60 protein-coding genes and 1 riboswitch are annotated in these 57,671 nt (G+C 36.2%); of the genes, 41 read left to right on the top strand and 19 right to left on the bottom strand.

The genetic code is table 11. From position 1 onward, the window contains the following. Positions 1 to 2 precede the first annotated feature (2 nt). Positions 3 to 815, bottom strand: coding sequence for a non-homologous end joining protein Ku (ku, locus tag AC0NJG_RS25085; protein WP_474063570.1), 813 nt, complete (start codon positions 813 to 815; stop codon positions 3 to 5). A 340-nt stretch (positions 816 to 1,155) separates the two neighbouring features. Here ku and AC0NJG_RS25080 point away from each other — a divergent pair, with 340 nt between their 5' ends. The 4 genes from AC0NJG_RS25080 (at position 1,156) to AC0NJG_RS25065 (ending at position 2,886) form a co-directional block, all read left to right on the top strand. Beyond that, positions 1,156 to 1,437, top strand: a complete 282-nt coding sequence (locus AC0NJG_RS25080; protein ID WP_000733844.1) for a YkvA family protein — start codon at positions 1,156 to 1,158, stop codon at positions 1,435 to 1,437. 17 nt (positions 1,438 to 1,454) lie between these two features. Further along, positions 1,455 to 2,060 carry a DedA family protein gene (locus tag AC0NJG_RS25075; RefSeq protein WP_074567633.1) on the top strand — a complete coding sequence of 202 codons (606 nt, stop codon included), beginning with the start codon at positions 1,455 to 1,457 and terminating at the stop codon, positions 2,058 to 2,060. Positions 2,061 to 2,158: 98 nt separating this feature from the next. Further along, a complete protein-coding gene (locus tag AC0NJG_RS25070; RefSeq protein WP_042515701.1) occupies positions 2,159 to 2,527 on the top strand; it encodes a DUF3992 domain-containing protein in 369 nt (122 codons plus the stop codon). Between the two features lie 20 nt (positions 2,528 to 2,547). Further along, the gene (locus AC0NJG_RS25065) at positions 2,548 to 2,886 is read left to right on the top strand and encodes a DUF3992 domain-containing protein (protein WP_000282809.1); all 339 of its coding nucleotides are present in this window, start codon (positions 2,548 to 2,550) and stop codon (positions 2,884 to 2,886) included. Positions 2,887 to 2,949: 63 nt separating this feature from the next. Here AC0NJG_RS25065 and AC0NJG_RS25060 read toward each other — a convergent pair whose 3' ends face one another. Next, positions 2,950 to 3,369 (bottom strand): S-Ena type endospore appendage, encoded by a 420-nt coding sequence (locus tag AC0NJG_RS25060; protein ID WP_000752309.1) that lies wholly within the window; start codon positions 3,367 to 3,369, stop codon positions 2,950 to 2,952. 305 nt (positions 3,370 to 3,674) lie between these two features. Here AC0NJG_RS25060 and AC0NJG_RS25055 point away from each other — a divergent pair, with 305 nt between their 5' ends. The 3 genes from AC0NJG_RS25055 (at position 3,675) to AC0NJG_RS25045 (ending at position 6,600) form a co-directional block, all read left to right on the top strand. Further along, positions 3,675 to 6,134 carry a LamG-like jellyroll fold domain-containing protein gene (locus AC0NJG_RS25055; RefSeq protein ID WP_142940623.1) on the top strand — a complete coding sequence of 820 codons (2,460 nt, stop codon included), beginning with the start codon at positions 3,675 to 3,677 and terminating at the stop codon, positions 6,132 to 6,134. Positions 6,135 to 6,213: 79 nt separating this feature from the next. Next, on the top strand, positions 6,214 to 6,417 hold the full coding sequence (locus tag AC0NJG_RS25050) for a hypothetical protein (RefSeq protein ID WP_000391504.1): 204 nt from the start codon (positions 6,214 to 6,216) through the stop codon (positions 6,415 to 6,417). Positions 6,418 to 6,429: 12 nt separating this feature from the next. Next, complete coding sequence (locus AC0NJG_RS25045) at positions 6,430 to 6,600, top strand: hypothetical protein (RefSeq protein WP_087951453.1); 171 nt, start codon at positions 6,430 to 6,432, stop codon at positions 6,598 to 6,600. A gap of 28 nt (positions 6,601 to 6,628) precedes the next feature. Here AC0NJG_RS25045 and AC0NJG_RS25040 read toward each other — a convergent pair whose 3' ends face one another. Next, positions 6,629 to 8,032: an amino acid permease gene (locus AC0NJG_RS25040; RefSeq protein ID WP_474063569.1), complete on the bottom strand. Its 1,404-nt coding sequence runs from the start codon at positions 8,030 to 8,032 to the stop codon at positions 6,629 to 6,631. Positions 8,033 to 8,206: 174 nt separating this feature from the next. Here AC0NJG_RS25040 and AC0NJG_RS25035 point away from each other — a divergent pair, with 174 nt between their 5' ends. The 10 genes from AC0NJG_RS25035 to AC0NJG_RS24990 all read left to right on the top strand — a co-directional run bounded on the left by AC0NJG_RS25035 (position 8,207) and on the right by AC0NJG_RS24990 (position 17,417). Then, positions 8,207 to 9,418, top strand: a complete 1,212-nt coding sequence (locus AC0NJG_RS25035; RefSeq protein WP_142940624.1) for a cation:proton antiporter — start codon at positions 8,207 to 8,209, stop codon at positions 9,416 to 9,418. A 124-nt stretch (positions 9,419 to 9,542) separates the two neighbouring features. Then, on the top strand, positions 9,543 to 9,857 hold the full coding sequence (locus AC0NJG_RS25030) for an outer surface protein (RefSeq protein ID WP_087994040.1): 315 nt from the start codon (positions 9,543 to 9,545) through the stop codon (positions 9,855 to 9,857). A gap of 29 nt (positions 9,858 to 9,886) precedes the next feature. Then, entirely contained in the window at positions 9,887 to 10,750 is an 864-nt protein-coding gene (locus AC0NJG_RS25025; protein ID WP_474063568.1) for a MurR/RpiR family transcriptional regulator, read from the top strand. Between the two features lie 150 nt (positions 10,751 to 10,900). Beyond that, complete coding sequence (murQ, locus tag AC0NJG_RS25020; protein ID WP_143880825.1) at positions 10,901 to 11,785, top strand: N-acetylmuramic acid 6-phosphate etherase; 885 nt, start codon at positions 10,901 to 10,903, stop codon at positions 11,783 to 11,785. A gap of 24 nt (positions 11,786 to 11,809) precedes the next feature. Further along, positions 11,810 to 13,174: a PTS transporter subunit EIIC gene (locus AC0NJG_RS25015; RefSeq protein ID WP_000711319.1), complete on the top strand. Its 1,365-nt coding sequence runs from the start codon at positions 11,810 to 11,812 to the stop codon at positions 13,172 to 13,174. A gap of 92 nt (positions 13,175 to 13,266) precedes the next feature. Further along, a complete protein-coding gene (locus AC0NJG_RS25010) occupies positions 13,267 to 14,670 on the top strand; it encodes an RNA-guided endonuclease InsQ/TnpB family protein (RefSeq protein WP_474063585.1) in 1,404 nt (467 codons plus the stop codon). Between the two features lie 74 nt (positions 14,671 to 14,744). Further along, positions 14,745 to 15,809 (top strand): DUF871 domain-containing protein, encoded by a 1,065-nt coding sequence (locus tag AC0NJG_RS25005; RefSeq protein WP_474063567.1) that lies wholly within the window; start codon positions 14,745 to 14,747, stop codon positions 15,807 to 15,809. Positions 15,810 to 15,969: 160 nt separating this feature from the next. Beyond that, positions 15,970 to 16,374 carry a DoxX family protein gene (locus tag AC0NJG_RS25000; RefSeq protein WP_001077751.1) on the top strand — a complete coding sequence of 135 codons (405 nt, stop codon included), beginning with the start codon at positions 15,970 to 15,972 and terminating at the stop codon, positions 16,372 to 16,374. 156 nt (positions 16,375 to 16,530) lie between these two features. Beyond that, a complete protein-coding gene (locus AC0NJG_RS24995; RefSeq protein WP_474063566.1) occupies positions 16,531 to 16,932 on the top strand; it encodes a nuclear transport factor 2 family protein in 402 nt (133 codons plus the stop codon). After that, entirely contained in the window at positions 16,932 to 17,417 is a 486-nt protein-coding gene (locus tag AC0NJG_RS24990) for a PRK06770 family protein (protein WP_173602296.1), read from the top strand. Before AC0NJG_RS24995 ends, AC0NJG_RS24990 begins: the two co-directional genes overlap by 1 nt. A gap of 34 nt (positions 17,418 to 17,451) precedes the next feature. Here AC0NJG_RS24990 and AC0NJG_RS24985 read toward each other — a convergent pair whose 3' ends face one another. After that, positions 17,452 to 18,363, bottom strand: a complete 912-nt coding sequence (locus AC0NJG_RS24985) for a DMT family transporter (RefSeq protein ID WP_087951461.1) — start codon at positions 18,361 to 18,363, stop codon at positions 17,452 to 17,454. A 205-nt stretch (positions 18,364 to 18,568) separates the two neighbouring features. On the opposite strand from AC0NJG_RS24985, the gene AC0NJG_RS24980 reads away from it, so the two are divergent. Next, positions 18,569 to 19,063: an Lrp/AsnC family transcriptional regulator gene (locus AC0NJG_RS24980; RefSeq protein ID WP_000446103.1), complete on the top strand. Its 495-nt coding sequence runs from the start codon at positions 18,569 to 18,571 to the stop codon at positions 19,061 to 19,063. A 138-nt stretch (positions 19,064 to 19,201) separates the two neighbouring features. After that, the gene (locus AC0NJG_RS24975) at positions 19,202 to 19,657 is read left to right on the top strand and encodes an N-acetyltransferase (RefSeq protein ID WP_143880829.1); all 456 of its coding nucleotides are present in this window, start codon (positions 19,202 to 19,204) and stop codon (positions 19,655 to 19,657) included. Between the two features lie 66 nt (positions 19,658 to 19,723). Here AC0NJG_RS24975 and AC0NJG_RS24970 read toward each other — a convergent pair whose 3' ends face one another. Further along, complete coding sequence (locus tag AC0NJG_RS24970) at positions 19,724 to 20,494, bottom strand: SDR family NAD(P)-dependent oxidoreductase (protein WP_087951463.1); 771 nt, start codon at positions 20,492 to 20,494, stop codon at positions 19,724 to 19,726. Between the two features lie 138 nt (positions 20,495 to 20,632). On the opposite strand from AC0NJG_RS24970, the gene AC0NJG_RS24965 reads away from it, so the two are divergent. From AC0NJG_RS24965 to AC0NJG_RS24945, 5 genes are all read left to right on the top strand, one after another. Then, on the top strand, positions 20,633 to 20,992 hold the full coding sequence (locus tag AC0NJG_RS24965; RefSeq protein ID WP_000288057.1) for a MerR family transcriptional regulator: 360 nt from the start codon (positions 20,633 to 20,635) through the stop codon (positions 20,990 to 20,992). 409 nt (positions 20,993 to 21,401) lie between these two features. Continuing rightward, positions 21,402 to 21,746, top strand: coding sequence for a DMT family transporter (locus AC0NJG_RS24960; RefSeq protein WP_000790625.1), 345 nt, complete (start codon positions 21,402 to 21,404; stop codon positions 21,744 to 21,746). 2 nt (positions 21,747 to 21,748) lie between these two features. Beyond that, on the top strand, positions 21,749 to 22,063 hold the full coding sequence (locus AC0NJG_RS24955; protein ID WP_000539674.1) for a DMT family transporter: 315 nt from the start codon (positions 21,749 to 21,751) through the stop codon (positions 22,061 to 22,063). A gap of 152 nt (positions 22,064 to 22,215) precedes the next feature. Next, positions 22,216 to 22,794, top strand: coding sequence for a TetR/AcrR family transcriptional regulator (locus AC0NJG_RS24950; RefSeq protein ID WP_001993037.1), 579 nt, complete (start codon positions 22,216 to 22,218; stop codon positions 22,792 to 22,794). A 212-nt stretch (positions 22,795 to 23,006) separates the two neighbouring features. Then, entirely contained in the window at positions 23,007 to 24,209 is a 1,203-nt protein-coding gene (locus AC0NJG_RS24945) for an MFS transporter (protein WP_087951464.1), read from the top strand. A gap of 33 nt (positions 24,210 to 24,242) precedes the next feature. Here AC0NJG_RS24945 and AC0NJG_RS24940 read toward each other — a convergent pair whose 3' ends face one another. After that, positions 24,243 to 24,581 (bottom strand): winged helix-turn-helix transcriptional regulator, encoded by a 339-nt coding sequence (locus AC0NJG_RS24940; protein ID WP_062821564.1) that lies wholly within the window; start codon positions 24,579 to 24,581, stop codon positions 24,243 to 24,245. Positions 24,582 to 24,751: 170 nt separating this feature from the next. Between AC0NJG_RS24940 and AC0NJG_RS24935 the strand changes: the two genes are divergently transcribed. Continuing rightward, positions 24,752 to 25,291 carry an ester cyclase gene (locus AC0NJG_RS24935; RefSeq protein ID WP_062821565.1) on the top strand — a complete coding sequence of 180 codons (540 nt, stop codon included), beginning with the start codon at positions 24,752 to 24,754 and terminating at the stop codon, positions 25,289 to 25,291. 20 nt (positions 25,292 to 25,311) lie between these two features. Next, entirely contained in the window at positions 25,312 to 25,860 is a 549-nt protein-coding gene (locus AC0NJG_RS24930) for an NAD(P)H-dependent oxidoreductase (protein ID WP_062821566.1), read from the top strand. Between the two features lie 72 nt (positions 25,861 to 25,932). Here the strand turns inward: AC0NJG_RS24930 and AC0NJG_RS24925 are convergent, their stop codons facing one another. Continuing rightward, positions 25,933 to 27,693 carry an SgrR family transcriptional regulator gene (locus AC0NJG_RS24925; RefSeq protein ID WP_140168505.1) on the bottom strand — a complete coding sequence of 587 codons (1,761 nt, stop codon included), beginning with the start codon at positions 27,691 to 27,693 and terminating at the stop codon, positions 25,933 to 25,935. An 84-nt stretch (positions 27,694 to 27,777) separates the two neighbouring features. On the opposite strand from AC0NJG_RS24925, the gene AC0NJG_RS24920 reads away from it, so the two are divergent. Continuing rightward, positions 27,778 to 29,040, top strand: a complete 1,263-nt coding sequence (locus tag AC0NJG_RS24920; protein ID WP_087951467.1) for an MDR family MFS transporter — start codon at positions 27,778 to 27,780, stop codon at positions 29,038 to 29,040. A 44-nt stretch (positions 29,041 to 29,084) separates the two neighbouring features. Here AC0NJG_RS24920 and AC0NJG_RS24915 read toward each other — a convergent pair whose 3' ends face one another. From AC0NJG_RS24915 to AC0NJG_RS24900, 4 genes are all read right to left on the bottom strand, one after another. Further along, positions 29,085 to 29,288: a hypothetical protein gene (locus AC0NJG_RS24915; protein ID WP_001063866.1), complete on the bottom strand. Its 204-nt coding sequence runs from the start codon at positions 29,286 to 29,288 to the stop codon at positions 29,085 to 29,087. 290 nt (positions 29,289 to 29,578) lie between these two features. Further along, the gene (locus AC0NJG_RS24910; protein ID WP_474063565.1) at positions 29,579 to 30,094 is read right to left on the bottom strand and encodes a type 1 glutamine amidotransferase domain-containing protein; all 516 of its coding nucleotides are present in this window, start codon (positions 30,092 to 30,094) and stop codon (positions 29,579 to 29,581) included. A gap of 277 nt (positions 30,095 to 30,371) precedes the next feature. Further along, complete coding sequence (locus AC0NJG_RS24905) at positions 30,372 to 31,571, bottom strand: ABC transporter permease (RefSeq protein WP_087951469.1); 1,200 nt, start codon at positions 31,569 to 31,571, stop codon at positions 30,372 to 30,374. A gap of 60 nt (positions 31,572 to 31,631) precedes the next feature. Beyond that, positions 31,632 to 33,056, bottom strand: coding sequence for an amino acid permease (locus AC0NJG_RS24900; RefSeq protein WP_001186317.1), 1,425 nt, complete (start codon positions 33,054 to 33,056; stop codon positions 31,632 to 31,634). 147 nt (positions 33,057 to 33,203) lie between these two features. Further along, a riboswitch (Lysine riboswitch) is annotated at positions 33,204 to 33,385 on the bottom strand. A 201-nt stretch (positions 33,386 to 33,586) separates the two neighbouring features. Between AC0NJG_RS24900 and racE the strand changes: the two genes are divergently transcribed. Both racE and AC0NJG_RS24890 read left to right on the top strand, forming a co-directional pair. Beyond that, positions 33,587 to 34,417 (top strand): glutamate racemase, encoded by an 831-nt coding sequence (gene racE, locus AC0NJG_RS24895; protein ID WP_087994715.1) that lies wholly within the window; start codon positions 33,587 to 33,589, stop codon positions 34,415 to 34,417. Between the two features lie 112 nt (positions 34,418 to 34,529). Continuing rightward, entirely contained in the window at positions 34,530 to 35,615 is a 1,086-nt protein-coding gene (locus AC0NJG_RS24890; protein WP_474063564.1) for a DUF3626 domain-containing protein, read from the top strand. 79 nt (positions 35,616 to 35,694) lie between these two features. Here AC0NJG_RS24890 and gapN read toward each other — a convergent pair whose 3' ends face one another. After that, on the bottom strand, positions 35,695 to 37,134 hold the full coding sequence (gene gapN / locus AC0NJG_RS24885; RefSeq protein WP_087994717.1) for an NADP-dependent glyceraldehyde-3-phosphate dehydrogenase: 1,440 nt from the start codon (positions 37,132 to 37,134) through the stop codon (positions 35,695 to 35,697). A gap of 589 nt (positions 37,135 to 37,723) precedes the next feature. Here gapN and AC0NJG_RS24880 point away from each other — a divergent pair. The 5 genes from AC0NJG_RS24880 to AC0NJG_RS24860 all read left to right on the top strand — a co-directional run bounded on the left by AC0NJG_RS24880 (position 37,724) and on the right by AC0NJG_RS24860 (position 44,000). Further along, positions 37,724 to 39,484 carry an ABC transporter ATP-binding protein gene (locus AC0NJG_RS24880; protein ID WP_173602290.1) on the top strand — a complete coding sequence of 587 codons (1,761 nt, stop codon included), beginning with the start codon at positions 37,724 to 37,726 and terminating at the stop codon, positions 39,482 to 39,484. After that, positions 39,481 to 41,481: an ABC transporter ATP-binding protein gene (locus tag AC0NJG_RS24875; protein ID WP_087951475.1), complete on the top strand. Its 2,001-nt coding sequence runs from the start codon at positions 39,481 to 39,483 to the stop codon at positions 41,479 to 41,481. Before AC0NJG_RS24880 ends, AC0NJG_RS24875 begins: the two co-directional genes overlap by 4 nt. A gap of 273 nt (positions 41,482 to 41,754) precedes the next feature. Further along, entirely contained in the window at positions 41,755 to 42,552 is a 798-nt protein-coding gene (locus tag AC0NJG_RS24870) for an amino acid ABC transporter substrate-binding protein (RefSeq protein ID WP_000732848.1), read from the top strand. Further along, positions 42,539 to 43,237 carry an amino acid ABC transporter permease gene (locus tag AC0NJG_RS24865; RefSeq protein WP_071726372.1) on the top strand — a complete coding sequence of 233 codons (699 nt, stop codon included), beginning with the start codon at positions 42,539 to 42,541 and terminating at the stop codon, positions 43,235 to 43,237. Before AC0NJG_RS24870 ends, AC0NJG_RS24865 begins: the two co-directional genes overlap by 14 nt. Positions 43,238 to 43,265: 28 nt before the next feature. Beyond that, on the top strand, positions 43,266 to 44,000 hold the full coding sequence (locus AC0NJG_RS24860) for an amino acid ABC transporter ATP-binding protein (RefSeq protein ID WP_000623610.1): 735 nt from the start codon (positions 43,266 to 43,268) through the stop codon (positions 43,998 to 44,000). Between the two features lie 51 nt (positions 44,001 to 44,051). Here AC0NJG_RS24860 and sasP read toward each other — a convergent pair whose 3' ends face one another. Then, positions 44,052 to 44,255, bottom strand: a complete 204-nt coding sequence (sasP, locus tag AC0NJG_RS24855) for a small acid-soluble spore protein, SasP family (protein ID WP_000013338.1) — start codon at positions 44,253 to 44,255, stop codon at positions 44,052 to 44,054. Between the two features lie 356 nt (positions 44,256 to 44,611). On the opposite strand from sasP, the gene AC0NJG_RS24850 reads away from it, so the two are divergent. Continuing rightward, the gene (locus AC0NJG_RS24850) at positions 44,612 to 44,857 is read left to right on the top strand and encodes a hypothetical protein (RefSeq protein WP_000510468.1); all 246 of its coding nucleotides are present in this window, start codon (positions 44,612 to 44,614) and stop codon (positions 44,855 to 44,857) included. 16 nt (positions 44,858 to 44,873) lie between these two features. On the opposite strand, the gene AC0NJG_RS24845 is transcribed toward AC0NJG_RS24850, so the two are convergent. Together AC0NJG_RS24845 and AC0NJG_RS24840 are read right to left on the bottom strand one after the other, a co-directional pair. Beyond that, positions 44,874 to 46,334, bottom strand: a complete 1,461-nt coding sequence (locus AC0NJG_RS24845) for a YheC/YheD family endospore coat-associated protein (protein WP_073531107.1) — start codon at positions 46,332 to 46,334, stop codon at positions 44,874 to 44,876. 20 nt (positions 46,335 to 46,354) lie between these two features. Beyond that, positions 46,355 to 47,407 carry a YheC/YheD family protein gene (locus AC0NJG_RS24840; RefSeq protein WP_073531106.1) on the bottom strand — a complete coding sequence of 351 codons (1,053 nt, stop codon included), beginning with the start codon at positions 47,405 to 47,407 and terminating at the stop codon, positions 46,355 to 46,357. Between the two features lie 134 nt (positions 47,408 to 47,541). Between AC0NJG_RS24840 and AC0NJG_RS24835 the strand changes: the two genes are divergently transcribed. Beyond that, positions 47,542 to 48,678, top strand: coding sequence for a DUF445 domain-containing protein (locus AC0NJG_RS24835; protein WP_140421229.1), 1,137 nt, complete (start codon positions 47,542 to 47,544; stop codon positions 48,676 to 48,678). A gap of 142 nt (positions 48,679 to 48,820) precedes the next feature. After that, the gene (locus AC0NJG_RS24830; protein ID WP_000164605.1) at positions 48,821 to 49,177 is read left to right on the top strand and encodes a YlbF/YmcA family competence regulator; all 357 of its coding nucleotides are present in this window, start codon (positions 48,821 to 48,823) and stop codon (positions 49,175 to 49,177) included. 49 nt (positions 49,178 to 49,226) lie between these two features. On the opposite strand, the gene AC0NJG_RS24825 is transcribed toward AC0NJG_RS24830, so the two are convergent. After that, entirely contained in the window at positions 49,227 to 49,823 is a 597-nt protein-coding gene (locus AC0NJG_RS24825; RefSeq protein WP_087951478.1) for an NDxxF motif lipoprotein, read from the bottom strand. 21 nt (positions 49,824 to 49,844) lie between these two features. Then, complete coding sequence (locus AC0NJG_RS24820; protein ID WP_087951479.1) at positions 49,845 to 50,405, bottom strand: DUF1700 domain-containing protein; 561 nt, start codon at positions 50,403 to 50,405, stop codon at positions 49,845 to 49,847. Positions 50,406 to 50,793: 388 nt separating this feature from the next. Here AC0NJG_RS24820 and alsS point away from each other — a divergent pair, with 388 nt between their 5' ends. Together alsS and alsD are read left to right on the top strand one after the other, a co-directional pair. Beyond that, positions 50,794 to 52,482 (top strand): acetolactate synthase AlsS, encoded by a 1,689-nt coding sequence (gene alsS, locus AC0NJG_RS24815; RefSeq protein ID WP_088327402.1) that lies wholly within the window; start codon positions 50,794 to 50,796, stop codon positions 52,480 to 52,482. Positions 52,483 to 52,498: 16 nt separating this feature from the next. Next, positions 52,499 to 53,257: an alpha-acetolactate decarboxylase gene (alsD, locus tag AC0NJG_RS24810; RefSeq protein WP_143880836.1), complete on the top strand. Its 759-nt coding sequence runs from the start codon at positions 52,499 to 52,501 to the stop codon at positions 53,255 to 53,257. Positions 53,258 to 53,293: 36 nt separating this feature from the next. Here alsD and AC0NJG_RS24805 read toward each other — a convergent pair whose 3' ends face one another. Both AC0NJG_RS24805 and AC0NJG_RS24800 read right to left on the bottom strand, forming a co-directional pair. Beyond that, on the bottom strand, positions 53,294 to 53,626 hold the full coding sequence (locus tag AC0NJG_RS24805) for a hypothetical protein (RefSeq protein ID WP_474063584.1): 333 nt from the start codon (positions 53,624 to 53,626) through the stop codon (positions 53,294 to 53,296). Between the two features lie 46 nt (positions 53,627 to 53,672). Further along, the gene (locus tag AC0NJG_RS24800; RefSeq protein ID WP_088327399.1) at positions 53,673 to 54,290 is read right to left on the bottom strand and encodes a DNA-3-methyladenine glycosylase; all 618 of its coding nucleotides are present in this window, start codon (positions 54,288 to 54,290) and stop codon (positions 53,673 to 53,675) included. A gap of 134 nt (positions 54,291 to 54,424) precedes the next feature. Between AC0NJG_RS24800 and AC0NJG_RS24795 the strand changes: the two genes are divergently transcribed. Next, a complete protein-coding gene (locus AC0NJG_RS24795; RefSeq protein WP_087951483.1) occupies positions 54,425 to 55,294 on the top strand; it encodes a Cof-type HAD-IIB family hydrolase in 870 nt (289 codons plus the stop codon). Positions 55,295 to 55,681: 387 nt separating this feature from the next. Then, a partial coding sequence (locus AC0NJG_RS24790) for a SpaA isopeptide-forming pilin-related protein (protein WP_474063563.1) occupies positions 55,682 to 57,671 on the top strand: 1,990 nt, incomplete at its 3' end.

Here is a 57,671-nt window from a genome sequence, read left to right as displayed (position 1 = left end):
TTTTATTTGGCCTCTTTTTCTGTTTTATTGTCTCTTTTTATTTTTGCTTGTTCAATACTTGCCTGTAATGTCTCCATAATATTGATGATGTTTGGAGCAGGAGAGATTGTTTCCGTTTTTTCCTGTTGTTCAATTTTATTTTCGATTAATTCGGTAAGAGCTTCTTTATACTCATCTGTATACATTTCTTGTTCAAAAGGATTTGTAAGATGATGGATTAAATTCATTGCTGCAGTGAGTTCTTGTTTTTGGATCGGATAATTTTCGTTACTTGGTAAGTTAGGTGTATTTGTTATATCGCGAATTTCATTAGGGTAATGAATGGTTTGCAACATCAGTCCATCTTCAAAGTTACGGATAATAGCTAAATGTTGTTTTTTTCTAATAGCAATATGAATAAGCCCAAGTTTATTTGTACGTTCAAGAGCTTCTTTTAATAACAAATATGATTTTTCATGTTCTGGGGTAGGGCCTATAAAATAAGAGCGGTCATAAAGAACAGAATCGATTTCGTCATTTTGGACAAAAGATATAATACGAATGGATCGTGGTTCGTGAGCTTTTTGCAACGCAGCTAATTCTTTTTCATCCATAATAATGTATTTATGAGGTGCATATTCATAGGCTTTTACAATATCTTTATCATCAATTTCTTCATCCGTACAATCAGGAGCGAATTTTTTATATTTAATAGGTGTTAAGCATTCTTTATGGAGACTTAAAAATTTTATATCGTTTTCTTCTACGGCGCTATATAGTTTAATTCCTATATTTAATAGTCCAAGTGAAAGCGCACCTTTCCAGACGGTATGCAAATGAAACATCTCCTTTCGCTTAAAAATGATTATGTATATTATGAGATAGTAAGAAATTTCCTATACGTCTTTTGTTTTTTACGGAAGGGCTTGGGATATAAAATATGTTGACAAGCCCTCCAAAATATTTTAATGTGATTGTATAAAATTGTGTATATAAAGGGGAGTAACTTATTACAGTAAAGTCGTCATTACAGGGAGAAACCCTCGGCTTTATTGGCAACGTTTCGTTGTTAGTGAGACCTTTACCAGCAATGGTAAAGGCCCCTTATTGTCTTTTTTAGGACCCTTACCATATTTGGTAGGGGCCTTTTTGTATACAAAGAGAGGAGAAATAAAAATGAAAAAATTGATTAGTAGATTAAGAGTTGTATTTCATGTTCGTCGTTTCGTTCCATTCCTATTTGACTTTTTTACTTCAAAAGAGGTTTCAATAAAGAAGAAAATCCTATCCATTGCTTTTTTAGTTGGTTATGTAGCGATGCCGCTTGATTTAATTCCAGATTTCTTACCGTTCATCGGTATTTTAGATGATATTGGGATTGTGTTATTTATTTTGAACCGAATTGTAAAAATGGCGCCAGTTCAATTACAAGAAAAGCATAACGTAAATGTAGGATAGGAGTTGGGCTAGAAAATATGGAGCAAATGATTTTAGATATAATCGAGTTTTTAAAGCAGTTTTCTTATTTTGGAGTTGTATTGGCTTTAACGTTTGAATTTATTCCAGCAGAAGTCGTTTTGCCTATGGTTGGATATTGGGTGTACGAGGGTGATATGAATTTTTGGCTAGCTGTATTAGCTGGAACGCTTGGCGGAACGACAGGACCGTTAACGTTATATGCACTCGGTTATTACGGTGGTCGTCCTCTATTAATAAAGTACGGGAAATACTTCTTTATTAAAGAAGAACAAATTCAAAAAGCAGATGATTTCTTTGAGAAATATGGACCAGTTGTAGCATTTGTTGGACGCTTTGTACCTGGGGTTCGAACGCTTATCTCTGTTCCGTGTGGCATGGCGAAAATGAACATATGGAAGTTTAGCATATATACATTTGTAGCAATGTTTCCGTTAACGACTTTATATGTCTATTTTGGCATGAAATTAGGTCCGCATTGGGCAAAAGCGGCGGATGTTGTTGGGCAATATATGCTGCCGATATTAGGAGGCGTTCTTCTTATCGTGGCTAGTATTTTTGTCTATAAATATATGAAAAAAAGAAACAAAACGGAATCTATCTAGTCATATGAATATTTTTTGAAAATAGATGAATAGTACAGGCAAAAGACTCTGGGGGACATACACATATAGGGAATATAAAAGAGAGAGGGGAAACAACTATGTCTTGTGAGTGCTCAGGGTCAGCTTTAACTTGTTGTCCAGATAAAAATTATGTGCAAGATAAAGTGTGTAGTCCGTGGTCAGGAACTGTAGTAGCAACTGCTATTACGAATGTACTGTACAACAATAATATTAATCAAAATATGATTGGAACAGGGTTTGTTCGATATGACGTCGGACCTGCTCCAATCACACTGACAATTTTAGATGCAGCAGGAGCTACAATTGATACACAAACATTAAACCCAGGAACAAGTATAGCTTTTACGTACCGTCGTTTCGTGACAATTGAAGTCACTTTACCTGCTGCAACAGCTGGAACATATCAAGGGGAGTTTTGTATAACTACACGTTATCCACTTTCATAATAGAAAAGGAGAGGGCTAAGATGTACAATTCTAACTTATCATGCTGTTCCAGTAAAACACTTGTTCAAGATCAGGTATGTATAGATTGGGCTGCTACTGGTGCGGTAACTGAAACAGTGTATACGAATAATATTACGCAAGATTTATATGCATCAGGTTATGTGAAATATGATGTAGGTACAGCTCCAATTACGGTGAATTTTTTAGTAGGAGCGACAGTGGTGAATACAATTACTGTACAACCACAAAGCAGTGGATCATTTACAGTAAGATACTTTACTACAATTCAAATTGTAACGACAGGAACGGGAGTAAGCCAAGGACAATTATGTTTAACGGTACGTTATCCAATTTCATAAGAAAAAGCATACCAAAATGGTTTGCTTTTTCTTATAGTTTGTAAGTTGAGGTCATAAATCACTTTAAAAGCAAAATGAGAATTGACAACAATATTTTCCTTCTATATACCGAATTGGATTATTTGGGAGATTAATAATTGCCACAGATTGTAATGATTGACCTGTATATGACATTGTGTTGCCAGGATAGACAGTAAAAGTATTTGTCACCTGTCCAATAATTTGAACCGTAACCGCTTCAGTACTACTAGTGCTATTATACACAGAAATATTACCCGATATTTTAAGTACACCATCTCCTTCCCATAAGATTAATGTAGAACTTTCAGAAGGCGGTGGAATTTCTTTTGTTATAAAAAAATTACCAGCGAATTCATTGTTGACTAATTCACAAGATGGTGGGTCAGGGGGAGTAGGTGGATCATAGGGAGGGCAAATGATAGATAAAGGGGCATAACAGCCGATATTTTTTTTACAAGCCATTAATAGCTCCTCCCTTCATAGTTTCTTTTTATTACTATTAAATGTTGCAAAACGATAGTTGTGTTAATAAAGGGGCAAAAAATTTCAGGAAAGTTTGTTTAATAGGCGTCCAACTCATAATCATGAATAAGAGTCTGTTAGACAAAAGATGGTTGTATAAGATAATACAAATAATGTTGGATGTTACAGTAAATTGACTGTATATTTACAAAAATTAAATAAATTTTATTTGTAATTTATATGAAGTTAATATGTGTTCAGTACAATAATCATTGTAATTAATTGATTATATGAGGAGGATTCACGTGGAAAGAACAGCTTTACGCAAAGTAAAAGGACTTATTGGATTATTAATGGTTTTTGTATTAGCGTTCGTATCATTTCCGTGGAGTACATCAGTTAAAGCGGAAGAGAAAAAGCAAGAAAAGGCACCGAGTGAGAAGAAGATAGTTTTTCCAGTTGTAAGTGATGTACATATTAAGAATAGTGGAACGGATGATACGTTTCGCTGGAAACGAGCAATCGAGCAACTGAATACACTTGCACCTAAACAAGATGCGTTTGTAATTGTGGGAGATTTTACTGATTCAGGATCACTGCAACAATATGATCGTTTCATGCAAGTGTATAATGAAAATGCAAATAAAGAGGCTGTGCGAATGAATTCTCTTGGTAACCATGATTATTGGAACGGTTTATCTGTAGAGGGCGCACAGAAGCGTTTCTTAGAAAAAACAGGAATGGAATCGATTTATTATCATAAAGTGGTGAAAGGGTATCATTTCCTTGTTATGTCTCCGGAAGATGGGACAACTCATGGATATTATTCAGACAAGCAAATTAATTGGTTAAAAGAAGAAATGGCAAAGGCACAAAAAGATGATCCAGAAAAACCAATTTTCGTATTTTTACACCAACATATTAAAGATACAGTATATGGTAGCCAAGAGTGGGGAACAAAAGATAGTGCAAAAATTAACGAGGTGTTGAAAGCATATCCACAGGTTATTACGTTTTCAGGTCATTCACATTATCCGTTAGATGATCCAAGATCGATTCATCAAAAAGACTTTACATCAGTTGGTACATCTTCAGTAAGTTATATGGAAGTTGAAGGTGGTAAAGTACAAGGGAATATCCCACCAGGAGCTAGTACATTAAGCCAAGGGTTATTAGTAGAAGTAGACGATAAAGAGGTAACGATTAATCGCCGTGATTTCCATACAAATTCTTGGACAGGCGAGCCTTGGAAAATTAAATTACCAGCAAAGAAAGAAACATTTACACATGTAGAAGATCGTGATAAAGAAAAGCCTTACTTTGCAAAGGATGCAAAGCTTGCGGTATTAAATGTAACAGAAAATGCAGCAACAGTAACATTCCCACAAGCGCTGGATAACCTTCTTGTTCATTCTTATCGCGTACAAGCTAGAGATAAGCAAACGGGAGAAATAAAGAATAAATTGTTGGCATTCTCAGAGTTTTATCGTGATCCAGTGCCGAAAGAGCTCACATTTACACTGGCAGGGTTAGATGGTGGGAAAACATATACACTTGAAGTAGTTGCGATTGATTCATTTGGCAATGAAAGTGTACAACCATTAACGGCGGAAATTACTACGAAAAAAGATAATATTGACCCGAATGTGAAAGTACCAAAGGCTGATGTTTTCGATGTAAACTTTGGAGATGGTACATTTAAAGACAATTCACCATTTGGTACAAAAGGTGATGTGAAGGGCAATGTGACTATTGAATATGATAAAGCATTGAAAAAGAATGTTATGAAGCTAAACGGAAAAGCAAACACATTTGGATACCTTCCATTTTCAGCCGCACAAAAAGAGAAAGTTGTAAATACGTTTACGTTAGAAACAGTATTTTCAATGAATGAAATTCGCGGACAAGGTATTTTGCAAAATACAGAGAGTGGCGGAATTGGTTTTGAATCTACAGGAAGTGGCTATGTTGAATTATGGGCTCACATTGGCGGCAGTTATAAACGTGTTGGTGTTCAATTAGAAGCAAACAAAACATATCACTTAACAGGAACGTATAACGGAAGTGAAGTAGCTATTTATGTAGATGGTAAAAAAGTAAATAGCCAACCGGCTACAGGAAAAGTGTATCATCCAAATGTACCATTTGCACTTGGAGCTGATCCTGATAGCAATGGGAATGGTGGTATTCCGTTAAATGGAAAAATCGCGCTTGCGAAATTATATAGTAAAGCGTTAAGTTCTTCAGAAGTATTAGCAGCGTACAATGAGTTTTCTAACCGTACGAAGTTAGAGCAAGTAAATGCGTTATTTGAAGAACTTGGAAAAGTAAAAGAAGTGTTAGCTGGTACGTATGAGTTTGGGGATAAGCCAGGTCAATATTCAAAGGAAGCATTTCAAGAATTAGAGAAAAGCTATAATAATGCAAAACAAGTGTTTGAAAATGTAGCGAGTACGGGAGAACAAATTGTTCAAGCATATAATGAATTAAAAACTGCAAATCAAACATTTATACAATCTAAAGTAGTAGAACAACCGAAAACATTGAAAGAAAAATTACAAATGAATATTGAATCTGCAAAAGCAGTAGTGAAAAAAGCGCAAGCTGCAAATGTAACGGACGGTTCAGTGAAATCATTGAGTCAAAAAATTACAGTGGCAGAATCTGTGTTAAAAGATGCGAAAGTAAAGGATGCACAGGTAGAAACGATGAATCGTACATTAGAGTATGCGATTTCACTCGTTGAAAAAAGCATAAACAAATAAGAGAGAAGAGAAAGAAGCTTATCATGATAGGCTTCTTTTTGTTATACTAAAAGTAGCATAGAATGAAGGAGCGAATAATTTGGAAGAGAAAAAGTTAAAAAGAATTCTTGAATATGTATGGATCGCGGTTGTGCTCCTTGTAGGATATTATTTCTTAAAAGAAAAAAGTATATGGGTTCTATTTTTAATGACGTTTTTATTAGCGGGTTTAGGCACGTTATTTATTAATTTCTTCTTTGATAGTTTAAATGCATGGAAGAAGAAAAAGAAGGGAACGAAGTAAAGGAGGGAATATATGCAAAAGTGGAAGCTCATATATCAGGTGATTATTTTCCTATTACTTGTAGGTATTGGAATTGTGAAATACGCAACGCCAATAGGAAGTTGGGCATCGTTTACAGCTTGCATCGGCATATTTTTCATTTTACAATCGTTAACGAAAAAATATAATAGTACAGAAAAATAGCTCGCCGCTAAAACGGCGAGCTATTTTGTTATGCTTTTTTCTTTTCATCATTCGTTTTTTCGGTAGCCAAGTGACTATGCTTTCTAGAGTAGAAGAAATAGAAGCATAAGCCGACTATAAGCCAAACGGCAAAGCTAATCCATGTTGTTTTAGACAAATTGATCATTAAATATAAGCAGCAAAGAATCGCGACAACTGGTAGTACAGGTACGAAAGGTGTGCGGAATCCGCGTTTTAAGTCAGGGTGTGTTTTTCGTAAAATAAGTACTGCGCAGCAAACGAATGTAAAGGCTGTTAATGTACCGATGTTTACTAAATTCGCTAATACGTGCAGATCTAAAAGTCCTGCTAATAAAGCGGCAACAATACCAGTAATCCACGTATTTAATAAAGGGATTTTCACTCTTTTATTTACACGTGCTAACGCTTTTGGAAGTAAACCGTCACGGCTCATCGCATACGAAACGCGAACTTGTCCATACATAACGACTAAGAGAACGGTTGTCATTCCAGTCATCGCTCCAACAGCGAGTAGTCCTGCAATTGTATCTTCGCCAACGAAATGTAAGGCAAACGCAACTGGATCAGAAACATCTAATTGTGTATAAGGAACCATACCTGTTAAAACGAAAGATACGATCATATATAAAACAGTGCAAATAAGAAGAGAGCCAATAATGCCGATTGGTAAATCACGCTGTGGTTTTTTCGTTTCTTCCGCAGCGGTTGCGATTGCATCAAAGCCTAAGAAGGCGAAGAATACAGTAGCAGCCCCAGTAATAATACCGTCATATCCGAATGGGATGAACGGTGTCCAATTTTCAGGTTTTACATATTTTGCACCTGCTACGATAAAGGCGATAATAACAGCCAATTTAATAAGAACCATAATATTATTAATGCGTGCGCTTTCGCGTATACCAAAACTTAAAAGACCAGTAATGATGAGTAAAATACAAACAGCTGGTAAATCGATAAGGCCGCCTTTTCCTACGCCAGGGGCGGAGGCGATTATGGCGGGCAGATGGATGTTAAATCCTTGTAGTAAAGATTGTAAATAACCAGACCATCCGACAGCTACCGCTGCAACGGCAAGTAAATATTCGAGCATTAAACACCATCCGACGATGAAGGCGACGACTTCTCCGACTGTCATGTATGCGTAAGTATACACACTTCCTGAGACAGGAATAGAAGAAGCAAATTCGGCATAACAAAAGGCTACACAAGCACAAGTAAATGCAGCAATAAGAAATGATAGCATAATACCAGGACCAGAATGTTTCGCTGCAACGATCCCTGTTAATACAAATATCCCTGTCCCAATTACGGCGCCAATTCCTAAAAACGTTAAATCAAGTGCGGTCAATGTTCTCTCTAACTGCCGTGGTGATTCAGTACTAAGCGCTTTTTTTCGTAATAATGACTTCACTTTGGACTCTCCCCCCGTTTTTTCATTTCCATAACTGCGAATATAGTATGAGCCCATTAGAAAAGAGTATGTAAGTAAATGGAGGTACAGTTATGGTGCGTAGTTTTTTAAAATTGCTGGATTAATCTTAATATAATTCAGAATATTTTGTCAAATAAAAATATGACAAATAAAATGCGGATCAATAGGGGAAACTACTTGCAGAAATGGACGGGGGTTAACGCCCCACTGATCAAAGTTAAAGTAGGAGAAGATGCTATGTTATTTTATTTTGAACTTGTCGTCATTTTACTTTGTACGAAATTAGCTGGTGATATTAGCGTGAGGCTTGGCCAGCCTTCTGTACTTGGTAAATTAATTATCGGTATTATTATCGGTCCAGCTGTACTTGGTATTATAAATAGTTCTGAATTAATCGATGAACTGAGTGAGATTGGTGTTTTGCTACTTATGTTTATGGCTGGACTTGAAACAGATTTAGAAGAGCTAAATCGGAATTTGAAATCATCATTTGCAGTAGCAGCTGGTGGTATTATTTTTCCTTTCATCGGTGGTTATGTAACAGGATTGCTATTTGGACTCATACAATCCCATGCTATCTTTTTAGGGTTATTACTTTGCGCAACGTCAGTTAGTATTACGGTGCAAACGCTAAGAGATTTAGGGAAAATGAATACGAGAGAAAGTACAACGATTTTAGGTGCTGCCGTATTTGACGATGTCATCGTTGTTATTTTATTAGCGTTTGTTATGAGTTTTTTAGGAACGCAAGATGTGAATATAACACTTGTTATCGTAAAGAAAATTATTTTCTTTGTCAGCATTGTTTTTATCGCCTGGAAAGTTGTTCCTTGGATTATGAAAATGCTCGTGCCACTTCGTGTAACTGAGGCATTAATTAGTGCAGCTCTTATTATTTGTTTCTCTTTTTCGTATTACAGTGAAATGATGGGAATTGCAGGGATTATTGGAGCATTTGCAGCGGGAATTGCCATTTCTCAAACAGAGTATAAGCACGAAGTAGAACATAAAATTGAACCGATTGCTTATGCGATATTTGTGCCGGTTTTCTTCGTAAGTATCGGAATGGAAATTACATTTCAAGGTATCGGAAGCCAGCTTTGGTTCATTATCATTATGACGCTCATTGCGATTTTCACAAAGTTAATCGGATCCGGTTTAGGAGCAAGGTTAACAGGATTCAACCTTCAATCTTCTATTAGTATCGGTGCGGGAATGGTGTCGCGTGGAGAAGTAGCACTTATTATCGCAGCAAATGGACTTACGGCGAATTTACTAGCGAAAGAAAATTTCACAGCGATTGTTATTGTTGTTATATTGACGACGATTATTACGCCGCCGCTTTTGAAGAAATATTTTGTATAGAGAGAAAGGGCTTATCTGATGTAGGTAAGCTCTTTTTTTATTGGGAAAAGCAATAGTCATATAGCGTGAATAGGTTGTAATTATGGTAAAATCTACGTATATGATAAGACAAGGAGAGGGAAGTGTGAAGATTACAAAGGGGAAGGTTATCGGCCTTATCATACTTATTGCAGTATGTATACCATTTACTGCATGGAAAGAATCAAAAGTGAAAGATTTTCCGGTTTCTATTTTCTCGGAAGAAGCAGATGGTGAGTACGACCAGAAGCTGAAATATACTGCTTTTTTACCTGATGTTGCGATTTGGATGAACGGTTGGGAAAAGAAGTGGACAGAAGGGGAAAGAACCGTTTATCAAAAAGGGAATCGCATTGTAAATGTGTTTCATCCTCCTGGCGATAATGGTTTTTACCTTCTTGAAGCAAGAGAAAATAAGTAAACGCAACCGTAAGAAGTGGAGGTTAAATAGTGAAAGCTTCAACGTTACTATTTAAAATTGAAAGTAATATGGATCAATTTTCACCAGCTGAAAAGAAGGTTGCCATGTACATAACGGAGAATGCAGAGATTGTTCCGAACTTAACGACGAAAGAAGTGTCAACGAATGCGGGCGCAAGCGAGGCGAGTGTTGTTCGCTTTTGTAAGTCGATTGGAATCGGAAGTTTTAAAGCATTTAAAATCGCGCTCGTTCGCGAATTAACGATTGCTGATTATAATATTAACGATTTTTCAGTGATGAATACGGAAGATGGACCGTACGACTTGTTTAATAAAGTTACGTATGTGAATAAAGCTGCAATTGAGGCGAGCGTTACGGCTATTGATAAGAAGGAACTTGAGAAAGCAGCGGAACGTATTGTAAATGCGGATAAAATTATATTTTACGGAGTAGGCGGATCAGCTACTCCGGCGATGGACGGAGCTTATAAATTTACAAGGCTCGGATTTACAGCGATGATGCTATCTGATTTTCATATGATGTTGCCGCTTGTGACGAATTTAAAAGAAGGCGATATATTTGTGGCGATTTCAACATCTGGTCGTACGAAAGATGTACTTGAAATGGCGCAATATGCGAAGAGACAGGGTGCAACAGTTATTGCGATTACGAAGCTTGATCAATCATCAACGTTATATAAAGAGGCAGATATTCGTCTTTGTATGCCAGATGTAGAACAAGATCATCGTATTGCAAGTATTGCTTCAAGAATGACGCAATTGAACATGATAGATGCTCTATATGTGATTACCTTTAATCGTATTGGTAATAAAGTGCTGGATCAATTTATGGAAACAAGAGAAGAAGCTTTGCGATTACGGAAGCTAAAATGAGAAGATGGGGAAACCCATCTTTTTTTGCATACAGACATAAATTCGTCATGAAAAGAAATTAAATTTCATAAAATAATAAAGTAATATTGATTTTAAATTTCTTAAAGTTATAATAAAAGTGTGAAATTAAATTTCGAAGTAGGTGGGAATATGTTAGAAAATTTATCGACAGAACACCGTAATGAAAAGACGATGAATTTAGATGAGATGAGCATAAAAGAAGTTCTGCAAAGTATGAATGAAGAAGATCGTACTGTTGCGTTAGCAGTTGAAAATGAAATAGAGCAGATTGAAAAAGTTGTGCAGACTGTTATTAAATCTTTCGAAGAAGAGGGCCGATTAATTTACATTGGGGCTGGTACAAGTGGCCGTTTAGGTATTTTAGACGCAGTGGAATGTCCGCCGACATTTGGCACAGACGATAAAATGGTGCAAGGATTTATAGCAGGTGGATTGAAAGCGTTTGCTAAAGCGGTAGAAGGTGCAGAAGACCGTGAAGAGTTAGCGGACGAAGATTTAAAAAGTATTGGATTAAATGAGAAAGATACAGTGATTGGAATTGCTGCAAGTGGTCGAACTCCTTATGTCATTGGCGGATTAAAATATGCGCATAGCGTGGGAGCGAGTACAGCTAGTATCTCCTGTAATAAAAATGCTGAAATAAGTAAATATGCAAAACTAAATGTGGAAGTAGAAACAGGCGCAGAAATTTTAACAGGCTCAACGCGTTTGAAGGCTGGTACAGCGCAAAAATTAGTGCTCAATATGATTTCAACAGCTTCTATGATTGGTGTAGGGAAAGTATATAAAAACTTAATGGTAGATGTTCAATCTACAAATGAAAAGTTAATAGAACGATCAAAACGAATTATTGTGGAAGCAACAGGTGTTAGTTATGAAGTAGCGGCAGAGCATTATGAAAAAGCAGAACGTAACGTGAAAGCTGCGATTGTTATGGTGTTGTTGCAGTGTGAGTATGGGGAAGCACTGCAGAAATTAAAAGAAGCGAAAGGGTTTGTGAAAAAGGCACTATAAAATAATAGGGAGGGGGATTCTATTATGAAGAAAGAAGAGAGAATGGCCAGAGAAATTTCAGAGCAACTTGGGGGAGTAAAAAATATTCGTGGCATTGCTCATTGTATGACGAGACTACGGTTAACGCTTCATGATGAAAGTAAAGTGAACATGGACCTTTTGAAAAAAGTTGAAGGGGTTATGGGTGTTATTGAAGATGAGACGCTTCAAGTTGTCGTTGGTCCGGGGACGGTAAATAAAGTAGCAGCTGAGATGGAAGGTTTAACGGGACTCCGAATTGGTGAAGTGGCAGATCATCACCTTGAAGATCTTGGGCAAGAGATGAAGTCAGAGATTAAGAAGAAAAATAATACACCGGTGAAAAACTTTTTAAGAAAAATAGGAAGTATTTTCATTCCATTAATTCCGGGTCTTGTTGCATCAGGTATTATAAATGGGGTCGCTAACTTTGCGAAAAATGCAGGTGCTGATCCGAATGCAACATGGCTACAAATGTTACTACTTATTGGCGGCGGTATCTTTACATTCTTAGGCATTTTAGTCGGCTGGAATACAGCGAAAGAATTTGGCGGGACACCGGTTCTTGGAGCAATTGCTGGTATTTTAATTTTCAACCCGGCGATGGCGAACGTAAAGTTATTTGGTGAAGCGCTCGTACCCGGACGGGGCGGATTGTTTGCAGTTATTTTTGCAGCATGGCTTATGGTTGTAGTAGAAAGACAAGTTCGAAAAGCTGTGCCAAATGCAGTTGATATTATCGTGACACCGCTTATTACTGTGTTAGTCGTAAGTATCGTAACGATGTTAGCCATTCAGCCGGTAGCAGGTTTCTTATCTGAAGGAATTACAAACGGAATTAATGGCATTTTAAATATTGGCGGCGCGTTTGCGGGAGCAGTGCTTGCCGGAACATTTTTACCGCTCGTTATGGTCGGATTACATCACGGTTTAACACCGATTCATATGGAGTTTATTAATCAAACGCACGTAACGCCTTTATTACCAGTACTAGCAATGGCTGGAGCTGGGCAAGTAGGAGCTGCGATCGCCATCTATGTGAAAACAAAAAACAAACGACTTCGTAACGTAATTAAAGGGGCATTACCAGTTGGATTTTTAGGAATTGGCGAACCGTTATTATACGGGGTTACATTACCACTTGGGAAACCGTTTCTTACCGCTTGTTTAGGGGCAGCTGTCGGCGGTGCATTCCAGGCAGTTATGAAAACAGCTGCACTTGGAATTGGTGTATCAGGATTATCTTTAATTCCATTAATTGCTGATAATAAATATTTATTATATTTCCTTGGATTAGTAGTGGCATATACTTTCGGATTCATCTTTACGTACTTCTTCGGATTTAAAGAAGAAATGGCAGAAAACATATAGAGAAAGGGATTCCTTTCTCTTTTTCTATCATGCCTTTTGAGAGGGCTCCCACCTCTAAACGTAAGTGAAGGTGGTGAGGTGAATCGAAAGAAATATTTTATTTTCAAGAATCTTGTCATAACGCTAAGAATATGTACAACACCACAAACTTTTATATACGCCAGGTGTATACTGGATTAACACAAGAAAAAGAGTTGCAGCCTTTGCAAAAAGAAGTTCTGGATCATATTCATAAAAATATTGGTAAGATGAATGACACACAACTTCTTGCCTATCAGAAGAAATTGGAAAAAGAGAAATTAAAACCTAAAGAAGAACAGAAAGAGATTACATGTAATTTGTTTTCAGAACCTAATTTTGAAAAACCTTATGTAGATTACAACTTTCTAGATGCACTATTTAAGGCTATGATTCAAAATGATTATCGAGCTTTGCCTACACAATGTAGCCAGTCAATCATGAAAGGTTTGTTCCAAAATTGGAAATCTTTTTTTGCTAGTTTAAAAGACTATAAAAAGAATCCAAACAAATATGGTGGAACGCCTAGGATTCCAAAATATATTCGTTCTTCTGAAAAAGAGATTTTGTATACAAACCAAGATTGCATCATTAAAAACGGTAAATTTTTAAAGTTTCCAAAGACGAAATTGCAATTAAATATTGGGAAACTAGGTTTCACTGAAGGTAAACTGAAACAAGTTCGTGTGATTCCAAAATGCAATGAATATGTAGTGGAATTGGTAATTGATGTTCCTTCTGAACAACAAATTATTGAAGAGAATGCTCGTTATATGGGTATTGATTTAGGTATTGATAACCTTGCAACCATCGTAACAAACACAGGTATGAAACCTGTCCTTGTTAAGGGCAAACATGTCAAAAGCATAAATCAATATTACAACAAAATGAAGAGTCATTTTACAAGCATTCTTAGAAATGGAAAACAAACGAATGAAGGACCTTTTTCTTCTAAAAGGATAGAAAAACTTCATCAAAAACGTTACTTGAAAATAAAAGACGTCTTCCATAAAGTTAGTCACCATATCGTAAAACTAGCTCAAGAAGAAGAAGTTTGTAAAATCGTTATTGGTCAAAACAAAAGTTGGAAACAAGAAACGAATATGGGAAAAAGAAATAACCAATCGTTTTGTCATATCCCACATAGTTTACTGATTCAAATGATTACATACAAAGCAAATGCTGTAGGCATTCAAGTTGTTGTAACTGAAGAATCATATACATCGAAAGCAAGTTTTCTGGATAACGACTTCATTCCAACGTATGGAGAAAATGACCAAAATACAACTTTTTCAGGAAAACGAATAAAGCGCGGCATATATCGTTCAGCAAATAAAACTTTAATTCATGCAGATGTAAATGCTGCGGCTAACATTTTACGAAAAGTAATCCCAAATGCATGGACAAATGGGATAGAGGGGTTAGGCGTGAAACAGCTCGCTAATGTGTTAACTCCCCTGACGTTAATCGTCCGTTAGGTCGAAACGTTAGAAACCCCCACTTCAAGCTTTGCTAAGTGTGGGAGTGTTCATTCATAGAAAGGGAGATTCATATGCTAGGAGTATCAATTTATCTTTCAAAAGAACGAGTAAAGAAACAAGAAGAATGGCTAAAAGTAGCGAAGAAAAACGGATTTTCATCTATTTTTACATCACTTCATATACCAGAAGATGATCCAAATACGTATAAAGAGTTAATTCAAATACTTGGGAAACAGGCTCTTGAAAATGAAATGGAATTAATGGTCGATGTTTCTCCAAAATCGCTACACCATTTAGGAATGACGTACGAAAATGTGGAAGAGTTAGTAGAGTGGGGAATTACTGGTTTACGAATGGACTATGGCATCACGCCGAAAGAAATCGCGCGTGTATCCCATAAAATGAAAGTAGCCTTAAATGCGAGTACGATTACAGATTCATTTTGGAAAGAGTTAATTACTGAAAAGATACGGGTAGAGAATGTAGAAGCGTGGCATAATTTTTACCCGCGCCCGGAAACAGGACTAGCAAAGTCCTTCTTGCAACAGCAAAATCAATATTTGCATGAGTGCGGAATAAAAACGATGGCATTTATTCCAGGGGATGGGGAGAAACGGGGCCCGTTATATGAAGGATTACCAACGTTAGAAAAGCACCGCAATATGCGCCCGCTTGAAGCGTATTTAGAACTTGTACAAGATTGTGGTGTCGATAAGGTGTTAATTGGGGATATAAGCGGAAGTCTAGAAAGTGTACAAGAGATAGCGAGTGCGAGTAGAGGGATTATTCCGCTGCGGTACAAATCGTTTATAACTGATAAAGAAGTATTAAAAATAGTGGAACAAGTGCATACAAATAGGCTGGATCCAGCTCGTGATGTCATTCGCTCAGTAGAATCGCGAGAAGAACATAAAGTGATTTTACAGCCGATGCATACAATTACAAGAAAGAAAGGCAGCATTACAATTGATAATGAATTGTACGGTAGATATGCAGGAGAGATGCAAGTTGCTATACATGATTTGCCTGTAGATGAGAAAGTGAACGTTGTTGGCATGGTTGTAGAAGAGGATATTTCTTTATTGCCGTATGTTGGCGCTGGAAAAATGTTTCAACTTTTTTGTGCGATAGAGTAAAAGCTTGAATTAACGCTACTTTGTAGGAAAACATTATCCGTAAAAGGGATAATGTTTTTTGTTTTCTTTAAAAAAGTATTTGACGAATGAAATGAAATACCGTATTGTTTTGACTTGTAAATAAAAGTTCACCATAACAAAACAAAAAGGAGAGAAAAAAATGAATCAATATATTGGGAATTTAATTATTCGTATCGTGTTAGGAGTAACGTTCTTTGCACATGGTTTAGCGAAGTTTCAATCAGGTATCGATAACGTAGCAGGCTGGTTTACAAGCATCGGCTTACCAGGTGGTCTAGCGTATGGCGTAGCAACAGTTGAATTAGTTGGTGGTATATTATTAATTATCGGTTTAGGCGTACGATATGTAGGATTGTTATTTGCACTAATTTTAGCTGGAGCTATCGTAAAGGTAAATGGAGCAGCAGGTTTATTAGGAGATGGAAAGAATCCAGGATATGAATTAGATCTTGCATTATTATCAATGGGTGCGTATTTATTCGTTGTAAAAGCAGAAGGATATGTAGATCGTTTCTTAAAAGAGAAAGTAATGAAAACGAAGTAAATTTTATGTATAAATTGTTGACTTGAATCATTATTGTAACTATAATGATTACAACTTATAAATTAAGAGTAAAATGATTTTAATATTTTTTTACACAAGATGTAACTATAAATGTTACATCTTGTGTAAAAAATAAATAAAACGGGAGGAAGTAATATGTCTAAAACAAATTTGGAAATGATTCAAAGCACGTATGAAGGATCAGCTTCTTCGAATGCAAAACATTTAGCAGAAGCCCTCTCCGAAAAAGCAGAATGGACAGAGGCAGAAGGGTTCCCGTACGGGGGAACTTATATCGGTGTAGAAGCAATAATGGAAAATGTATTTAGCCGATTAGGATCAGAATGGGATGATTATAAAGCAAGTGTAAATACATATCATGAAGTAAGCGGAAAAGATGTAATTATTGCTGAAGGTATGTATTCAGGAGTTTATAAAGACACGGGAAAATCATTTGAAGCAGAATTTGTTCATGTATGGCAACTTGAGAACGGAAAAATTGTGAAGTTTAAGCAATATGTAGATAGTCATCTTGTTAGGGAAGCGATGAAGAGTTAATGCTTTTTAAATGGATTGCAGGTATATGTATTACCATTATGGTAATCATCTCTTCTATAGTTGGCGGAAAGAAATTGCTTGCATATGTGGAAAAAGAAAATAAAAATATTCAAATCCAGCAAGCGGCAAACGAAAAAGAGAAAAAAGCTGCAGAAGAAGCTCCGCAAATTAGTGAAGGTGAAATTATTTCTACTATGCATAAAATGGTGCACCAAAAGGTAAAATCCTCTGAAAAATGGGGATTTGTAGAGATGACAAAAAAGGAAATTTCTAATGTAAAAAGATATATTGAAAATAGTACAGGTTTTCAATATAAAATGAAGTTATTTTCTATTATAAATAGATGGGAAAAAGGAGATTTTTCTCAAACTGTTGAGGAGCACAACTTTTTATGGAAACTTCAAGGTGGAGATACTGGTAAGGCAACTGAACGTTTATCACCAGAAGAGGAAAAGCAGTATATAAAAGAAATGAAGAATAAATAAAAACATCGCCAACTCAGATGACGATGTTTTTTCATTACGAATGTTTTCGTATTAAAGCTCTAGTTGGCTGAACAGTAACTGTTTTGAAATGAGAAAATAAATAACATCCTGTCACAACGATCATTGTTCCTAAAATTTGAATCCACGTTAATTCTTCTCCAAGGAAAAGGAATGCTAAAATAGCAGTGAAAATGGGATTGAAGTTTAGAAAAATACCAGATGTAGTTGCTCCTAATTTTTGTACGCCAACATTCCAAAATACCATACAAAGAACTGTGGAAATGAGTCCAGTATATAAAAGTGATGTTATAAAAGAAGTGTTGATATTTGTAACAGTGAAGCTTCCTATGTTAAATGGTAGTAATAAAATAACGCCGAAAATACCAGAGTATAATGTGGCCATGAGTGGTGTCGTTGTTTTTGTTGCCCATTTACTACAAACAGAATAGATTCCCCAAATGCAAACAGCCGCAATCATCCATAAGTCACCACTATTAAAATGTAGTGAAAATAAAAGTGCAAGGTTACCTTTTAATAGGACGAGGATCACCCCGAAGAATGAAAGAATCATAGATAAAATTTGAAGTGTATTTACTTTTTCTTTTAGAAATAAGACAGAAAATAGTGCGATTGAAATTGCGTTTAATGTAGAAATAAGCCCTACATTTGTTGCGGATGTTTTTTCTAATGCTAAAAATTGAAAGATGTTAAAAAGAGCAACCCCTGAAATTCCCATCAATATTAACGGAAGTATCGCCGCGCGTGGTGGAATGATTTTCTTTTCTTTAAACCATACCATCGGTAATAAACAAACGATCGCAATCATCCATCTTAAACTTGTAAGTGTCATTGGAGATGCGTGATCAACAAGTGATTTTCCAACGACAAAGTTTCCCCCCCATAATAAGCTCGTTAGTAATAGTAAAAAGACATAAAAATAAGGCATATTAAAATCCCCTTTGTTGTAATCAATGTGAATTGTAAATAATTTTAGCATTTTTCTTTATTGTGTAATATATTCTTTTGTATAATGGATAAAAATCGATAAAATGTTTTGTTATGAATGATATTTAAAGAATGATATTCAGTTTTTTATAAGTTATAAGGTGTTTTTTCGAATAATCATCGGTAAGAAAAAAGGGGGAATTATAATGGAGTCGTCTGTTATTAAAGTGTTGGATGATTTAGATGTACAAATTTTAGATATATTACAGAAGGAGTCACAAGTAAGTAATGCAGAGCTTGCGCGACGTGTTAATTTATCACCAGCTGCAATGCATGCAAGAATAAAAAGATTAGATGGAGAAGGGTTCATTGATAAGCAAGTAGCTATTTTAAATCAAGAAAAGCTTGGTTTTGATTTGTTATGCTTCATTTTTATGAGTACGAATATTCATCAATCGGATAAACTTGAAGTGTTGGAAAAAGAATTAGAAGCGATGCCTGAAGTGTTAGAATGTCACTGCTTAACAGGAGAGTATGATTATTTATTAAAGGTTGCAAATCGTGATCGTAAAGAATTAGAGCAGTTTATTAGAAAGCTGAATAAGCTTGGTATTACAAAGATACAGACGAGTTTAGCACTTCGTGAAATTAAATATTCGACGGTATTACCGATACGAAATGAGGAACCGAGCATCGATTAGATTGCTTGGTTTTTTGTTTGTGTAAGGGTAAGAAAAGTGATTGACGAGGGGGAAGGAGAGATGTATTATTATATAAAATTATGTATTAAAATTCATTTCAAGTTATAAAAATTAATATTGGGGGCAAGGGGATAGAATATGAAAATCTTTAACGCAGTTACGAGTGATGTGAAAGAAATTTATAGTCTTATTGAGATTTATGCAAAAGAGGGAGTGGTTTTACCGCGTTCTCTTTTATCTCTCTATCAATACTTACAATGTTTGTATGTTGTGAAAGAAGGGGAAGAAATTGTTGGAGTTGCTGGTTTACATGTATTAGGGGAGGATCTAGCAGAAGTCCGGTCGTTAGTCGTTTCGCATACATATGCAGGGAAAGGGATTGGACGTATGTTAGTAAACCATGTAATAAATGAGGCAGCGAAAATAAAAGTGAGTAGAGTTATTTCTTTAACATATGAAACGGAATTTTTTCAAAAGTGCGGGTTTGATTTTGTGAATAGAGATGCATTGCCAGAGAAAGTATGGATTGATTGTAGGCATTGTCCAAAGGTTGATTATTGTGATGAGGTGGCGATGGTTCGGTATGTTGGGTGAATTTTTCAGACAGAAAAAGTCCCACTATTATTTACGTGATAGTGGGCATCTATGTTTTAGGGGAAATTAAGAACTTGAATTCGTTTTTCTTACTGCAAACTTAAAAATGGGGTTTTTAAGTTCATAGTTATAAGTAAAACCATCGACAAGCCCTACAACTTTATCGCTATCGTAAAGATCGAGCATAAATTGTGCCATTTGTTTTGCAGTGTGGAATTTTGGTACAACATTATCGTATTGGAATTCATCAATATCAAATGAACGTTTCGCAAATTCTGTTTCAGTTGCACCAGGTGCTAAAACTTTTGCCTGCAATTTTGCACCTTGTTCTTTTAATTCGTGAGATAAACCTTCTGTAAATGCACTTACATAGAATTTCGTAGCGCAATACGTAACAGCATCAGCAACAATTGTGTATCCACCGCCTGATGAAACGTTAATAAGTTGTGTGCCATCAACCATGGAATAATCTCGAACGAAAAGAGAAGAAAGTATCGTTAGTGCTTCTATATTTACATGTAACATCGTTTCGATTTTATTTAAATTTTGTTCAGCAATTGAGGCGAAATTACCAAAACCTGCGTTGTTAATCCACGTTTCAATTTGAAAAGTTTGTAGGCTTTCATAAAGCTTATAAACATTTTCTGTGATGGACAAATCCGTTCTTCGAATGACAACATCCAATGCTGGATTCATTTCGTTAATTTTTAATTTTAATCCGTCTAATTCTTCTTGTCTTCTAGCTACAAGTATTAAGTTCTTTCCACGAGATGCAAAGGCTAAAGCTGCTTCATAACCGATTCCAGAACTTGCACCAGTAATAACAGTGTATTTCATATAAAATCCCCCTAAGTTCAAATAAATTTATTATGGTTAGATTTTATTTGTTAGAGTATACTCTAAGTCAAATGTTTTTTTATAAATTTGATAAGGCCGTAAAATATATGAGGGTAAGCATGTGGAGGGAGTTAGAGTATGTACACAATTAGCGAGGTTGCTAAATTAATAGGAGTGAGCACTCATACATTACGTTATTATGAAAAGGAAAATATATTAATTGCAAATCGTAATACAAATGGAAATAGAGTGTATGATGAATCACATATAACATGGTTGCAGTTTGTAATGAAATTAAAACAAACGCAAATGCCAATAGCAAAAATAAGGGAATACGCTAGGTTATATTTAGAAGGAGAGCATACAACTGAAGCTCGTTTACAGCTCCTAGAAGATCATAGGAAATCTATTCAGGATCAAAGAGAAAATTTAGTAATTACAGAGAAGATGCTTGAAAATAAAATTATTGCATACAAGGCCTCTTTGGAAAATAAATAGAAAACAAAATCCGCTCCTTAGTTATAGGATAAACATGGATTTGATCTCATAGTGTGTTGGCAAATAAAAAAGAGCAGCTAGCAAAAGCTAACTGCTCTATTCAAGGGATCTCTCCAAGGGGGAGTGGAGAAAATATTATGTTACTAGTAGTATTGACAGATTATTAGGAAATATACAAATTTGATGAAAGAAATTTTAAATAAACTTTCGGCATTGACAGTTTTTACAATATTCATGTACAATACACATGAATGACATTCAGTCATTTTCTGAGGCAGGATGTCATTTGCTTGGAAATGTAACAAATACAATAGTAAATGAGGATGATAGTTGTTTATATAGTAGTAATGAAAGATCATATTTTTTTAAAACAAAAATGACTGATAGTCAGTCATAAGAGGTGAGAGGTATGAAAAATAAAGCTTGGTTATATGTCATATTAACATGTATCTTTGAAATTTTTTGGGTGTTTGGTTTTAATACAGCCAATACTTGGTGGCATTGGATTATTATTTTAGGCGTTATCGCTGTTGATTTTCACTTCCTTTCTAAAGCGTGTGAACATCTTGCAACAGGGACTGTATATGCTGTTTTCGCCGGAGCTGGTACGGTAGGTACTTTCTTAATGGATGTATTCCTTTTCGGCGGGAGTTTCAGTGTAGGAAAATTATTCTTTATCGTGATGGTTGTAGCTGGCGTTATCGGTTTAAAGCTAGCTGATAATAAAGAAGATACTATGGAAGGAGCTGCTTAAAGATGGGTTGGTTTTTCGTATTTTGTGCTGCAATTAGTGAAATAGTCGGTGTGATCGGTCTAAAAATGTATAGTAAAGATAAAACGTTAGCAAATGGTGCACTTTATATAGGTGGGTTTGCTACATCCTTCGCATTCTTGTATACATCTTTCTTATTTTTACAAGTAAGTGTCGCGTATGCAGTTTGGATTGGTATCGGAACAGCAGGTGCCGTTTTATTAAACATGTTCTTGTTTGGTGAGTCGAAAAGTAAAGCACGTATCATTAGTGTGGCTCTTATTGTATGTGGAGTGACAGGGTTAAAGGCTCTTTCTTAAAGGTACTTGGCATTTTTATCTCCTAATTTTTTGTTAGGAGATTTTATTATGAAAAAAATGATTTCCTCGCAAAGTTCACTATCATTGACAGTACAATCGATTATCTTATAAAATGAGTGACAGTCATTCAATACGCGTTTGAAAGGGTTTAGATGATGAATAAAAAAGAGAAAATTGTCTATGCAGCTATTGAAGTGTTTCAGGAAAAGGGCGTTGAAAAAACGAAGATTTCTGATATCGTGAAATTGGCGGGCATTGCACAAGGAACTTTCTATTTATATTTTCCTTCTAAGTTATCTGTTATGCCTGCAATAGCAGAAGTGATGGTTGAAAAGATGATACTTGCAGTGAAAGAAAAAGTGCAAAATGATGCGCCTTTTTCAAGTAAAGTGACGCAAGTAATAGATGCGGTGTTTCACTTTATAGCGGAATATCGTGAAATACAAGCTTTAATGTATGCTGGTCTTGCATCTACAGAACATATAAAAGAATGGGAAGCTGTGTATGAGCCTCTTTATATGTGGTTAAGCGAGTTTTTAAGTGCGGCGAAAGAAGCTGGTGAAATTCGTGATTCGGTTCACGCGGAGCGAACAGCGAAGTTATTTATCGCTCTTGTTGAATCAGCAGCGGAACAAGTGTATTTATATGATCATAAAGATGATGAGCAAGTTGAGCTACAAAAGGCAGAAGTACTAGATTTTTTAACACATGCATTACATATAAAGAAATAGTGAGATGAACCTGTCTGAGAAGGTAGGTTCATTTTTGAGGAAAACTGAATGATAGTCATTCACCTGATGCGTATGTATGTGTGGAAGGATACAGTGAAATTCTAACGAGTAGGGGCATCTCTACTCATGATTAGCCCACAAATAGCAGGATAAAGAAAAAGCTTCTTGGGCATTATTTTTTTGAGGGGAGCTTACGGGAAGAGGTGTTGAAAGTGAAGAAACCGATAAAAGAACAAAAGATGGTATTGGTCATTCTTTTGAGTAATATATTTATCGCTTTTTTAGGGATTGGATTAATCATTCCGGTTATGCCGTCCTTTATGAATGATATGGGTTTAACAGGTAAGACGATGGGATATCTCGTTGCAGTGTTTGCAATGGCTCAGCTTATTGCTTCACCTATTACAGGCCGATGGGTCGATCTTTACGGTAGGAAGAAAATGATCATCATTGGATTATTTATTTTTGGTGTTTCAGAGCTTCTTTTTGGATTAGGAACAGATGTATGGATGCTATATGCAGCGAGGGTGTTAGGCGGAATTAGTGCTGCGTTTATTATGCCTGGTGTTACGGCATATGTTGCGGATATTACATCTATGCAGGAACGTCCAAAGGCGATGGGATATTTATCTGCTGCTATTAGTACCGGCTTTATTATAGGTCCTGGAATCGGCGGATTTATTGCAGAATACGGTATACGTGTGCCGTTTTTCGTTGCAGCAGCAATTGCTTTTATAGCATGTGTAATTTCGATCTTTATTTTAAAAGAACCGTTAACGAAAGAGGAGCTTGCAGAGATTTCTTCTAATACGAAAGAATCAAGCTTTATTGGTGATTTAAAGAAATCATTACATCCAATGTATGCAATCGCATTTATTATCGTATTTGTACTTGCGTTTGGTTTATCAGCGTATGAAACTGTGTTTAGTCTGTTTTCTGATCATAAGTTTGGATTTACACCGAAAGATATTGCAGCAATTATTACAATTAGTTCAATCTTTGGGGTAGTTGTGCAAGTATTTATGTTTGGTAAATTGGTTGATATATTCGGTGAAAAAGTGTTAATTCAAATATGTTTAATTGTAGGTGCAGTATTAGCGTTCGTTTCAACTGTAGTCTTTAATTATTGGATTGTACTTCTCGTTACGTGCTTCATTTTCCTTGCATTTGATTTACTTCGTCCAGCTTTAACGACGTTTTTATCAAAAGCAGCTGGAAAAGAGCAAGGGTTCGTTGCTGGTATGAACTCAACTTATACGAGTTTAGGAAATATAGCAGGACCGGCGATGGGCGGAATATTATTTGATATGAACATTCATTATCCATATGCATTTTCAGGAGTTGTTTTAATAGTTGGTCTCGGCATTACATTTATGTGGAGAGAGAAACAGCTAGCTGAAAGTTTTGCGAAGTAATAAAACCCCTTACGACGGTAAGGGGTTTTTGTTTTATAAGCTTAATCCAAACCGTTTTAATTCAATAAATATCCCCTCTAATTGCTTTCCTTTATCCGTTAATGTGTACTCTACACGAGGCGGAACTTCTGGATATACTTTTCTCGTTATAATGCCTTGAGACTCTAATTCTTTTAGTCGAAGCGATAATGTTTTTGGACTAATACCATCCATTGACTTTTGTAAATCACTAAAGCGTAATGTTCCTTCGATAAGAAGGTCACGAATGATTAAAAAAGTCCATTTTGTACTAATAACGTCAAGTGTCTTGGCGATAGGACATGGGATTCCAGGTAAACCTTTCGTTAACATAACCGGATCTATATTGCTCATGGAACTAGCCCTCCTATAAAAATTTTTTGAGTGAATTTGCTTTATAGTATCACAAAACTATCTTTTTGGTAACTATATGAAAAAAATATCACTACTTCCGAAAGGGAAGCTATTGCATATACAATAGCAATAAGAAATATAAAGAGTTTGTAGTAGGGGAGGTGATTTCCATGGGTATAAAAAAGTTGTTTGCGTTCCTTAGTTTTTTTGTCATTTGCATTGTGCTTGTAGCATGTGGCGTGGAAGAAAAAACGGAAGTCCAGTTATTAAAAGAAATGCCAAAGCCAAAAGCGATGACAATTGATCCCTCACTAAGTCAAAAGGAAGCGACCGAAATGGTTCATGCAGCGCAGCGTTTTTATGCATTTTGGGATACAGGTAAAGAGGAACTTATTCCGCAGACTGTTACTGAAGATTTTTTCGATCATACATTGCCGAAAGGGCGACCACAAGGCATGGAAGGATTAAAGTTTGCGGCGCAAAACTTTCATAAAGTTGTTCCTAACATACATTGCGAGATTGAAGATTTATTAGTCGTCGGTGATAAAGTAACAGCTCGTCTTTCTTTTACAGGAACGCATAACGATAAAAAAATCGATTTTTTTGCAATTGATATTTTACATGTGAAAGACGGAAAGATTACAGAAGACTGGCATTTAGAAGATAATCTTACGCTGAAGCAGCAACTTGGGTTAATAGCTGAAGAATAAAAATAAGGGAGAGAAAAGCGATGAAAAATATATTAATTATAAATGGGCATGAAAAATACGGTACGAAAGAAGGACGATTAAATAGAACGTTAGTTGATTATATGGTAACGGTATTAAGTGAGAAGCATCATGTGAAAACAACAACGATTCAAGATGGCTATAGTATTAAAGAAGAACAAGAGAAGTTTTTATGGGCTGATGTTGTGATTTATCAAACACCGATTTATTGGTTTAGTGTTCCAGGATTATTTAAAACGTATATGGATGAAGTGTATGAATACGGTTTGTTCTTTAAAGGTGCAGATGAATATGGAACAGGTGGTTTATTAACAGAGAAAGAGTATATGTTCTCTACAACTTGGAATGCACCTGAAAATTCATTTGGAGATAAGACGAAGTTCTTTGAAGGGGAAAGTCTAGAATCAACGCTTAGTCATTTACACCGCGTGCAGAAGTTTCTTGGAATGAGTCCGTTAAAGAGTTTTGCTTGTTATGATGTGGTGAAGAATCCGGATATTGAGAAGTTTTTATTAAACTTGAAAGATCACTTAGATGAAGTAATTAAATAATAGTTTATATTTGTATGTGAAGAAGGTACTACTAAGGATGTAGTACCTTCTCCTTTTATAAAAACTTGCATGTTAATACGTGGATGGCTGTATCCATAACTTCGCAAAATTTGCCCAGCCGAATGAATCAATTGTTACGTTTTTCAAAGCAGAAGGGTATGTTTTTCTTTTTAAAACGTGATAGTTAAATAAAATGATGTGTTCTGTTTGTAAAAATTCTTCGATCTCATACATGAGCTCATAGCGCTTCTCTTTATTTTCTTCTAATAAAAAAGTATCAAGTAAGCAGTTAATTTGTTTTTCATAGTGCGGGTCCATGAACCGGTTTACGAAGCAACTTTTATTTTTAAATACATTTAAGAATGCAAGTTCATGATCGGTAGCAAATACTTCTCCCATGAAAATAATATCGGCATGTTGATCGATAGAACGGTTCATATAATCTGAAACGAGAAAGGGGTGAAGCTCTACTTGTATACCTAAACTTTCACATCGTTCTTTTAGAAAATATGCATCATTTGCACTATCTTTAAATGCGAAGAAGTAAATATGTATCGTCTCTCCATTATAGGTGCTCTTTTTTAAATACTCTTTCGCTTTTTTTAAAGAGTAGGACCTTGTAGGACTTTTGCGGCTTCTTTCAGGGAAAAAGCTTGATGCAGCAATTGTCCGTCTGCCTTCTATGCTACGAAGTATCGTTTCAACGTCATATAGTTCTCTCCAAGCCTTTCGAAAGTAAATGTCGTGATGAGGACCAGATTTTGTAAAGTTGAAGCCAGCATAAATACAACCTATTTCTTCTATTTGTATATTATACCTTTCATTTTTCTCCTCATTTGGTAGTTCATAATCAGCATCGATTTGTATATGATCAGGAATACCCCAAAATTCAATACGGTCTAATAATGCGCGTTCTTTAAAATAGTGGGTGAACGCTTCGAGTACGATATTGTCTTCAGAGTAATGAGCAAGTTTGAAAGGTCCAGTACCTATGTAATGATGATTTTGGATACTCACATCACGCGGTAAAATTGCTAATTGTATGGAACTTACATAGTGTAAGAAAAATAAATTTGGTTTTGCTAAATGAAATCGAATTTGCAGTGGTGATGGCGTTTCAATTTGAACAATTTCTTCTGTTAACCATTCAAAAGGAGAGTGAACTTCTTTTAGTCTTTCAAATGAAAATTGTACATCTTTAGAAGTTAAAACTGTTTCGTTATGAAAATATACATCCTTTCGTAAATAAAAAGTCCACGTAAGCCCGTCTTCACTTAATTCCCACGTATGCGCAATGTGTGGTTCCATTTTTTCAGTAACATCGTTATAAACGACTAACGTGTCAAAAATTTGACCCGTAAGATGGCTCTCTGTAGTTACAGCTACAAAAGCCGGATCTAATGGGAATAGCTTTCTCGATATAGGAATCTTTAATATGTCGTACATATCATTTGAAGGTTCGTATCCAAAATGATGATGTAGTTTATTTTCTATCTTTTTTTGAAGTGCAAGGGGTAGGGGTTCTTTTAAAAGAAGAAAGATATCTTTTAATTTTTCTTGAGCTAACAGTTCATCTGTATAGGACTCAATCGCTTCTACGAAATTATGTATAAATAGAATTTCCGTTTTATTCCCGCGGCCTCGACCTGGAGTCCAGTGAATTAATTGCTCCTCGCTCATTTTCTTTAATAAAATCTTTACGTTTTTTGTACTGCAATATAAAACATCCGCTAATTCTTGTAAGCTATTTCGCATATGTTGTTGATCTTGTGCATGTAGTCTTAGTCTAATGTAATAGTCCATAATTTTCATATATACACTTCCTTCTATCATAAAAGGGGAAACTCTTTAGAATATTCTAACCTTTTTCTTCCTTTTTTTCAAAGTAAAATAAGTAAGCATAAGGAGGGGGAAACAATGGGATTTTGGAGTATGCATCGAAATATAAAAATTAGAATTATAACTTCGTTTTTAACACGAACTGTATCCACGATGATTTTTCCATTTATGGCGATTTATTTTTCAATAAAGTTAGGTAGTGCGATTGCTGGTGCGTTACTACTTATTAATGTCATAGCTTCATTAGTAATTGGTCTATACGGTGGATATGTTGGAGACCGGCTTGGGCGTAAAAAGGTTATGATTATCGGTCAAAGTATACAAGTCATTTCCATTGCTTGTATGGGAGTTGCGAATTCGGATTATGTAGATTCACCGTGGTTAACATTTATCTTTATGCTAGTGAATAGCCTAGGATCTGGACTTATGAATCCTGCGACAGAGGCGATGTTAATTGATGTGAGTACACCGGAAAATCGAAAAGTGATGTACAGCATTAACTACTGGGCGATTAATTTATCCATTGCAATTGGAGCGATATTTGGAGGACTACTATTTGAAAACTATAGATTACAATTGTTTATCGTATTAACAGTAGTTGCAATTATTACTTTATATGTGATGGCTGTATATATGGAAGAGGTGTATGTAGCGAGAAAAACAGTAGAGAAGAAAAATATATTAAAAGATATGGCAGATAGTTATAAAGTTGTAATGAAAGATAGAGCGTTTTTAATTTTTTGTGCAGCGAGTATATGTACATTATCATTAGAGTTTCAAATTAATAATTATTTAGGAGTACGTTTGCAGAAGGAATTTGAAACGGTACACTTTTTATTCGGGAATGGTGTTACGTTTGATTTAACAGGTATTCGCATGCTGAGCTGGATTTCAGCAGAGAATACAATTTTAGTAGTGTTATGTTCAGCTCTGCTTATTAAAATGCTAAAAAGCTTCAACGATTTGAAAATCTTATATGTAGGTTTGTTCATTTATACAATTGGATTTACAATACTCGGAACGAGCAATAGCTTATGGATTTTATTATTTGCAGGGCTTTTCCAAACAGTAGGTGAGATGATGTATGTGCCAGTACGTCAATCTATTATGGCAGATATGGTGCCAAATGAGGCGAGAGGTTCATATATGGCGATTAACGGAATGGTCTTTCAAGTGGCAAAAATGAACGGGGCATTAGGTGTTATGCTAGGTTCATTTCTTGCATCTTGGGGGATGAGTGCTCTGTACTTTATCGTTGGTATGAGCAGTATTTTATTATTTATGAAAGCGATAGGGAAAGAGAAGTATGAGGGTGAAAGAAATGTGTCCCAGATTGGATAAAACGATATGAAAAGCGATGCTAGAAATCGCTTTTCATATGGCCTTTAAAACGGATCAACTTCAGCTAAATTTGGAGTGGTGCTCGGTTGTAGTAAAAGATTTTTTAACGTTCCCACTTCAGAAAGAGTGACTAATATGTAGCCACTAATCAGTACAATAAGTCCGATGACGCGTAACGTTTGTAAGCTCACTTCATTATTATTCGTTTCCGTTGGATTTGGGGGCGTTGAAGGTGGATTGTTATTCATAAATAAGGCTCCCATCTTTTGTATTTATATATGTGTAAAATCATGATTTAACTTATGGATAGGAATTGTATAGTCATTTTCACTATATGAGAATTGCCTATGAAAAGTGATTGGAAATTTTCGGACGAGAAAAGGGGGGATCCAAAAGATTATTAAAACTGAACTTTTGGATTCCCTTCTTTTTATTTATCCTGCTATTTGTGGAGGTCAGATTGCTTGTAAACGACCAGTTGGTGAGGGCTGATTCATTATTTTCATGTAAATAAAAGGAGGTTAGTTAACCAAAGTAGCTATCCTAATATACGCAACGATTCTTCAATAAACGCCGGGATGTCTTCCGGTTGTCTACTTGTAACTAATTGATTTTGACATACGACTACTTCTTTGTTGTGAAAGTTTCCGCCAGCGTTTCTTAAATCGACTTCAATAGATTTATATCCAGTCACATCACGTCCTTCAAGTGTTTGTGCAGTGATGAGTAGCTGAGGTCCATGACAAATAGCGAAAACAGGTTTTTCCGCATCCATAAATGCTTTACTAAAGCGTACAAAACGCGCATCTGCACGCAGTATATCTGGGGAAAATCCACCCGGTATGAAGAGGGCATCAAAGTTATCTGGAGAAACATCATCAATACTTTTATCAATTACCACTTCACTTTTTCCTTGTTTACCGTGTACCGTTTTCCCTTTTTCCGTTTCAATAGTTGTTAATTCATATCCCTTTTGATGAAAAGCTTCTACTGGCTCTGTGTATTCTGTATCCTCGAAATAATCCGTTATTAAAATAGCAATTTTTTTACTCATTGCAGTCAGCTCCTTACATTATAGTATCGGTTCCAGAATCCTCTTTGAGCAATGCATCGTAGTGTTTGTTTCCTTTTAAATTTCTAATCCCCCCAGTTCGTTTCCCTTGTTAATTTAATACATACCCTTTTTATTAGGACGTAAACATGTATTATCGTTTTTGTATGTAAAAATCATAAAATATCGGTTGTGTCGGGGATTCTTGTTTGAGGAAGAAAAATAAAAAAGGCAAGGAGAGAATTTATTTTCTCCTTGCCTTTTAAGATAATTTTTTTCGTTAAAACGAAGAAACGCGTTGCTTCGTTTTTGGTACAATAATAAATTTGATCCAGAGTAACCCGATAATCATAACGATAAGGCTATGTAAAAATTGTCCCGTAGCAATGAGTATAACACTCGAAAATACAACGAGCTGAATGCTTAGTAATATAAAGATTAAGTGAAGAAATTGATTCATTCGTTTTTCAGTATCAATTGGATATAATGCTACGATAATATTTCCCGAAAAATATTTCCACAGGGAACGGAGCTGCATAGAAATCATATATAGGACGATATATGAGATAGCGCCTTTTACGTATATGTTTGGTATAAAATATAAGGCAAAGGCACCAATTAGCCCTAAGCGAATATATATACCGAAATAATCATTCCCGCGTAAAAATGCTAGTGTATGTAAATAGAAGAAAGTTGCTCGTTTTTTATGTAATAAAGGTTCAATCCAAGTTGTAAGCCATTTTCTTTTATTTACTTGCTTATTTAGTTGCGGAACATCGGTGAAGATGCTAGCAAATTGATAAAAACGAACGTTCATTTTTTCTTCTTGCTCGATTATGTAATCCCACGGTATTCGTTTTGTAGGCTGTTTTTTCGTATATAGAAGCAGGAAAGCAAGTAGTAAGAGTAATCCGCCCAATATGAGAACATTTGCTGAGTAAAACAGCATATAAGTAATTAGTGCGTTACAAGTAATGCGAATAATGAACCATATGTTTTTTTCATGACTATCGCGCCATATCCAATGTATGTATATGTTCCAAGCTTTCGTAATCATTAAAACGATAAAGATTGTACATAAGAAAGGTACAGTTACTTGTAATGATTGCAGGGCAAGTGGAACGAGAATAAGGAACGTAAATAATAATGGAAAAAGCTGAATGATATAATTATATAGAAGAGATTTTTTGAAATAAGATGTTAATTTCTCTTCTAAGGCAAGCAAATAGACAGCGTCAGGTTTTTGAATAAAGGTACGGATCGGGCATCTCGTTATAATGAATGTAAGAACGACCGTTATGAGTAGTAAAGATATTCCTTTAGAAGGAGATGCTTTTAGAAACTGAGCATAATAGTATGCACCAACGCATGAAATAAAGATAAAGCTATATAGTAAACCGTTAATCATACGTGCAAAGTATGTAATGATATTTTGAATATGTTGTTGGAAGCGGCTGCTCCATAGTGATTCAATTGACATGTTTTTCACCTCTTTGTTCTATTATATATGTTTTACAAAAGAAAAAACGAGCAAATTGCGTTATGCAACTTGCCCGTTTTTCTTTTCGTTATTTTTTTTCTGATCACGATTCATTAATGGATAGAAGGCAAAGCCGATTACGAATAAACCAATTCCGAGAAGGAACGTTTTTATATCGGATGCACCCGTTTTAATAACCCATAGTGCGTAACAAAGTGCGATAACTGCGACTATACCATCTGTAATTCTTGCCCGCATTTCATTTTTATACGTTTCACCAGTTGCGACTAGTTTTAACTGGAAGATTGGTGAAACGAGATATGGAATGAGGTAGGCCAGTGTTGATACGGTAATAACGAATGTATAAGCTTCCGCAATGGTTCCTGATAATGTTGAGAATAAGAACACTTGCGACATAATGTTTGTTAATCGTAATGAGTAAATTGGACTTCCTTTTTTATTTGTTTTTGTGAAGAAGGAAGGGAAGAAACCTTCTTTTGCTGCTTGATACGGTACTTCTGAGCTTAATAAAATCCAGCCTAAGATAGAACCGAACAGGGAAGTAAGAGCAAGTAATGCCATCAGTTTCCCGCCGCCATGACCCATTGCAGCGTTTAGTGCGTCTGCTAATGGACGTTCAGAAGCTTGTAATTTATCGACGTGAAGTACACCCATTGTTAAAATTGTAATTCCTAAGTAAATCGCAACTGTAATAAGTAATCCCGCAACTGTTGCGCGTTTTACCGTTTTTGGAGAAACAGCACGGTTTGATAAAAGAACCGCGGATTCAATTCCGATAAATGCCCAAAGCGTTGTAAGAGCAGCTAAATTTACTTGTGAAAGAAGACCGTGTGATACACCTGATTTATCGATCATCGGTGTATACCATTGTCCAAACTTAGAAGCTTCGAATGCAAATAATGTAACGACAATAAATAAAAGGAATCCAGTTACTTTCGTTGTTGTTGCTAAGAAGTTTAGCTTTCCAGCTCCGCTTACACCGTTTGTTAATATAATATGAGTTCCCCAAAGTAAGATGGAACAAATCGTAAATGTAATTAGTTTTCCGACTTCTACGTTAAACGAACCGATTGAAAATAGTAGTCGCGTATCTTTCATAATTGGGAAGAAGAGTGATAAATATCCCGCAAATGATGTAATGATGGCAACGTTACTTGCCCAGTTTGCAACCCAATATCCCCATACCATACTGAAACCAGCCATTTTTTTCTTTTTTGGTGTTGAGAATAAAGCATATGCATGACTTTGTGGTCCTGTCGTTAAATCAGGACGACGAATTGCTAAATTACCGAAAACAAGAGCTAGCATTAAAACACCAAACCCTGTTGTTAACCAAGCTAAAGTGACACCGAGAGGGCTTGCTGTTTGTGCCAACGTACTTGGCACCATGAAAATACCAGCACCAACCATGTTACCGACAACGAAAGCTGTGAGTACCCAAAAGCCCCATTTTTTTTGTTGCATAGAAAATACCTCCAAAGTTAGTATAACCAAGTCAAGCGAGGAGATATGTATGTCTTCCTGAGTCAGGAAGAGAAGTCCCAAACAAAACAAAAAAAGCACGTAATTTGCCGCTACATGCTTTCTATCTTATAAGAAACCCACGACATACCTCTCGATAGCTCTCCACAAACGAAACGTTTGTGACAGTTCTGCACTTATTAAATGCAGACCCAGCAAGTGTGCATGGTGGACACAACTTACTTCGGCAACCATTCCTTTCTCATTCCTTCATCAATGCCACTACATCTCCGGAAATGATACTCTTAATGATTGCAACCTCTACCTCACCGAGATACGAATGAGGATTTAAATATTAAATTAACGTATTTAAGAGTAACAAATGAATTTTTATACGTCAATGGATATATTAATAATCAGATTATAGAGAAGAGTTTGTGATTAAAAGTAAGGAGGGATTATTATGTAATATTGAATTTTCATAATATAATAAATGTTATTGGCGCTAGAAGATTGAAAAGGGGATGAAGTATATGTCTGTATGTCATAAACATTCAGTAATAGGTGTATTAGATTCGGGAGTTGGGGGATTAACAGTTGCGAGCGAAATTATAAGACAATTGCCTAAAGAGAGCATTTATTATATTGGTGATAATGAGCGTTGTCCGTATGGGCCAAGAAGTGTAGAAGAGGTACAATCTTTCGTATTTGAAATGGTTGATTTTCTCAAACAGTTTCCGTTAAAAGCTCTAGTTGTAGCATGTAATACTGCTGCAGCTGCTGCATTGACTGCGCTGCAAGAAGCACTTTCTATTCCAGTTATTGGCGTTATACATCCGGGAGCAAGAGCGGCAATTAAAGTAACGAAGAAAGGGAAAATCGGAGTAATTGGAACTGTAGGTACGATAAAATCTAATATGTACGAAAAAGCATTGCATGAGCTTGATACATATTTGAAAGTGCATAGTCATGCGTGCCCGACCTTAGCTACAGTTGTAGAAAATCAATTAGAAGATACAGCATATGTAACCGAGCAAGTGAAACAAGCTTTACTGCCATTAACGAAAGAAGATATAGATACGCTAATTCTTGGTTGTACGCATTATCCACTTTTAGAGTCCTATATTAAAAAGGAACTAGGAGAAGATGTAACGATTATTAGTTCTGCAGAAGAAACAGCGATAGAGTTAAGCACAATTTTACAGCACAAAGGAATTTTGTCTGATAATCTGAATCCGAAGCATCGATTTTTTACAACAGGCTCTGTTTCTTCATTTGAACATATTGCTGAGCGATGGCTAGGGTATCAAATTTCTGTAGAATGTGTGGATGTACCCGTAAAGAATGCTCGCATCTGTAATTAGACTGTATTAAAGTACTTTTTGTTCAATAAATTAGGTTAGTTGCATAAGAAGGAAAAAATGCACTTTTAATTGAAAGGATTAAGGGCATTTCAATTAAAGGGGAGATTGGATTATGGAATTATCAAGGTCTCAATTATTTGCTTTAGAGTATATTTCAAAATATGCAGAGAACGAAAAACGTGAGGCTAAAGCAACAATTAATCATATACTTAACATGTGTAATATTACAGATGAAATATTTGAAGAAGCTGTCGCTAACTTAAAATCTCATGCAAGGATCGCTTTACACTTTCATCCAGACAGACTCGATTCGAGTATGAAAAGTGTTGCTGAAGCGTTGTTTGAACAAGGAATATATAAAAGTCAGTTTGAAACATTGCTATCTAATGGAAGTGTGTCTGCTTATCCGGGTGGTGAACGTGACCTTTGGGAAAAGAGAATATTTGGAGGGGCATATCAATTGGAGGGGGTAACGAATAATCAACGGCCAAAGTATGGAGCGCTAAATTTGATGTTACATCCAGATGGGCCTGCTCCGCGTTTTGGATCATGTTACTTTCTCTTATCTCCAAAAGTTTCTTATCGCTCTACATATACGTATTTAGATTCGCATCAAGATCCAAAAGAAAAGGGGACTTATGAGGAGTTTGATATGATTTTAGCTGCTCTTTTGGAAGAGACATTTGTAAGAGATTTTGCAATTGGTGAAGGGAATTTGACTCCAACAAGATTAGTTAATCATTTACTGGCTAACCTGGAAAGGCCGTTTATAGATTTAGTAAGCAAAGAGCCAGCCCGTAATCTTAATCATTATATTGAAGCGCAGATTCATGGAGAGATTTCTCTTAAAGAAGACGTGGAAGCTCTTGTTGTAGATCCTTCATTTAAGGGTATGGATGTAGGAAGAACTTTAGAAGAAATTTGCCTGAAGTATGCTATTGATTTGTATTGGCACACAGGTTTTGTACTTATGGTAGACGACGTTCCAATGGATTTTAGAGGTTCAAAAATGCCATCTTTAGCAAGACGCATTGCACGGAATCATTGTATCGATGCAAATATAATCGGTTCTGCTGTAGCGGATTTGAAACGCAATCCATTATCTTGGAGTGATCGTGGAACTTATGAAGAAGTGCTTCAGGAATTAAAATTATTATGGCATGTTTTAGTTCGATTTGGAAAACCAAATCGGAAGTAGAACGAAATACTTCGTTTTTGGGAAGTATCTATATAGAAAAGAAGCTGATCTAATTTTAGATCAGCTTCTTTGTATAAGATTAAACTAAGTTTAATACAGTTACTTTTTCACGTGTCATAGACTCAAGGCTCTTACGAATACCTTGTGCGCCCATACCTGAACCTTTTACACCGATGAATGGGAAGTGGTCAGGGCCGCGCTCTGTGCGTCCGTTAATTTGAACAGAACCAGTTTCGATTTTGTTAGCAATTGCAAATGCTTTGTTAATGTCTTTTGTGAAGACACTTGCTTGTAAGCCAAACTCTGATTTGTTAGCAATTTCAATTGCTTGTTCATCTGAAGAAACGCGGATGATTGGAAGGATTGGGCCGAATGGCTCTTCCCAAGCAACTTTCATTTCTTCTGTTACGTGGTCGATTAATGTTGGGTAAATTAAGTTACGCTCACGTTTGTTACCGATAACGATCGTAGCACCTTTTTCAACAGCGTCGTCAACTAAACCTTGAACGAAGTCAGCAGACTTGTCGTCGATTAATGGAACGATTGTGCTGTCTTGTTCTGGAGATCCAACTGATAGTTTAGCTACTTGTTCTTTTAATAAGCCAACAAGCTCGTCCGCTACGTTTTCATGTACAAGTACACGTTTAATAGCTGTACAACGTTGACCAGAGTAAGAGAATGCACCGCTTACGATATGGTTTGCAGCATCTTGTAAGTCAGCATCTTCACGAACGATACCAGGGTCTTTACCACCAAGTTCTAATACAAGTGGAATCATTGCAGCTTTTTTCGCTAAATGTTTACCTGTGTTTGTACCACCTGTGAACGATACCATATTGATACCTTCGTGTTCTACTAAGTAGTCACCAATTACAGAACCGCGTCCTGTAGCTACGTTTACAAGGCCTTTTGGAAGACCAGCTTTATGAAGTGCTTCAACCATTTTAATACCGCTAATTGCACCTTGAGTGGCTGGTTTGAAAATAACAGCGTTACCCATAATTAATGCTGGTGCAAGTTTTGCAGCAGATAAGTTTACTGGGTAGTTAAATGGTGCGATTGCTAATACAACACCAAGTGGTGCGCGTTGGATGATTGCAAGTTTCGATTTCGTTCCGCCAGGGAAGCTATCGCCCATCATGCTTTCTCCGTGCATATGTAAAGCTTCTTCGATCGTGTAACGAATGAAGTCAGCTGTACGAACAACTTCTTTCTTCGCATCTTTATATCCTTTACCGACTTCTTTCATAATGATATCGGCAATTTCATCTTGCATATTTACGAGCTCATCAGCCCATTTATATAAATACTTTGCGCGATCTTGTAGAGAAGCTTCCGCCCATGATTTTTGAGCTTCTTTTGCAGATGCAATTGCTTCATCTACTTCTCCGCGAGTAATTGCTTGTACTTGTCCAATTACTTCGTGTAAGTATGGAGATGGAATTTCGATTGTTTCTCCTGAAGAGCTTTCTCTCCATTCTCCATTTAAATAAAATTTGTACGTATTGCTAGTTGTCATGATTAGTCCTCCTAAAATAGCAACTTGTAAGAGTGAGTATAAGGTGATTGTAGGGGGTTTGATAACATTTTTCAAATGAAATGTTTGTGAAAACGATTTCTTATTCCTTTTTTATTTTGTATGCCCTTTCTTGCAGAACATTCTCTTATTTCAAAATGATGCATCATATATTTTTATTCCATGTGTAAAAAAACAATTGACAGAATACTCAATAAAGTTATAAGATTATAAATGGAAAATAAATGAAGGGGGTGTGCGTAATGATTGTAATCGTAAATGTAAAGGGCTTAGCTCTGTTAAATGGCAGAAAACATTTATATCATTACGCAACCCGTGCGGATATATAGGGCATCTTTGTCTTATAAGAAGCGTACGTTGCGTATATCGTAACGTACGCTTTTATGCATTTTTGTGCATATCGTCAAGCGGCGGTATGCTTTTTTTTGTTTATTTTCCATGTTATTAAATAAAACTTTGGAAGGTGGAAAAATGTGATGAGATTGTATGGGCTACGAAATGTAAATGTGATGGGTCTGGATAGTGGATAGAGAAATGAGAGGTAAACGAGAACGAGAAGGGAGAGATTACATTGTTTTCAGTATTACTAAAGTTAAAGTGGTTTTTTAAAGAGCATTGGAAGAGATATAGTATCGCCATTGGAGCTCTTTTAATTGTGAATATAGTTGAAGTTATTCCCCCGAAAGTGTTAGGGGTTACGATTGATAATATAAAAACAGGAACGTTAACGAACGAAGCAATTATGCAGTCTATTCTTATTTTAATTGGGGTTACAATAGTTGGATATGGCCTCACTTTCGTATGGCAACATCAATTGTTTGGTGGTGCATTCGTACTGGAGAAGACGATGCGCTCTAAATTTATGGGCCATTTACTTAAGATGACGCCGACTTTTTATCAAAAAAATCGTACTGGTGATTTAATGGCGAGAGCGACAAATGATTTAAAAGCAATCGCTATGACAGCTGGTTTCGGTATATTAACGCTCGTTGATTCGAGTTTATATATGCTTACAATTGTCTTTATGATGGGATTTACAATTAGTTGGGAGCTTACATTTGCAGCACTTATCCCGCTTCCAATTATGGCATATGCGATGAATATATATGGAAAGAAATTGCATGAAAGATTTACAGTTGCGCAAGATGCGTTCGGCGATATGAACGATAAAGTACTAGAATCGATTGCTGGCGTGCGCGTTATTCGTGCGTATGTGCAAGAGAACGCAGATCAGGAAAGATTTCATCATTTAGGAGATGACGTCTACGAAAAGAATATGAAAGTAGCTAGAATTGATGCATTATTTCAGCCAACTGTAAAAATGCTTGTCGGTCTTAGTTATTTAATTGGTCTAGTGTACGGTGCATATCTTGTATTTCAATCAAAGGTGACGCTTGGTGAACTTGTTTCCTTTAACGTGTATTTAGGGATGATGATTTGGCCGATGTTCGCAATTGGCGAATTAATCAATGTTATGCAAAGAGGAAATGCGTCACTCGACCGTGTGAATGAAACGTTAGCGTATGAACCAGATGTAAAGGATCCGAAACATCCAAAGCTTGTACAAGAGCCGGATTATATTCAGTTTGATGATGTTACCTTTTCATATCCTTCATCAACTGAAACAAATTTAAAGAAGGTTTCGTTTACATTAAAACAAGGGGAAACGCTTGGGGTTGTTGGGAAAACAGGAAGCGGAAAAACGACGCTCGTACGTCAGCTCCTTCGCCAATATCCGCTTGGAGATGGGGACATTGCAGTCTCTGATGTGACGTTAGATAAAATAACGAATGAAAATGTACTCGGCTGGATTGGATATGTACCGCAGGAACATATTTTATTCTCAAAAACAGCGAGGGAAAATATTTTATTTGGAAATCGAGAAGCGACGGAAGAAGAACTCAAGAAAGCAATTGAAATTGCGGCGTTTAAAAAGGATTTAGAGTTTTTACCAGAAGGGTTAGAAACGCTCGTTGGAGAGAAAGGTGTTTCTTTATCAGGAGGGCAAAAACAAAGGATCTCGATTGCACGAGCTGTTATTCAAAACCCGGAAATATTAATTTTGGACGATTCGTTATCAGCTGTTGATGCTCGTACGGAAGCGGCGATCATTGAAAATATAAGAACAGAAAGAAGTGGCAAGACGACGATTATTACGACGCATCGTTTATCTGCCGTACAACATGCGGATTGGATTCTCGTTATGGATGAGGGGGAAGTAATAGAAGAAGGTACGCATGATCAGCTTATTAAAAGCGGAGGCTGGTATGCGGAGCAGTTTGAAAGACAACAAGGGGAAAGTGAAAGTGCGGATAGTGGGGTGAAAATATGAGCGTTTCAAAACGATTGTTTCAATATGCGATGAAAGTGAAAGGGACGATTTTTGCAGCGATGCTAATGTTATTTATTTTCGTCATCGCAGAGCTTGCTGGTCCTTTCGTTGCTAAAACGATGATTGATGATCATATCGTCGGGATAGAGAAACCTTGGTATGAAACAGAAAAGAGTGAAGAGGCTGTTTCATATAATGGCACCTTTTATAAGCGAAGCGATCGCTTCCAGGAAGGTGAGAAAAAAGGAAAAGAAGTACGCGTGATGCAAGTCGGTTTTCAATATTATTTTGTACCGAATAAAGTAAATGTGGAAGGGGCACGGACTGTAAAAGGTGATATGATTACCGTTCAAAATGGTAAGGCGGTGCAAGTATATAAAGCGAAAGCATTGACGAAAGAAGAAGTGTTTGCGTTTTATAAACCAGAAATAAACCGTCTATTATTACTTGGTGGTGGATACTTCGCTTTATTAGTAGTCGTATCATTGTTTGCATACGGAAAGCAGTTCTTCTTACAGAAGGCAGCGAACAAAATTATTCAAATTATGAGAGAAGATGTCTTTTCTCATATTCAAACGTTGCCAATTCGTTATTTCGATCATTTACCAGCAGGGAAAATTGTGTCGCGTGTAACGAATGATACGGAAGCTATTCGTGATCTATACGTAACGGTACTTGCGACATTCGTTTCTAGTATCATCTATATTATTGGGATATTTGCGGCGCTATTTTTACTCGATGTAAAATTGGCAACGTTATGTTTACTTATTATCCCGATTTTAATCGTTTGGGCCATTCTTTATAGAAAGTATGCGTCTGTATACAATCATAAAATGCGTTCGCGTTTATCTGATATTAACGGAACAGTAAATGAATCCATTCAAGGGATGCCAATTATTCAAGCGTTCCGTCAAGAGCGTGAAACGAAAAAAGAGTTTGAGGAATTAAATGGCGATTATTTTAAATATCAAAATAAAATTTTAAATTTAAATGCAGCAACTTCTCATAATTTAGTATCCGTATTAAGAAATATCGCTTTCACAGGTGTGATTTGGTATTTTGGTGGTGCTTCATTAAGTGCTACAGGCGTCATTTCTCTAGGGATACTGTATGCGTTCGTTGATTATTTAACACGATTGTTCTCACCGATTACAAATATGGTGAATCAGCTTGCTAACTTGGAACAATCGCGTGTTGCATCAGAGCGTGTTTTTGAATTGTTAGAGGAAAAAGGAGAAACAGTAGAAGAAGAACGTATGCCTCGCTTACAAGGAAATGTGAAGTTTGATAATGTATCGTTTTCTTATAATGGGAAAGATGAAGTGCTAAAAAATATTTCTTTTGAAGCGAAACAAGGCGAGACCGTGGCACTTGTGGGTCATACTGGATCAGGAAAAAGTTCTATTATGAACGTACTCTTTCAGTTTTACGAGTTTGAAAAAGGAAAGCTTACGATTGATGGTCATGATGTAAAAGAGATGCCGAAACAAGCAACTCGTGAACATATGGGAATTGTACTGCAAGATCCGTTTTTATTTAGCGGAACAGTAGCATCTAATGTAAGTTTAGAAAATGAAAACATTTCAAAAGATCGCATCATAAAAGCATTGCGTGATGTTGGTGCGGAAAGATTTGCGAACAATATAAATGAAGAAATTACGGAGAAAGGAAGTACGCTTTCAACCGGAGAACGTCAGCTTATATCGTTTGCTAGGGCACTCGCTTTTGATCCAGCCATTTTAATTTTAGATGAAGCGACATCTAGTATCGATACAGAAACAGAGGCGATGATTCAACAAGCGCTAGAAGTTGTGAAAAAAGGAAGAACGACATTTATTATCGCTCACCGACTTTCAACAATTAAAAGCGCAGATCAAATTATTGTGCTTGATAGAGGAACCATTTTAGAAAAAGGGTCTCATGATGAGCTAATGAAAAAGCGCGGGCGTTATTATGATATGTACAAAACGCAAATGGAAGGGAACCAGAGCGCCTAATAGGTATGGCGGAGAACTTGTGATTTTCACAAGTTCTTTTTTTAATGAATCAGGGCAATTAAATTAAGAAGTATTATTTTACCTTTCGTACAATAAATGCTATATTAAAAAATGTTACTTATTTTTTGTATGTAGCATTATTTTTCCCTTTTGTTTGATTATGAAGAAAAAGGATAAACTAAATAAGAACATTTTCATTGAAAAATTGTTCAAGATTGCATACAATCAATATAGTTTTTAAATTCCTATCAGAATACTTGGAGGATTATCATCATGAAAAAATTATTTTCAGTACTTGCAGTAACTACATTAGCAATCGGGATTGTAGCGGGCTGCGGTAAAGAAGAGAAAAAAGATACAGCTAGTCAAGACGCGTTACAAAAGATTAAACAAAGCGGTGAACTTGTAATTGGTACAGAAGGTACATACCCACCATTTACGTTCCACGATTCAAGTAATAAATTAACTGGATTTGACGTTGAATTAGCAGAAGAAGTTGCAAAACGTTTAGGTGTAAAACCTGTATTTAAAGAAACACAATGGGATAGCTTACTTGCTGGTTTAGATGCAAAACGTTTCGATATGGTTGCGAACGAAGTTGGTATTCGTGAAGATCGTCAAAAGAAATATGACTTCTCTAAACCATACGTTTCATCTTCAGCGGTATTAGTTATTGCAAAAGATAAAGATAAACCTGCTACATTTGCTGATGTAAAAGGATTAAAAGCAGCACAATCTTTAACAAGTAACTATGCAGATATTGCTAAGAAAAATGGTGCGGAAATTACGAATGTAGAAGGCTTTAGCCAAGCGGCAGAATTATTAAACACTGGACGTGTTGATTTCACAATTAATGATAAATTATCAGTGTTAAACTATTTAGAAACGAAAAAAGATGCAAAAATTAAAATTGTAGATACAGAAAAAGAAGCTTCACAAAGTGGATTCTTATTCCGTAAAGGTAGCGACAAACTAGTACAAGAAGTAGACAAAGCGTTAGAAGATATGAAAAAAGATGGTACGTATGACAAAATAGCGAAAAAATGGTTCGGTGAAAATGTATCTAAGTAGTGCATTGGTTTCAGATCGATTGTCTACTTGGATGGATATTATGCAGTCTTCCTTCATGCCTATGCTGAAGGAAGCTGTGTTTACGACGATTCCATTAACGCTTATTACATTTATTATCGGGATTATACTTGCGACGTTAACGGCGCTTGCACGTATTTCAGGTAGTCGTATTTTACAATGGATTGCTCGTATCTATGTATCTATCATTCGCGGAACGCCACTTCTTGTACAGTTATTTATTATTTTCTATGGTCTTCCAACTCTTAATGTTGAGGTTGAGCCATATACAGCAGCAGTTATTGGATTTTCATTAAATGTCGGTGCATATGCATCTGAAATTATCCGTGCTTCTATCCTTTCAATTCCGAAAGGGCAGTGGGAAGCAGCTTACACAATTGGGATGACATACCCGCAAGCGTTAAAACGTGTTATTTTACCGCAAGCAACGCGTGTATCAATCCCACCGCTTTCGAATACATTTATTAGCTTAGTGAAAGATACTTCATTAGCATCGTTAATTTTAGTAACAGAAATGTTCCGAAAAGCACAAGAAATTGCGGCAATGAACTATGAGTTTTTAATTGTTTATTTTGAAGCAGGTCTTATTTATTGGGTTATTTGTTTCTTATTATCAATCGTACAACAGATGTTAGAAAAGCGTTCAGAACGCTACACATTAAAATAATCCTTTCACAAAAGGAGTTTTTGTTTTTATGATTTCAATTCAGCACTTACAAAAAAGTTTCGGAGATAATACCGTACTAAAGCATATAGATTTAACAGTTGAGAAGGGCGAAGTTGTTGTTATTATCGGGCCGTCTGGATCTGGTAAAACGACATTCTTACGTTGTCTTAACGTGCTAGAAACGCCGAACGCTGGTAATATTCGTATCGGTAATAAAGAGCTTAACTTCTCTCAAAAAGTAACGAAGAAAGATATTGTCAATCTTCGTACGCAAACAGGCATGGTATTCCAGCACCATAATCTATTCCCGCATTTAACAGCACTTCAAAATGTAATGGAAGGGCTCGTTACAGTGAAAAAGATGGGGAAAGAAGAAGCGAAGAAAAAAGCAAACTATTTCCTTGAAAAAGTTGGTCTTGCGGATAAAGTAGACTTATATCCGTTCCAACTATCAGGCGGACAACAACAGCGCGTTGGAATTGCTCGCGCGCTTGCGATGGAGCCGGAAGTGTTACTATTTGATGAGCCGACGTCAGCACTTGATCCTGAACTCGTTCAAGAAGTTCTGAAAGTAATGAAAGAACTTGCTAAAGAAGGCATGACGATGGTCATTGTAACGCACGAAATGCGCTTTGCACATCAAATTGCAAACCGCGTTATTTTCATGGATGGTGGCGTTGTTGTCGAACAAGGTACACCAGAAGAAGTATTTACAAATCCAAAAGAAGAACGTACGAAGAAGTTTTTACAAATGTTGCAATAAATTAAGGAAGGTCTCAAGGCATATGCCTTGAGACCTTTTTGCCATATATATTTATTTGTGGAATCCGCCAAGGCTTTGCTCAGCCATTGCAACTAGACGTTTTGTAATTTCGCCACCAACAGAACCGTTAGCACGAGCTGTAGAATCTGCTCCTAATTGTACACCAAATTCTTGAGCGATTTCGTACTTCATTTGGTCGATTGCAGCTGTTGCTCCTGGTACTACTAATTGATTTGAAGAATTTTGGTTTGCCATAGGAATATATCCTCCTTAGAGTTATAAAAATTTTTTTGGTTGGACTAGCTGGAGTTGAACCAGATTATCGCCCCGTTTGGCGCTAATCCATCGGTAATTAAGTTTGTACTCATAGTATGGATGTTACCTAGAAAGATATACGAAATAATAATTTGTAAATTTTGTAAAAAAATCTTAGTGATTTCGTAAATTATGAAATAAGAGTAATCGTTTTATTTTTTAGAAAGAAGGTAAAACTAAGAGCGATATGAAATATATTTTTCTTTTTGTATCCTGCTATTTGGAGGAGAATTTAAGTAAGAATGGGGCAAGCTGCTCCTATACGTAGCTAGATACAATTATATGGAGGAATCGTGATGGGAATTTGTCCGCTTTGTAACGCATTAGAATCACAAACATATTCTTGTCAAAATTGCCAAAGTATACTCCAAGATTATGGGAAGGCTGTAGATTACATAGACGATTATAGTGCGTATATGGACCAAGAATTATTGAGTGCAGTAGATGGATTAACACATAATAATTCAAATGAATATTGCAATCATATTTTTTATTGCGGAGTATGTAACGTGGAAACAGAGGTTGTCGTAAAACTTGTGTAAATAGAAAACTTCCACCTTATGAATGAGGTGGAAGTTTTTGTTTTCGTATTTGTGAGTGAATCATAGGGGACGGGATATGCTCGTTGTTTGAGGAAGTCTCTGATTTTATTTGAGACATTTTTTCTTTTGTATCGCGCAAAGAATGTTCAGTTAAGTAGATGGCATATTCGTAAAATAATTGGCGCGTTAGTTCACTCTGTTCTTTTAACTTGGCATCTTGGAATACAGTTCGCCCTGGTTTAGAGTTTGCTTCAAAGAGCCATGGGTTTTCCTGCGTGTCTAAACCGATATCAAAACCGATTTCTCCAATATTTCCGGTTACTTGTTCATCGAGCGCATAACTAATTTGTAAGGCAGTATGTTTTAACTTATTCTCAATTTGAACTTGTTTCGTTGAATCTGGAAAAAGTTCTTGAAGCAATTTCGTATCGCCACCACTATTTACATGTGTTGTTAAACTACCTTTGCCAGCAATTTTTGCCACGATTGCACTGACCATCCATTGGCCGAAATGATTTTTATTTGTATGAATGCGGAAATCAACAGGTTGCCCATCGAAGCGAAGTAAGGAAATACCTTGTTGTACGATAAACTTTTTTAAATCATGTCCTTTTAACACATGGTTCAGAAGCGTTTCTAATGATTGGTACTTTCTTAGTTTATTTTCTTCATTTTCGCGATAACGACAGTAGTAGCAATTCTCTACTTGAGAATAAAATAGTTGATGAATATTTCTACCAAAGCTACCATGAATCGGTTTCATGTAAATTGATTTATACGTTCCGAGAAATCGTTCCACTTGTTCGAAGTGCTGAAATGTTTCTGTGTTTGGTAATAACGGCATAATGGATTCATCTTTCACAAGAAGTTGATGCACTTCCCATTTATTAAAAAAACCTGGGTTAAACCATGGAATCGCATAGTCATGCTCTAACTTTCTTTTTGCTCTTACGATCGGTTTATAATTTTCGGCTTTCCGATTTGGTAATCGGTCGTAAATGACATTCGGTAAAGGTACTTTTTTCTTTATCCACTTTTCCTCTTGAAAGAAATACCCTTCAATTGTTTCGTCTTCCCAGTCTATATGTTGCACACCAAAAACGAATACAAATGGTCGCAAGGTGAATGGTGGCGTTAGTAACTCGCCAAGAGAAGTGGAACGGTTCCCTAAAGGATTAGAAGCGTCATCGGTAAAACCAGTTGTGAAAATCCCGATTAATGGTCCGAAAATAATCGTTTGGTTTTGTGTGAATGCATGGATAGTAGTGGAATGAGGAAGTAAAAGTTTCTCTGCAATTTGTTTTCCAATAATGATTTCGCGAGTAAAGGAATAATGAATTTTTACCTCTTTACTTGCAACATGGCGTAGGCCGAAGGAAAGGGATGTAATGGGTGGTGTAATGGAAAAAATATAAGGTAAAGTAATACTATTTGGATGCTCATCTGAAATATTTAATGTATATATGTGCTCTTTCAAAATAGACTAACCTCCTTTCATTATGGTGTAAAGCGACTAAATTGTAATGGTCCGTGATATATTTTTTCGGCTAATGAATCACTATAACGAATGTAATGTTCGTACGGAGGAATCGTGTTGACATACATAAGCCAAATTGCCCCTTTTTGATCCATAATAGTGGAAAGCTCTAGCTCGAATAACGAAGAATAAGATTGATCTAGTGTTTGAAACACTTCATTTATAATGTCTTGTAAAGCGTCCTGTAATAATTGGACACCGGTACTAGATAGTACGTATTTAATTTTTGAAAATGCATGCAGCGAGGAATCATCAGTTGCCGAAAGTAAAAGTTGATTCGGAAATGAACTTTTTTGTATAAACTGACCGATAACGTTCCACTTCTGTTCTTTATTTTTTTGTAAAATGGTCCGAATATGAAGTGGGTATGTTAATTGATTTGGTGGTTGCAGCATTGTATGGGTGATGTAACGTGCTGATCGTATATTAGATTTGTACCAAGATATAAATTCATCAGTCCGTTTGATGGGAGTAGAAATATGATAGGCATCATTTATTGTATCAACATGAAACGTTTTATTTTTATAAACGACCCGGTACAGACTTTCATTGGAATGTGCGTTAGTAGGACGTATAATAATATCTTTTGTTTTTAATAACAGTTTGAAAACGTTGTGTATCGTTGCTATTTCAAATTTTGGTATATAAGGTGATAATTTTTTATTCATGAGAAATACATCATGTAGTTCGCTTAGATCAATGAGTGTGTTATTTAAAAAGGTAGTGGAAGGACGGTTGTGTAATGAGTGAATAATTGATTTTGCTTTGTCGAAGTCTGTTTCCTCATTAAAAGAAGAACGATCATATATATAAGAAGGAATAGGGAATGTTTGCTCTTTCCATTTGCCTGTATCTGTATCATAAATCAGACCAGAAATAAGGTCTGTTTTAGGATCAATACAAAATGGCGTAAACTGGGCAACGACATTATGATAAAGCCGAGCGCGTTTAGCGATTTCGGTGTAATACGTTTGCTCATAATGAGGCTGAGAAGTTAAAATACCGAGAACCAACGAAATCACTCCTTTACTAACAAAATGTTGGCATAATAGGCGAAGCTATATATTGCAAATACGTTTTTATACCATTATACTTTTGTCCGTATGATGATATGCTATAGTTTTGGAGAAGCGAAAGGTTGATTGTAATGAATATATGGTTAAGTATGTTAACGACGACAGGGCTCGGAGCAATTATTGGAGGATTTACAAATCATTTAGCAATAAAAATGTTATTTCGTCCTCATCGCCCTATGTATATTGGAAAGTTTCAAGTCCCATTTACACCAGGATTAATTCCGAAGCGCCGTGATGAGCTTGCTGTTCAATTAGGAAAAATGGTTGTAGAGCATTTGTTAACACCAGAAGGAATCGGAAAGAAGTTAACAAATGAAGAGTTTCAAAAAGGTTTAATCCACTGGACACAAGTAGAAGTAGATAAAGTAATGACGAATGAACAGCCACTGCGACACATGTTAGAAAAATGGAACGTAGCGCATGTAGAAAAAGAAGCAACTGAGAAAATCGAACAGGTAATTACAGAAAAGATTCGGGCATTTTTAGAAGAGTACTATACATATACATGGGAACAGGCTTTACCTCAGTCTGTTCATGAAAAAATAGAGAATGCGATCCCAAATGTCTCAGCGTTTATTTTAGATCGAGGAATCAGTTTTTTTGAAAGTGAAGAAGGGAAAGCTCGTCTTTCAAAAATGATTGATGATTTCTTTGCTTCTAGAGGAGCATTGCTGAACTTAGTCGGAATGTTTTTAGGGAATGTAAGTGTAGTGGATCGTGTGCAGCCAGAAGTCATTAAGTTTTTAGGCCAAGATGGCACAAAGCAGCTTTTAACTGATGTACTGCAAAAAGAGTGGGAGAAGTTAAAAGGAAGAGATGTAAAAGAATTAGAAACGTTTGTAGAAAAAGAAATGATTGTAAACTCCATATTGTCAGCTGTTAAAGTTGAAGAAACAGTGAGTAAGTTTTTAAACCAATCTGTGCAGCAAGTATGTGAACCGGTTCGAGAAACAATGATAGAACAAGTAGTCCCAAGCGCAGTAATGAAAGGCTTGAAGTGGGGAGTAGAAAACGTAGAAAGTATACTAAATAATCTCCACTTGGCGGAAATTGTCCAGCAAGAAGTGTCTACATTTTCAACGGAGAGACTAGAAGATTTAGTGTTGTCCATTACAAAAAATGAACTAAAAATGATTACGTATTTAGGTGCCTTATTAGGCGGAATGATTGGAATCGTGCAAGGGTTATTACTGTTGTTTCTTAAATAATAAGATATGCACATACAAATAAAAGTGAAATATCTTCACATCTCTTGCATAGTTTGATATGGTAAGAAGAGGTGCGTATGTAAATGCACGTAAAAGGCAGTGCGAGAGAAAAGCGCTAGCCTTCTAAAGGAGGAAAAACAAAATGACAAAAAACATTCATGATGTAGCATATGAATTACAAAAAGCAATCGCTGAAAACGATGACTTCAAAACGTTAAAAGAGAGCTACGCAGCAGTTCAAGCTGATGCTGCTTCAAAGAACTTATTCGATGAGTTCCGTACAATGCAACTTAGCCTACAACAAAAAATGATGCAAGGTCAAGAAATTACTGAAGAAGATAACCAACAAGCACAAGAAGTTGTAGCTCGCATTCAACAAGATGCTAAAATTACAAAGTTAATGGAAACTGAACAACGCTTAAACGTTGTAATCGGCGACGTTAACAAAATTATCATGAAGCCACTTGAAGAGTTATATAGCGCGCAACAACAAGCGTAATGAGAGAAGACGCTCCTAGTATAGGGGCGTCTTTTTTATTTGTTATTTTTTATTTCTTGAAATACTCAGTCTCAATATTCTTCTCCTTCAAAAACTTTTCAATTTCTTTTTGCTTCCTACCATTCACTTTCTCAAAGCGTTTTGTAAAAGAAAAATCAGTCTTGAATAAGTTACCATCTTCAGTTAGTTTTTCTAATTCTTGCTCTAGTTCTACTGAAAGTGCCGTAGACGATGAAATATATTCATGAATTTCCTTCGAAGGCTGTTTGTAATCAGCAGGAATCGTATTGTTACTAATAAAATGATGGAAGTTCGCATCGTTTTGTTGAGCTAAATCTATTAGTTTTTGTAATTTCTCTCGGTCGGATTCAGTAACCTTCTCGTCAGACATGGCTGACGAAAGTGGAACGATGTTTTCGTATAGCTCTCCGCTATAATCTAAATAAGTTTTTATATTTTGTTTCATTTCATCTTCATTAATCGTTTCATTTTTCTTTGAGGAAGTGAATATAGTTTCCGGAATTTTAATCGTAACATCTTTAATAGATTGTACATCGTTTTCTTCCTTAGGTTCTGCATTGTTTGAACAAGCTGATAGAAATAAAACTGTAAGTAGCATGAGTGAATATAAAGTATATTTCTTCATTTTAATCTCCTTTTTTATTCATTAGTGTCTTTGTAAAATAGCTATATTCCATTTCAAATACTTTACTAAAGTTGCGTATAGATGTTTGACCATTTGATAACATATGACGGATATGAGTAAACCGCTGCAAAAAGCGATGAACACATTGTAAACATCGGAGTAACTAATTTGATGAAACCCTTTAAAAAATCCTAACCCTATTAATAAAATAGGGGAAATGATTAATACTGGAGTGGCAATGATAAGTGCTAGAAGAATCGGTAATAAAAAGAGTAGTACGAAAAAGGCGATAAAGATAAAGGCAAAGTTTAAAACACTTAAGCTCATAACAGAAAATAGTGCGGTTATCATATTTTTAAAGCTTCGTTTCTTGTCAGCATTGCTTATTGCATAGGAAACAGTAAGTTCTTTAGCGATCGTTTTAGGGTTTCCTAGTTTTCTAGAAATTTCTTCTTCACATTTCCCATCTTGTTTACCACTGATAAAATGAGTTTCATACTCTGAGATAATATCTTTCTTTTCTGCATTAGGCATATTCCGCAGGGAAGAACTAAGTTGTTCTAAAAATTCACTTTTGTTCATAATAATCACTTTCCTTTATAGAATGATGAATGAAAGCTGAGAATCGTATCTTTTGAAAAGGGTGCTGTGAATTACAATTAATGGGTATTCCATTATTTACAAATATATCATTTAGTATTGTTCTTTGCAAGGTACTAATATTTTTTTAATACTGTGATGAGATGGAAGTTTTTTCAGCTTTTTTCGAGGAGATATAAAAATATTATTTTAGGATAAGCAAAGGATTGTAAGCGCATTCTCTAGTTGTTGTCAAAATAATGTCATATTCATATTGTTGGAAAAATAATGCATTTGTAATATAATGATAAATAATACTTCACCACATTAATTAACTAGGTGAAGTTAAAAATCTTTATTACACAAATTATGAAATAAAGGAATGATTAGTTTGAGTACAGGTGTAAAAGCAAACGACGTGAAGACAAAAACAAAAGGAGCAGATCTTGTTGTTGATTGTTTAATTAAACAAGGTGTTACACATGTTTTCGGTATTCCAGGAGCGAAGATTGACTCTGTATTTGATGTACTGCAAGAAAGAGGACCAGAGTTAATTGTTTGTCGTCATGAACAAAATGCAGCGTTTATGGCAGCTGCGATTGGTAGATTAACAGGAAAACCGGGTGTGTGTCTTGTAACTTCAGGGCCAGGGACATCAAATTTAGCGACAGGTCTTGTTACTGCGAATGCGGAGAGTGATCCCGTTGTTGCTTTAGCTGGTGCAGTTCCGCGTACGGATCGATTAAAACGTACGCATCAGTCTATGGATAATGCTGCACTATTCGAACCAATCACAAAATATAGCGTAGAAGTAGAGCATCCTGATAATGTGCCAGAAGCATTAAGTAATGCATTTAGAAGTGCGACTTCCACAAATCCAGGAGCTACTTTAGTCAGTTTGCCGCAAGACGTTATGACTGCGGAAACGACTGTAGAGTCTATCGGTGCGCTTTCTAAGCCACAGCTTGGAATCGCTCCCACACATGATATTACATACGTAGTAGAAAAAATAAAAGCAGCGAAATTACCGGTTATTTTACTTGGTATGAGAGCGAGCACAAATGAAGTGACGAAAGCCGTTCGTGAATTAATTGCGGATACAGAACTTCCAGTCGTTGAAACATATCAAGCAGCTGGTGCGATTTCACGTGAGTTAGAAGATCATTTCTTCGGCCGCGTTGGATTATTCCGTAATCAACCAGGTGATATTTTACTAGAAGAAGCAGACCTTGTTATTTCTATCGGTTATGACCCAATTGAGTATGATCCAAAGTTCTGGAATAAACTTGGAGACAGAACGATTATTCATCTTGACGACCATCAAGCAGATATCGATCATGATTACCAACCAGAGCGTGAATTAATTGGTGATATTGCCTTAACTGTAAATAGCATCGCGAAGAAATTACCGAAACTTGTATTAAGTACGAAATCAGAAGCAGTGTTAGAACGATTACGTGCGAAATTATCAGAACAAGCAGAAGTTCCAAATCGTCCTTCAGAAGGTGTTACGCATCCACTTCAAGTGATTCGTACACTTCGTTCTTTAATTAGTGACGATACAACCGTTGCATGTGACATCGGTTCCCATTCTATTTGGATGGCGAGATGTTTCCGTTCTTATGAACCACGTAGATTATTATTTAGTAACGGTATGCAAACGTTAGGTGTTGCACTTCCTTGGGCAATCGCAGCTACTTTAGTAGAACCAGGTAAAAAAGTAGTTTCTGTATCAGGTGACGGTGGTTTCTTATTCTCAGCGATGGAGTTAGAAACAGCGGTACGTTTAAATTCTCCAATCGTCCATCTCGTTTGGAGAGACGGCACATATGATATGGTTGCATTCCAACAAATGATGAAATACGGCAGAACATCCGCTACAGAGTTTGGCGATGTTGATCTTGTGAAATATGCGGAAAGTTTCGGGGCGTTAGGTCTTCGTGTTAACACGCCTGATGAATTAGAAGGTGTATTAAAAGAAGCACTAGCAGCAGACGGCCCTGTCATTATTGATATTCCAATTGACTATCGTGACAACATTAAATTAAGCGAAAAATTATTACCAAACCAATTAAACTAATGGAGGCAGATTTGAGATGACTGTTGCGCAATTAATCGATATTGATGCAAAAAAAACGAAAATGAGTAATGAAGTATATCAAACATCTACAATGCTTGCGCTATTAGATGGTATATATGATGGTGTGATTAGCTTTGAGGAACTAAAAGAACGCGGTGATTTCGGCATCGGCACATTTGATCAATTAGATGGTGAAATGATTGCATTTGATAATGAATTTTATCATTTACGTTCAGACGGTTCAGCGGAAAAAGTAGAGCCAGAAGAAACAACACCATTTGCGACTGTAACGTTTTTTGAAAAAGAAATGAGTTATACGATAGAGCATCCGATGAATCGTGAAGAAGTGGAAGCATTATTACATGAATTAATGCCGAGTAAAAACTTATTTTATGGTATTCGAATGGACGGTACGTTCCGCGAAGTAAGAACGAGAACTGTTCCAAAACAAGAAAAACCGTATACACCGCTCGTTGAAGTGACGAAATCACAACCAATCTTCTCATTTAAAAATACAGAAGGTACGCTAGCTGGCTTTTGGACGCCAGATTATGCGCAAGGTATTGGTGTAGCGGGTTTCCACTTACATTATATTGATGATGAAAGAAGCGGAGGCGGACATGTTTTCGACTATGTTGTTGAAAACTGTACGATCCAAATTTGTCAAAAAGCTCATATGCATTTAGCACTTCCAGAAACAGCTGACTTTATGACAGCTGAATTATCAAGAGAAAACTTAGAGGATAATATTGCGACTGCGGAAGGTGCGGAGTAAAAAGAGAAGCCGATTCGGCTTCTCTTTTATTTTGGGTTACTCCCGATATGTGGAACAATGCTCATCAGAAATAGAATAGTTCTTTTTACCAGTTAAGGCTGATACTTCTACTAATTGATGCCCAAGCCCATCCCATACTGTAACAGTATATAAGGATGACCATTTAATATTCCCACGAGCGAGTCGGAAAGAATAATAGTCGTTATCTGTTGTTACTAAAACTTTGTTATAAGTAATATTTTTCGTTTTTATATTTTGTAAAATAAGGACAAAGTCTAGTTTATCTTCTTCTTTTGGAATTTGTAGTATTCTTGCTACAAACATTCCATTTGGATTTTTCTTCGTTTTATATACTTTTTCTGATTCTATTTTTAGTTCAGGTTTACCCCCTCATAGTCTCTCCCTTTACATATGTTTATTTCTTTGAAACAAACGGATGTCCCTCATAATAAAAACGCCAAGGATAATGTACAGCTTCTTCTGCATAGTCGATATTAATACGAGGACCTGCTGTTATTTTATATTGTGATGATATGTGTTCTTCTTCTCGGACGAGTTCAATATGTAATGTGTCACTTTGCAATGATACGCCTCGTTCTTCTAAAGTAATTCCGAGTGCACGGCATAGTTTGCCAGGGCCGTTCGTTAAATTTTTATACTGCGCCTTTGTAATGTCAGTTTTGTTATAGCGCGCTAGTTGTATTTCTTCTATTCCATCTACCGGCTCAAGGGCTCGAATGAGAACACCTTGCGGGGTGCCCACTGGTGCTGTAATGACGTTAAAACAATGATACATACCGTAAATTAAATATACGTAAGCATGTCCCGGTGCACCAAACATGACTTCTGTGCGATCCGTCCGTCTGCCGCCATAACTATGTGCGGCCTTATCATCGGGACCTTTATATGCCTCTACTTCAACAATGATTCCGCTTCGCTTTATTCCGTTTACAATATGAACAAGTTTTTGTCCGAGTAATTTCTTTGCGACTTCTAACGTATCGCCTTCATAAAAGGAAGGAGGTGCCTGCATTGTACTATCTCCTTTACTGAGTGTATATGTATATAGTAAACCAAATTTTCAGTAGAAATTCTAACTCGTTCTATTTGCTACATTTATTTCATAAATTATGGATAGAGTACAACAGCGAAGAGGGGGAGTGCGACATGATTTATCGCTTACTAGCTCTTAACATAGATGGGACACTACTATACAACAACGGAAAAATTGCAAAAGGATTAAGAGAAACAATTGAATTTGTGAAAAGAAAAGACGTATACGTTACATTATTTACGAGCCGTAATTTTCAGTCCGCTCATAAAGTAGCAAAGGCGTTAAAATTAGATTCTATATTAGTGACACACGGCGGTGCTTTCGTTTCAGCAACGTTAGATAAGCCTTATGTTCAAAGAAGATTATCGGAAGAGAAGACGTTTAACATTGTGCAAGTATTAGAGCATTTTGACTGTAACGTCCGCATTTCTCATGAACGGTTTTCAATCGGAAATCGTGAGAGAAATACACCAAACTTAATTGCACGTACTGTGTTATCGAGTGCAGATCCGTTATTTTATCCAGTTCAATTTGTAGATTCATTAGGTGATGCGCTTCGTGATCATCCAGTCGCGGCTCCAAAAATTGATGTTCTTTTCCAAACGAAAGGTGAAAAAGAAAGAGGAATGAATACATTAAGAAAAGCGTTTCAAGATATAGAGTATGTTGAGTGTGATTCAAAACGAATAGAAATTTTGCCGCAAAATGTATCAAAATTACGCGGATTACAATTACTTGGAGAGCATTTGAATATTTCGCTAAATGAAATGGTTGCGATTGGTGATAGCATGGAAGATTTAGAGGTCATTGAAAATGTAGGGCTTGGGGTAGCGATGGGGAACGCGCCTGTAGAGGTAAAACAAGCGGCCGACTGGATTACACGTTCAAATAGTGAGAACGGCGTAGAGTATATGATTAAAGAGCATTTCCGTAAACAATTCCCACTTCCGTTTTTGAAGAATCATAAAAATACACCGAAATGATGAGAGAAAAACGTAGCTTTTTGGCTACGTTTTTTTATTGGTTTTATTTTAGAAATGAAAGCGTTCTATAAAGGGGAATTGTGTCTAAAATGTATACAATTCACTTGAATCCCTTAGCAAACTGTTGTAAAGTGGATGATGTTGCCAAAATAGTTACACCACATGAAATATTCTCCATGTTAATTTTATTGAGCGTCCATACGCAAAAACACTTCGCATGTTAGTTTCGTTCACGTATGATTTCAAAAATGCATTGTAGTCATTTTATTAATTAGTTGTAGAGTTTCTTTCGTCTATTTAAATGGATTATTTTAAGTTAATGTGAGTAAGGATTGGTACATATGAAATGAGCTTCTTTTCATAAATCTAGGAATTTTAAAAGGGGGAATGAATTTTTTGAGGAAATCATTTAATCAAAAAATAAAAAAATTAAGTAGTAGTTTGATAGTTGTGTTATTAGTATGCATGAATTTTTTAATCCATTTACCAAATAAAGCAGAGGCAGCTACAATAGAATTAAAAGGTTTAGGTGATGTATCTTATTACAACGCCGTCATTTTTGGAAATCATAGTGCAACGAGTGCGGATATTGAAGGTGCGATGGCCATTCAAAAAAATATGAATGCATCAAGTTATACAGTCTTAGCAGCTGCAACAGGAGCGCATAACTTAGCTGGAGCAACATGGGTAGAGGAAGGATATCCCTCATTATTACTAGGTGGTCAATTTACGAAAGCGGGAACAGGACAAGTAATTATTCAAGATGGAACAGTGGCGATGACAAAAGATGGTGATCCAGAAGGTGCAATGAAATCATCATATGACCGTATCTCTTATAAAGAGCAAGCGGAGATTGATGCTAAATTTAAAGAGTTTAGAAAAGATGTTAATAGTGTAATTGAGGATGCGGGCCAATTACATACTGATAAACCCAAAATGGGTATGACCTTTGGAATCGGTGAAGATGTAAAGAATCCTAATATTTACGTTTCTTCAGGATTAGAAGGGCAAGAACCATTCAATGTAAAAGACGTTTTTCTTCCGAATGTAAGTAACAAAGACTTTATTGTTATTCATTCAGATGCAGAAGAAGTTAATTTTGGTGGCGGTGCAATCCTGTATGATACGACGGATAAGGGCGGGTTCACATTAGTTAATACATCTCAAGCATATGACCCTAATTCCTTTTTTACTGAGTTAGCTAGTAAAGTCATTTGGGTGTTCCCTAATGCTAAAAAGATAACAACTAAAGGATATGGTGTAGTAGGAAGTGTATTTGCGCCTAATGCAGTTGTAGATACAAAGGGTGGTTCAATTAACGGACAAGCCTTTCTTGGCGGATTAAATCAAAGAGATGGCTTTGAGGTTCATAACTTTAAATTTAATTGGCCGAAATGGAATAAGCCATCCGTTGAAAAAGTAACAGGCCAATTTGAAATTGTAAAAGTAGATGCAAGTGATGAAACAAAGTTATTATCAGGTGCCGAATTCGAAGTGTATAAAGATGGTAAACAAATAGATACATTACGAACAGATAAGACAGGTAAAGTAATCTCTAAGAAATTAGAACCAGGTAAATATACATTAAAAGAAACGAAAGCACCAGAGGGATATAAATTAATAAAAGAAGAAATTGAAGTTAATGTGGAAGAGAACAAGGTAGTATCAGTAATAGTTAAAAATGTGAAAGAATTGGGAAGCTTACAGGTAATCAAGAAGGATGCTGAGAGCAAAAATGTGCTAGAAGACGCGGAATTTAGACTGAAAAACGAAAATGGTCAAATAGTTGGAGGGATAAAAACAACAAATAAAGATGGTGTTGCTATATTCGAAAACTTAGTGCCAGGTAAGTATACGTTAGAAGAAACGAAAGCGCCAGAAGGCTACAAAGTGAAAGAAGTTAAAGTAGAAGTAAACGTTATAGCAAATGAAGTAGTGAAACGAGAAGTATTGAACGAAAAAGAACCAAGTAAAGGTCCAGAAAATCCAGGCGAAGAAACAGAAAATCCAGGCGAAGAAACAGAAAAACCAGGCGAAGAAACAGAAAAACCAGGTGAAGAAACAGAAAAACCGGGCGAAGAAACAGAGAAACCAGGTGAGGAAACAGAAAAGCCAGGCGAAGAAACAGAGAAACCAGGTGAGGAAACAGAAAAGCCAGGTGAAGAAACAGAGAAGCCAGGTGAAGAGACAGGAAAACCGGGTGAAGAAACAGAGAAACCAGGTGAGGAAACAGAAAAGCCAGGCGAAGAAACAGAGAAACCAGGTGAGGAAACAGAAAAGCCAGGTGAAGAAACAGAGAAGCCAGGTGAAGAGACAGGAAAACCGGGTGAAGAAACAGAGAAACCAGGTGAGGAAACAGAAAAGCCAGGCGAAGAAA

The organism is Bacillus sp. SSR7, assembly GCF_055902415.1.
This window is presented reverse-complemented; position numbering and strand designations above follow the sequence as displayed.

Excerpts from the sequence above, each read along its gene's own strand:
- AC0NJG_RS25080 (WP_000733844.1), top strand. The coding sequence starts at position 1,156 with ATGAAAAAATTGATTAGTAGATTAAGAGTTGTATTTCATGTTCGTCGT.
- AC0NJG_RS25075 (WP_074567633.1), top strand. The coding sequence starts at position 1,455 with ATGGAGCAAATGATTTTAGATATAATCGAGTTTTTAAAGCAGTTTTCT.
- AC0NJG_RS25070 (WP_042515701.1), top strand. The coding sequence starts at position 2,159 with ATGTCTTGTGAGTGCTCAGGGTCAGCTTTAACTTGTTGTCCAGATAAA.
- AC0NJG_RS25065 (WP_000282809.1), top strand. The coding sequence starts at position 2,548 with ATGTACAATTCTAACTTATCATGCTGTTCCAGTAAAACACTTGTTCAA.
- AC0NJG_RS25060 (WP_000752309.1), bottom strand. The coding sequence starts at position 3,369 with ATGGCTTGTAAAAAAAATATCGGCTGTTATGCCCCTTTATCTATCATT.
- AC0NJG_RS25045 (WP_087951453.1), top strand. The coding sequence starts at position 6,430 with ATGCAAAAGTGGAAGCTCATATATCAGGTGATTATTTTCCTATTACTT.
- AC0NJG_RS25035 (WP_142940624.1), top strand. The coding sequence starts at position 8,207 with ATGCGGATCAATAGGGGAAACTACTTGCAGAAATGGACGGGGGTTAAC.
- murQ (WP_143880825.1), top strand. The coding sequence starts at position 10,901 with ATGTTAGAAAATTTATCGACAGAACACCGTAATGAAAAGACGATGAAT.
- AC0NJG_RS25015 (WP_000711319.1), top strand. The coding sequence starts at position 11,810 with ATGAAGAAAGAAGAGAGAATGGCCAGAGAAATTTCAGAGCAACTTGGG.
- AC0NJG_RS25005 (WP_474063567.1), top strand. The coding sequence starts at position 14,745 with ATGCTAGGAGTATCAATTTATCTTTCAAAAGAACGAGTAAAGAAACAA.
- AC0NJG_RS25000 (WP_001077751.1), top strand. The coding sequence starts at position 15,970 with ATGAATCAATATATTGGGAATTTAATTATTCGTATCGTGTTAGGAGTA.
- AC0NJG_RS24995 (WP_474063566.1), top strand. The coding sequence starts at position 16,531 with ATGTCTAAAACAAATTTGGAAATGATTCAAAGCACGTATGAAGGATCA.
- AC0NJG_RS24990 (WP_173602296.1), top strand. The coding sequence starts at position 16,932 with ATGCTTTTTAAATGGATTGCAGGTATATGTATTACCATTATGGTAATC.
- AC0NJG_RS24985 (WP_087951461.1), bottom strand. The coding sequence starts at position 18,363 with ATGCCTTATTTTTATGTCTTTTTACTATTACTAACGAGCTTATTATGG.
- AC0NJG_RS24980 (WP_000446103.1), top strand. The coding sequence starts at position 18,569 with ATGGAGTCGTCTGTTATTAAAGTGTTGGATGATTTAGATGTACAAATT.
- AC0NJG_RS24975 (WP_143880829.1), top strand. The coding sequence starts at position 19,202 with ATGAAAATCTTTAACGCAGTTACGAGTGATGTGAAAGAAATTTATAGT.
- AC0NJG_RS24970 (WP_087951463.1), bottom strand. The coding sequence starts at position 20,494 with ATGAAATACACTGTTATTACTGGTGCAAGTTCTGGAATCGGTTATGAA.
- AC0NJG_RS24965 (WP_000288057.1), top strand. The coding sequence starts at position 20,633 with ATGTACACAATTAGCGAGGTTGCTAAATTAATAGGAGTGAGCACTCAT.
- AC0NJG_RS24960 (WP_000790625.1), top strand. The coding sequence starts at position 21,402 with ATGAAAAATAAAGCTTGGTTATATGTCATATTAACATGTATCTTTGAA.
- AC0NJG_RS24955 (WP_000539674.1), top strand. The coding sequence starts at position 21,749 with ATGGGTTGGTTTTTCGTATTTTGTGCTGCAATTAGTGAAATAGTCGGT.
- AC0NJG_RS24950 (WP_001993037.1), top strand. The coding sequence starts at position 22,216 with ATGATGAATAAAAAAGAGAAAATTGTCTATGCAGCTATTGAAGTGTTT.
- AC0NJG_RS24940 (WP_062821564.1), bottom strand. The coding sequence starts at position 24,581 with ATGAGCAATATAGATCCGGTTATGTTAACGAAAGGTTTACCTGGAATC.
- AC0NJG_RS24935 (WP_062821565.1), top strand. The coding sequence starts at position 24,752 with ATGGGTATAAAAAAGTTGTTTGCGTTCCTTAGTTTTTTTGTCATTTGC.
- AC0NJG_RS24930 (WP_062821566.1), top strand. The coding sequence starts at position 25,312 with ATGAAAAATATATTAATTATAAATGGGCATGAAAAATACGGTACGAAA.
- AC0NJG_RS24925 (WP_140168505.1), bottom strand. The coding sequence starts at position 27,693 with ATGATAGAAGGAAGTGTATATATGAAAATTATGGACTATTACATTAGA.
- AC0NJG_RS24920 (WP_087951467.1), top strand. The coding sequence starts at position 27,778 with ATGGGATTTTGGAGTATGCATCGAAATATAAAAATTAGAATTATAACT.
- AC0NJG_RS24915 (WP_001063866.1), bottom strand. The coding sequence starts at position 29,288 with ATGAATAACAATCCACCTTCAACGCCCCCAAATCCAACGGAAACGAAT.
- AC0NJG_RS24910 (WP_474063565.1), bottom strand. The coding sequence starts at position 30,094 with ATGAGTAAAAAAATTGCTATTTTAATAACGGATTATTTCGAGGATACA.
- AC0NJG_RS24905 (WP_087951469.1), bottom strand. The coding sequence starts at position 31,571 with ATGTCAATTGAATCACTATGGAGCAGCCGCTTCCAACAACATATTCAA.
- AC0NJG_RS24900 (WP_001186317.1), bottom strand. The coding sequence starts at position 33,056 with ATGCAACAAAAAAAATGGGGCTTTTGGGTACTCACAGCTTTCGTTGTC.
- racE (WP_087994715.1), top strand. The coding sequence starts at position 33,587 with ATGTCTGTATGTCATAAACATTCAGTAATAGGTGTATTAGATTCGGGA.
- AC0NJG_RS24890 (WP_474063564.1), top strand. The coding sequence starts at position 34,530 with ATGGAATTATCAAGGTCTCAATTATTTGCTTTAGAGTATATTTCAAAA.
- gapN (WP_087994717.1), bottom strand. The coding sequence starts at position 37,134 with ATGACAACTAGCAATACGTACAAATTTTATTTAAATGGAGAATGGAGA.
- AC0NJG_RS24875 (WP_087951475.1), top strand. The coding sequence starts at position 39,481 with ATGAGCGTTTCAAAACGATTGTTTCAATATGCGATGAAAGTGAAAGGG.
- AC0NJG_RS24870 (WP_000732848.1), top strand. The coding sequence starts at position 41,755 with ATGAAAAAATTATTTTCAGTACTTGCAGTAACTACATTAGCAATCGGG.
- AC0NJG_RS24865 (WP_071726372.1), top strand. The coding sequence starts at position 42,539 with ATGTATCTAAGTAGTGCATTGGTTTCAGATCGATTGTCTACTTGGATG.
- AC0NJG_RS24860 (WP_000623610.1), top strand. The coding sequence starts at position 43,266 with ATGATTTCAATTCAGCACTTACAAAAAAGTTTCGGAGATAATACCGTA.
- sasP (WP_000013338.1), bottom strand. The coding sequence starts at position 44,255 with ATGGCAAACCAAAATTCTTCAAATCAATTAGTAGTACCAGGAGCAACA.
- AC0NJG_RS24850 (WP_000510468.1), top strand. The coding sequence starts at position 44,612 with ATGGGAATTTGTCCGCTTTGTAACGCATTAGAATCACAAACATATTCT.
- AC0NJG_RS24835 (WP_140421229.1), top strand. The coding sequence starts at position 47,542 with ATGAATATATGGTTAAGTATGTTAACGACGACAGGGCTCGGAGCAATT.
- AC0NJG_RS24830 (WP_000164605.1), top strand. The coding sequence starts at position 48,821 with ATGACAAAAAACATTCATGATGTAGCATATGAATTACAAAAAGCAATC.
- AC0NJG_RS24825 (WP_087951478.1), bottom strand. The coding sequence starts at position 49,823 with ATGAAGAAATATACTTTATATTCACTCATGCTACTTACAGTTTTATTT.
- AC0NJG_RS24820 (WP_087951479.1), bottom strand. The coding sequence starts at position 50,405 with ATGAACAAAAGTGAATTTTTAGAACAACTTAGTTCTTCCCTGCGGAAT.
- alsD (WP_143880836.1), top strand. The coding sequence starts at position 52,499 with ATGACTGTTGCGCAATTAATCGATATTGATGCAAAAAAAACGAAAATG.
- AC0NJG_RS24800 (WP_088327399.1), bottom strand. The coding sequence starts at position 54,290 with ATGCAGGCACCTCCTTCCTTTTATGAAGGCGATACGTTAGAAGTCGCA.
- AC0NJG_RS24795 (WP_087951483.1), top strand. The coding sequence starts at position 54,425 with ATGATTTATCGCTTACTAGCTCTTAACATAGATGGGACACTACTATAC.